Source organism: Labilibaculum sp. K2S, from assembly GCF_030372765.1.
GTDB lineage: Bacteria > Bacteroidota > Bacteroidia > Bacteroidales > Marinifilaceae > Labilibaculum.
The window spans coordinates 104,522-162,192 of sequence record NZ_JAUCMW010000006.1; the positions used below are offsets into that span (position 1 = coordinate 104,522).

At 37.4% G+C, this 57,671-nt stretch carries 38 protein-coding genes (1 of these 38 cut by a window edge); 11 read left to right on the forward strand and 27 right to left on the reverse strand.

Annotation, left to right across the window (positions count from 1 at the left end; genetic code table 11):
* Positions 1 to 335 precede the first annotated feature (335 nt).
* Both QUH73_RS09700 and QUH73_RS09705 read left to right on the forward strand, forming a co-directional pair.
* A complete protein-coding gene (locus QUH73_RS09700; RefSeq protein WP_289530237.1) occupies positions 336 to 806 on the forward strand; it encodes a PPC domain-containing DNA-binding protein in 471 nt (156 codons plus the stop codon).
* A 716-nt stretch (positions 807 to 1,522) separates the two neighbouring features.
* Positions 1,523 to 1,984, forward strand: coding sequence for a PaaI family thioesterase (locus QUH73_RS09705; RefSeq protein WP_289530238.1), 462 nt, complete (start codon positions 1,523 to 1,525; stop codon positions 1,982 to 1,984).
* Positions 1,985 to 2,095: 111 nt separating this feature from the next.
* Here the strand turns inward: QUH73_RS09705 and QUH73_RS09710 are convergent, their stop codons facing one another.
* The 3 genes from QUH73_RS09710 to QUH73_RS09720 form a co-directional block, all read right to left on the reverse strand.
* On the reverse strand, positions 2,096 to 3,385 hold the full coding sequence (locus QUH73_RS09710) for a TolC family protein (RefSeq protein ID WP_289530239.1): 1,290 nt from the start codon (positions 3,383 to 3,385) through the stop codon (positions 2,096 to 2,098).
* Between the two features lie 75 nt (positions 3,386 to 3,460).
* Positions 3,461 to 6,625, reverse strand: a complete 3,165-nt coding sequence (locus QUH73_RS09715) for an efflux RND transporter permease subunit (RefSeq protein ID WP_289530240.1) — start codon at positions 6,623 to 6,625, stop codon at positions 3,461 to 3,463.
* Positions 6,626 to 6,631: 6 nt separating this feature from the next.
* The gene (locus QUH73_RS09720) at positions 6,632 to 7,753 is read right to left on the reverse strand and encodes an efflux RND transporter periplasmic adaptor subunit (RefSeq protein ID WP_289530241.1); all 1,122 of its coding nucleotides are present in this window, start codon (positions 7,751 to 7,753) and stop codon (positions 6,632 to 6,634) included.
* A gap of 261 nt (positions 7,754 to 8,014) precedes the next feature.
* Between QUH73_RS09720 and QUH73_RS09725 the strand changes: the two genes are divergently transcribed.
* From QUH73_RS09725 to QUH73_RS09750, 6 genes are all read left to right on the forward strand, one after another.
* Positions 8,015 to 8,287, forward strand: coding sequence for a DUF493 family protein (locus QUH73_RS09725; protein ID WP_289530242.1), 273 nt, complete (start codon positions 8,015 to 8,017; stop codon positions 8,285 to 8,287).
* Between the two features lie 176 nt (positions 8,288 to 8,463).
* Positions 8,464 to 9,483 (forward strand): aldose epimerase family protein, encoded by a 1,020-nt coding sequence (locus tag QUH73_RS09730; protein ID WP_289530243.1) that lies wholly within the window; start codon positions 8,464 to 8,466, stop codon positions 9,481 to 9,483.
* 174 nt (positions 9,484 to 9,657) lie between these two features.
* A complete protein-coding gene (locus QUH73_RS09735; protein ID WP_289530244.1) occupies positions 9,658 to 9,942 on the forward strand; it encodes a LysO family transporter in 285 nt (94 codons plus the stop codon).
* 141 nt (positions 9,943 to 10,083) lie between these two features.
* Positions 10,084 to 10,689 (forward strand): lysine exporter LysO family protein, encoded by a 606-nt coding sequence (locus tag QUH73_RS09740; protein WP_289530245.1) that lies wholly within the window; start codon positions 10,084 to 10,086, stop codon positions 10,687 to 10,689.
* A gap of 393 nt (positions 10,690 to 11,082) precedes the next feature.
* Positions 11,083 to 12,465, forward strand: coding sequence for an aminopeptidase P family protein (locus tag QUH73_RS09745; protein ID WP_289530246.1), 1,383 nt, complete (start codon positions 11,083 to 11,085; stop codon positions 12,463 to 12,465).
* Positions 12,466 to 12,630: 165 nt separating this feature from the next.
* Positions 12,631 to 13,932 carry a S28 family serine protease gene (locus QUH73_RS09750; protein WP_289530247.1) on the forward strand — a complete coding sequence of 434 codons (1,302 nt, stop codon included), beginning with the start codon at positions 12,631 to 12,633 and terminating at the stop codon, positions 13,930 to 13,932.
* A 138-nt stretch (positions 13,933 to 14,070) separates the two neighbouring features.
* Here the strand turns inward: QUH73_RS09750 and QUH73_RS09755 are convergent, their stop codons facing one another.
* The 8 genes from QUH73_RS09755 to QUH73_RS09790 form a co-directional block, all read right to left on the reverse strand.
* The gene (locus tag QUH73_RS09755; RefSeq protein ID WP_289530248.1) at positions 14,071 to 16,902 is read right to left on the reverse strand and encodes a M16 family metallopeptidase; all 2,832 of its coding nucleotides are present in this window, start codon (positions 16,900 to 16,902) and stop codon (positions 14,071 to 14,073) included.
* A 321-nt stretch (positions 16,903 to 17,223) separates the two neighbouring features.
* Positions 17,224 to 18,642 carry a flotillin family protein gene (locus QUH73_RS09760; protein WP_289530249.1) on the reverse strand — a complete coding sequence of 473 codons (1,419 nt, stop codon included), beginning with the start codon at positions 18,640 to 18,642 and terminating at the stop codon, positions 17,224 to 17,226.
* Between the two features lie 24 nt (positions 18,643 to 18,666).
* Positions 18,667 to 19,254: a hypothetical protein gene (locus QUH73_RS09765; protein ID WP_289530250.1), complete on the reverse strand. Its 588-nt coding sequence runs from the start codon at positions 19,252 to 19,254 to the stop codon at positions 18,667 to 18,669.
* Between the two features lie 430 nt (positions 19,255 to 19,684).
* The gene (locus tag QUH73_RS09770) at positions 19,685 to 22,960 is read right to left on the reverse strand and encodes a S41 family peptidase (RefSeq protein ID WP_289530251.1); all 3,276 of its coding nucleotides are present in this window, start codon (positions 22,958 to 22,960) and stop codon (positions 19,685 to 19,687) included.
* A 544-nt stretch (positions 22,961 to 23,504) separates the two neighbouring features.
* On the reverse strand, positions 23,505 to 25,580 hold the full coding sequence (locus tag QUH73_RS09775; RefSeq protein ID WP_289530252.1) for a glycoside hydrolase family 97 protein: 2,076 nt from the start codon (positions 25,578 to 25,580) through the stop codon (positions 23,505 to 23,507).
* A 799-nt stretch (positions 25,581 to 26,379) separates the two neighbouring features.
* Positions 26,380 to 27,987: a DUF6377 domain-containing protein gene (locus tag QUH73_RS09780; protein ID WP_289530253.1), complete on the reverse strand. Its 1,608-nt coding sequence runs from the start codon at positions 27,985 to 27,987 to the stop codon at positions 26,380 to 26,382.
* A gap of 109 nt (positions 27,988 to 28,096) precedes the next feature.
* On the reverse strand, positions 28,097 to 29,413 hold the full coding sequence (locus QUH73_RS09785) for a TldD/PmbA family protein (protein WP_289530254.1): 1,317 nt from the start codon (positions 29,411 to 29,413) through the stop codon (positions 28,097 to 28,099).
* Between the two features lie 44 nt (positions 29,414 to 29,457).
* Positions 29,458 to 30,993: a TldD/PmbA family protein gene (locus tag QUH73_RS09790; RefSeq protein WP_289530255.1), complete on the reverse strand. Its 1,536-nt coding sequence runs from the start codon at positions 30,991 to 30,993 to the stop codon at positions 29,458 to 29,460.
* 636 nt (positions 30,994 to 31,629) lie between these two features.
* Between QUH73_RS09790 and QUH73_RS09795 the strand changes: the two genes are divergently transcribed.
* The gene (locus QUH73_RS09795) at positions 31,630 to 32,187 is read left to right on the forward strand and encodes a transposase (RefSeq protein ID WP_289530256.1); all 558 of its coding nucleotides are present in this window, start codon (positions 31,630 to 31,632) and stop codon (positions 32,185 to 32,187) included.
* Positions 32,188 to 33,085: 898 nt separating this feature from the next.
* Here QUH73_RS09795 and ilvA read toward each other — a convergent pair.
* From ilvA to QUH73_RS09870, 15 genes are all read right to left on the reverse strand, one after another.
* Positions 33,086 to 34,345: a threonine ammonia-lyase IlvA gene (gene ilvA / locus QUH73_RS09800; protein ID WP_289530257.1), complete on the reverse strand. Its 1,260-nt coding sequence runs from the start codon at positions 34,343 to 34,345 to the stop codon at positions 33,086 to 33,088.
* A gap of 262 nt (positions 34,346 to 34,607) precedes the next feature.
* Positions 34,608 to 35,678, reverse strand: a complete 1,071-nt coding sequence (gene leuB / locus QUH73_RS09805) for a 3-isopropylmalate dehydrogenase (protein WP_289530258.1) — start codon at positions 35,676 to 35,678, stop codon at positions 34,608 to 34,610.
* A gap of 187 nt (positions 35,679 to 35,865) precedes the next feature.
* The gene (locus QUH73_RS09810; protein ID WP_289530259.1) at positions 35,866 to 37,446 is read right to left on the reverse strand and encodes an alpha-isopropylmalate synthase regulatory domain-containing protein; all 1,581 of its coding nucleotides are present in this window, start codon (positions 37,444 to 37,446) and stop codon (positions 35,866 to 35,868) included.
* Between the two features lie 14 nt (positions 37,447 to 37,460).
* Positions 37,461 to 38,045 carry a 3-isopropylmalate dehydratase small subunit gene (leuD, locus tag QUH73_RS09815; protein ID WP_289530260.1) on the reverse strand — a complete coding sequence of 195 codons (585 nt, stop codon included), beginning with the start codon at positions 38,043 to 38,045 and terminating at the stop codon, positions 37,461 to 37,463.
* Positions 38,046 to 38,113: 68 nt separating this feature from the next.
* On the reverse strand, positions 38,114 to 39,514 hold the full coding sequence (leuC, locus tag QUH73_RS09820) for a 3-isopropylmalate dehydratase large subunit (RefSeq protein WP_289530261.1): 1,401 nt from the start codon (positions 39,512 to 39,514) through the stop codon (positions 38,114 to 38,116).
* A gap of 35 nt (positions 39,515 to 39,549) precedes the next feature.
* Positions 39,550 to 41,043, reverse strand: a complete 1,494-nt coding sequence (locus QUH73_RS09825) for a 2-isopropylmalate synthase (RefSeq protein WP_289530262.1) — start codon at positions 41,041 to 41,043, stop codon at positions 39,550 to 39,552.
* Between the two features lie 455 nt (positions 41,044 to 41,498).
* Entirely contained in the window at positions 41,499 to 42,545 is a 1,047-nt protein-coding gene (gene ilvC / locus QUH73_RS09830; RefSeq protein WP_289530263.1) for a ketol-acid reductoisomerase, read from the reverse strand.
* 165 nt (positions 42,546 to 42,710) lie between these two features.
* Positions 42,711 to 43,226 (reverse strand): acetolactate synthase small subunit, encoded by a 516-nt coding sequence (gene ilvN, locus QUH73_RS09835; protein ID WP_289530264.1) that lies wholly within the window; start codon positions 43,224 to 43,226, stop codon positions 42,711 to 42,713.
* A gap of 108 nt (positions 43,227 to 43,334) precedes the next feature.
* On the reverse strand, positions 43,335 to 45,071 hold the full coding sequence (gene ilvB, locus QUH73_RS09840) for a biosynthetic-type acetolactate synthase large subunit (protein WP_289530265.1): 1,737 nt from the start codon (positions 45,069 to 45,071) through the stop codon (positions 43,335 to 43,337).
* 99 nt (positions 45,072 to 45,170) lie between these two features.
* Positions 45,171 to 47,006, reverse strand: coding sequence for a dihydroxy-acid dehydratase (gene ilvD / locus QUH73_RS09845; protein ID WP_289530266.1), 1,836 nt, complete (start codon positions 47,004 to 47,006; stop codon positions 45,171 to 45,173).
* Positions 47,007 to 47,840: 834 nt separating this feature from the next.
* On the reverse strand, positions 47,841 to 48,068 hold the full coding sequence (locus QUH73_RS09850) for a hypothetical protein (protein WP_289530267.1): 228 nt from the start codon (positions 48,066 to 48,068) through the stop codon (positions 47,841 to 47,843).
* Between the two features lie 88 nt (positions 48,069 to 48,156).
* Positions 48,157 to 48,525 carry a hypothetical protein gene (locus QUH73_RS09855; protein WP_289530268.1) on the reverse strand — a complete coding sequence of 123 codons (369 nt, stop codon included), beginning with the start codon at positions 48,523 to 48,525 and terminating at the stop codon, positions 48,157 to 48,159.
* 66 nt (positions 48,526 to 48,591) lie between these two features.
* On the reverse strand, positions 48,592 to 48,855 hold the full coding sequence (locus QUH73_RS09860; RefSeq protein ID WP_289530269.1) for a YtxH domain-containing protein: 264 nt from the start codon (positions 48,853 to 48,855) through the stop codon (positions 48,592 to 48,594).
* A 510-nt stretch (positions 48,856 to 49,365) separates the two neighbouring features.
* Positions 49,366 to 51,327 carry a GNAT family N-acetyltransferase gene (locus QUH73_RS09865; protein ID WP_289530270.1) on the reverse strand — a complete coding sequence of 654 codons (1,962 nt, stop codon included), beginning with the start codon at positions 51,325 to 51,327 and terminating at the stop codon, positions 49,366 to 49,368.
* 366 nt (positions 51,328 to 51,693) lie between these two features.
* Positions 51,694 to 52,071 (reverse strand): NifB/NifX family molybdenum-iron cluster-binding protein, encoded by a 378-nt coding sequence (locus tag QUH73_RS09870; protein ID WP_289530271.1) that lies wholly within the window; start codon positions 52,069 to 52,071, stop codon positions 51,694 to 51,696.
* A gap of 723 nt (positions 52,072 to 52,794) precedes the next feature.
* Between QUH73_RS09870 and QUH73_RS09875 the strand changes: the two genes are divergently transcribed.
* Entirely contained in the window at positions 52,795 to 53,310 is a 516-nt protein-coding gene (locus tag QUH73_RS09875; RefSeq protein WP_289530272.1) for a hypothetical protein, read from the forward strand.
* A 37-nt stretch (positions 53,311 to 53,347) separates the two neighbouring features.
* Positions 53,348 to 55,180: a hypothetical protein gene (locus QUH73_RS09880; RefSeq protein WP_289530273.1), complete on the forward strand. Its 1,833-nt coding sequence runs from the start codon at positions 53,348 to 53,350 to the stop codon at positions 55,178 to 55,180.
* 326 nt (positions 55,181 to 55,506) lie between these two features.
* Here QUH73_RS09880 and QUH73_RS09885 read toward each other — a convergent pair whose 3' ends face one another.
* Positions 55,507 to 57,671, reverse strand: partial view of a S9 family peptidase gene (locus QUH73_RS09885; RefSeq protein ID WP_289530274.1) — the 3' portion only. The gene runs 16 nt beyond the window's last position; only the last 2,165 of its 2,181 coding nucleotides appear in the window; the start codon falls outside the window, past its right edge; the stop codon is at positions 55,507 to 55,509.

A 57,671-nucleotide genomic window follows, 5' to 3' on the forward strand; every position in this document is an offset into this window, starting at 1 on the left:
CTGGCGCAAGCCAGACTATCAAAAAAAAGTTTGGTGATCTGCTGGCGCAAGCCAGACTATAAAAAAAAAAGTTTGGTGATCTGTTGGCGCAAGCCAGACTATCAAAAAAATGTTTGGTGAGCATCCGGCGCAAGCCAGACTATCAAAAAAATGTTTGGTGATCTGTTGGCGCAAGCCAGATTTTGTTCTCTTTGTTTTTTATGCCGGTACAAGCTTGCAACAGAACTATCACACATGAAACTGAATGGTCTTTTTTTTAGTGTAAACTTTTAGTTCCCTGTTGACTCTTACCATTTTTATATTTTCTAATTTTACATTTTCCTGAAAATATATCTATGTTGAAATTGAATACCTTTATCCTTCTTGCAGGTTTTATCAGTTTGGTTTCCTGTCAGCAAAATAATATTGAAATGTATGCCCTTCGATTAAAACCGGGGATGGATCTGAAACAGGAAATGGCACAATTTGTTGCAACCAATCAGCTGCAATCGGCATCGGTTTCTACTTGTGTGGGGAGTTTGAGAGAACTGATTATTCGGCCGGCAAATCAGAAAGAGCTTTTGCATTTGAAGGGTCATTACGAAATTGTTTCTTTGACCGGAACATTTGCAGACCATGGTAAAAACAATCATATTCATATTTCGGTATCGGATAGCACAGGCAATACGATTGGTGGTCATCTGGTGGATGGCAATATTATTTACACAACTGCAGAAATTGTTCTTCTCAATAATAAAGACCTGAATTTTACCCGTGTTATTGATCCTGAAACAACATTTTACGAATTAGAAGTTGTGGGGAACTAATACCAAATCGACATCAAAGCTGATCTTATAAAATAGTGCTTATAGAATCAAGTCATACCCTGACAAGAACAGCTTGTATACAGTCAGAGCATGACAAGCAACTATTTTAAGCAGAATTTTGAAATTAAATTGGAATCAATTGTAAAACCATACGAGCTTTTTCATTTTCTGTTTATCACCAATGCTCCTCTGGTTGTTCAGAAATTTAACCTGGTTAAACGTCTGTAAATATACATTACAAATCTAATAGCGAAGTCGAAACATCTCATTTTAAATGAGTAGATTCTTCGTCCCGATTCATCGGGATCAGAATGACAGATGTTCTTTCTTTTTGGACAGCTTCTTGCTTTTATCATCCGTAAAGGAAGATTATTTTTTGGTACAGGGAATCGGCTGTTAACCGCTCCCAAACACGAAACAGCTACTCACTGTAGGTATGGTATTTTCCCGACAAATTTTTCAGCATACCGATCTTATTGGTATCTTCAGGTCAGATAACAAAAAAAGTTTTTAAAAATATTGATATATGAAACGTCCATGACAAAGTGATTTTGACACACAGGGGGATGATTATTTCAGCATGGTAAGTTCCATATGGCAAAAGTTTAAAATTATAATCATATGAAACGTCCATGATAAAGTGATTTTGACACACAGGGGGATAATTATTCCAGCATGGTAAGTTCCATATGGCAAAAGTTTAAAATTATAATCATATGAAAGGAATTCAAGATTACTACCCGGATCATCTTGCGCATTGTTACGGTTGTGGCAGGTTAAATGAACACGGACATCAGATTAAAACTTTTTGGGAGGGGGAAGGAACGCTTACCCGCTTTGTGCCCAAAGAATATCATACAGCCATTCCCGGCTTTGTGTACGGCGGACTACTGGCCTCGCTGATTGATTGCCACGGAACCGGCTCGGCCGCATTGGCCCTGGCCAAAGCGCAGGGCATTGAGCTTTCCGAGACCAATGCTCCAAGATGTGTTACGGCCTCGCTGCAGGTAAAATATTTAAAACCTACACCCATTGGCGGCGAAATAGTAATTAAAGGGAAAATTAAGGAAGTTGGGGCGCGAAAAGTAATTGTTGAAGCGGAACTGTTTGCAAACGGAGTGCTTTGCGTTGTTGGCGAGGTAATTTCGGTTCTGGTTCCCGATAATTTTGGCTTGTAAAAAATGAGGATGAACAAAAAGTTCAATTTTATTTTGAAATTAAATTGGTATCAATAAAAAGGCCATCAGGATTTTTTTTCCTGATGGCCTTGTATTTTTCGCTTATTACTTCTACTCTGTTAATATTCCGCCGGTAATCCGCACCAATGCTGTTCTCGATTGAATGAGATTAAAAATGGCATTTACCCGTGCCAGAGCAACATTCTGATAGGTGATCTGAACATCCCTGTAATTGAACGAATTGATACTCCCCGATTCAAATTTTTCCTTTGAAATAGTGAGATTAAGCTCTGCAGCGGCCAAATTCTCCTCGGCAAGCTGATACAATTCTTTCCGCACTTCGTACAACTCAAATTGCTGAGCCAGTAAATTAGTCAAAGTAAGTTTTACATCTTCCGTTTCTATCTTTCCAATTTCTTCCTGAATTTTGGCTATCTGCATGGCTCTTCGGTTCGAATTCCCATTAAAAATCATGAAATTCAAGCTTACATTGGCATAAAAGTTATGCGAATCGGCAGTTGAAGCAGGAAGGCCATCCAATTTGGTTCTTACTGAATTTCCCTGCACACCGGCACCCAATGAAACACGGGGATAAAAATTGCTTCGTGCCATATCCACATCCCGTTTCAGCAGCATTTCCTGTATGTACCTGTTTTTAAGAGTATTGTTTCCCGAAAACATTTTATCCAGCAATGCTGCCATCTGAAAGTCATCGCTTACGGGTAAAAACTCATCAGCGAAAACATAGGTTTTGCTCTCTTTAACCCCCAGTAAAAAATTTAAATCGCGAACAGCATTGTTGAAATTCACTTCCTGAATCAGGAAGGAGGAACGATCCTGCAGCCAAGCATTCTGAGCCTGCAAAACATCGTAGGTAACCGAACTTCCCAGCTCTTTACCAACTTTTACTTTCTCGTATCGATCGGAAGATAACTGCATGATTCTTTGGTTCACCTCCATACGCTCTTTCTCCAGCAGTACCTTGTAGTAGGCAAGAATAATCAGTTCAATTTTGTTTTCGACGGCAATTATGGTGTTTCCTTTTGATAACTGAGCCAAATCATCGAATTTATCTTTTCGAATCTGAACCGCAAAACCATCAAACAGAGTCCAGCTTACATCCAATGAAGGAATTAAACTGTTTCTCATGAAATCCTTTTCTTCGTTATAATCTTTTGTATTTCGATACCCAAGATTAAATTCAAGGCTGGGATAAGCTCCGGCATTTCCCCAGGTATTATTCAATTCAGATACCTTTTCCGATTTTCGATAGATCTTTAACTGATAATTGTTCTCCAATCCCACCTCGATGGCTTTGGACAGACTTAGTTCTTCCTGTGCCTGCACAATAAACTGACCGCACAAAATGAAGACTATGAATAATGATACTTTTCTGATCATTTGTTTTGTTCTTTATTTGATCCCCAATCCCCGAATCAAAATCCGGGGTAATTTATACAGGGCGATTCATATTTTTTAATCCAAACTTACCTTTGATTCTTTCACCTTAGGCTCAACATCTCTGGGCGAAATTTTTTCCCCTTCCCATATGCCTTTTGTTATTCTTCTGATATCATTCAGGATTAAAATTAATACCGGAAAGAACAGCAGAAGAAACAAGGTGCCGATTAATACCCCGTATGCCAAAGCAATAGCCATTGGTATTAGGAATTGAGCCTGAAATGAATTTTCCAGAATCAATGGATACAAACCAACCGAGGTGGTTATTGTTGTTAAAATAATCGCTCTAAATCTGGCTTTACCAGCTGCTTTTACAGCGGGTTCAGGCTCCATTCCTTCTTCAATCAGCGAGTTGTACTTGGACAGGAAGACCACAGCATCGTTTATAATTACCCCCGAAAGAGCAACCATTCCCCAAACACTTAACATGGAAACAGGATATCCTTCAATTCCGTGTCCCCAGGCAGATCCAAGCCAGCCCAAAGGAATCATCAGCAATATGATTAGTCCTTGTGTAAAACTTCGGAAATGAACCATTACAATAAAAACGATCAGCATAAAAGCAATGCTAAAATAGATTTTCAACTCATGAATATCTTCGGCAGAACGTTTTTGCTGTCCCTGATACTCCGGCCGAACACTTGGGAATTTTGCTTCCAAATCGGGAATAATAGTGGTTTCGATGTAATCCAAAATAGGTGGCACCGGTTCACTCGGATCAATTAATTCTGCGTCAACACGAATCTCACGTGCACCATTGTAGCGCTGTATGCTAACAGGTCCTCGTAAAATTTCATAATCGATTAATTCCGACAATGGAAATTCACCTTTTGGCGTACGGATTCTCATGTCTTCCATTTGTCCGATAAAAACCCGGTCGCTTTTCGGATACCGAACCCAAACCTTAATTTCATCTCTTCCTTCCTGCAGGCGCTGCGCTTGTCCTCCGAAAAAGCCCTGGCGAATCTGAGCTGTTATGGAACTTAAGTTCATTCCCAGATAATAGGCTTTTGGCTTTAGTTTCAGCCTTACCTCGCGGCTTCCCAATGGGTTGTTGTCGTTGATATTGTAAAGAGAAGACATTTTACGCAACTCTCCTTGAAAATAATCGTTGGCCTGATTGAGCTGTTCCAGATCGTTACCCAGCAAACTAATAGAAACGGGAGCTCCCCAGCGGTTGCTGGCTCCAATGGTAAATTTCTCAAGATCGGAAACATCTCCCAATTTTGCCTTAACTCTGTCTGAGATATCAAAACTTGAAACCGGAGCTCCTTCCATATCCCGAAGAGTAACAGATAAATTCCCTGCATGCGGACCAGACTCCTGTCCTCCAAAAGCATTTCCCGATGAGAGGCTTGTGTATTTGATAAAACTTGCTGTATCCTGAAATTCTTCCATTAATTCATCATTCACCTCCCAAACTGCCTTTTCGAACTGTTTTAATTTGGCTATGGTGATTTCCTTATTGCTTCCCGGCTTGTAAGCTATGTTCATCGCAAAGGTGTCGAAAGCCACATTGGGGAAAAATGTACTTTGAATAAATCCACCGCTGAATAAACCTATGGTAATAAAGAACAGAGCTGCAGGAATAAAAATAACAAACCATCTCCAACGAACTACATGATCCAGAGTACCTGCATAAGCGTGGTCTCTGACGAATAGAATCCCTTTCTCCACTTTTCCTCTGATCCGGTTGAAAAAGTTATCCTTCCTATTTCTATTCAATACCTTTTCGTTTCCCACATGACCAGGCAATACAAAAAGACTTTCGAAAAGTGACAGACTTAAACAAGCCACCACTACAAAGGCCATTTCGTACATAAATTCCATATTTCCGGTAACCAGCAAAAGTGGTGAAAAAGCCACCATGGTTGTAGTTACCGAAGTAAGCACAGCTGGAACAACCTCCATTGTACCATCTATTGCTGCTCTTCGGGGACTTTTACCACTTTCAAAATGAGAATAAATATTTTCCCCGATCACAATGCCGTCATCCACCAGAATACCAATTATTAATATCATCCCAAAAAGAGAAATCATATTAATGGTAATTCCCATTAAGTTGGCAACAATAAACATCCCTAAAAAGGATGCTGGAATTCCCCACGCAACCCATATAGATAATCGGAAACTCAGAAAAAGTGCTAATGAAATAATCACCAGCAACAAACCATACCCGCCATTTTTAAACAGCAGATTCAGTCGTGACTGCAGCAGACTAATGAAATCGAAACTGATTTCCAGTCGGGCATCATCATATTTTTCATTAAACTCTTTGGCGTATTTGTTACAGTATACCGATATGTCGTCCAAATCTTCATTATTCAGCTTGTTCACCTGAATTGAGATCGCTGGATTTTTATTAACAAAGGTTGAATTCGGAACGTCCTGAAACTGAAAATGAGTATTCGCCACATCACGAATCCGGATGTAGCTTCCGTCAGGATTTGCTTTTAAAATAATTTCGCCGATTTTATCCGGATCAACAGATCGGTTGCGCGACCGAATTAGAATTTCTTCCACCTCATTCTTGATTGTCCCTCCCGAAATATCGATATTATTATTGGCGATTGCTGCAGAGATCTCACTGAATGTCAAATTATATCTTCGCAAATCATCTTCCTTCACCTCTACTGATAATTCCAGATTTGGAAAACCCGACAGAGATATTTGCGACATGACTTTCGAACGCATTAAATCGTCGTAAATCAGATCGGCATATTTTTTCAGGCTGATTAAATCGATATCGCCGGTAACCACCATGCGCACGGCAGGTGATGTCGCTCTTCGCTTGGCAATAACGGCTTTTTCGGCTCCCGATGGAAAAGTAGGAATTCCATCCACCGAATTTTTTACATCAGCCAGTATTTCATCCAAATCGTAATCGCCGGTTGTGGTGATAGTTAATCGGGAAAAACCCTCCGATGATACGGAATTCATTTCTTTGATTCCAACAATTCCCCGAACAGCATCCTCGATCCGCGAGGTTATGCCCTCTTCAACCTCCTTTGGTGAAGCGCCCGGAAACACCATCGAAACAGTAATCGTTTTGGATTCTGTCTCCGGAAAAAATGATTTCTTCATAAAAGCCAAAGAAACAAATCCTGCAATAACAAGCACCGCAATAATCATTTTCCCGTAAAACGGATACCTTACAAATTGTGATATTATATTTCTCATTATCCGCTATTTCTTTATTTGTACCTGCATGTTTTCTGTAGCCTTAACAGGAGGTTCCACAACCAATATCTCCCCCTCTTTCAATCCATTAAAAACCAACGTGTTCTCATTTCGTTTGAGCACATTAATTTCCTTTTCTTTTAGGATATCTCCTTCCACAACAAACACTTTGTTAGAGCTAAAAACTGCATTTCGGGGTATTTCCATCGCATTGGCAATTTTTTTCCCATTAAAGCGGGCCGTTAAAAACTGTCCCTGATACAATTCCTGCCCATTGGTTTTCGCCAATTTTACAAAAACCGAAATGGACTGAGTTCCCTCATCAACAAAATCAGATTTCCTCACCAGTTTGCCGGTAAAAACTACTTCTCCGTCCGAATCCAAAACATCTACCTTTTCATTTAAACTCAACCAATAAATTTCTTTCGAATCAATAGGAACCTGAAGCTCCAGATTATTCGATTCAATGATACCGGCCAACTTGGTTCCCATTCCGGCAACCGATCCAATCTGCGTATTTACCTCGGCATATGAACCATCAAAGGGTGCATATATTTTTCGTTTATCCAATTTAACTTCAGCACTCTTAATGGCATAATAATCGCCTAAAATATTTCGGCTTGCCATAAATACCTTTTCCTGATCGGATTTTACCTTTGGCAATTCAGGAATACTTTCCTCCAAATTAATTGCATTGAAAAAATTCATCCACGCCTCAAAATTATCTGCATAATCAACTTTAATATCAGGCAAATTCTCAGCCAGTTTATTCAGGAAGCGGCTTTTAAGAGCGCGTAAATCCATTTTTGCATCTTGCTCGTAAATACGAATCAGCAATTGACCTTTTTTAAACTTCTGTCCCACTTTTAAGGGAACACCTGCCTCAATAATTCTGCCCGCAACTTCCGAACTCAAATTCACTTCCAGATTAGAAGCCAATCGTCCTTTCTCAACTATGGGAGAAGATATTTCATTGTACTTTACAGCCTCAACTTTAACAAGTGGCAGCTTTTTTTTATCTAAATTCTTTTTAGGAGATTCTTTTAAACTGCTTAAGCCTTTCATAGCGGCAAAAGAAATTGCCAATGTTGCAATTACCAGTAAAACGATGGTTATTTTCCGATTCATTTATAAAATTTATTTGGAGTTTCTTAACAAGGATATTGACTATCGATAATTTTTATTTATAACGCATAAAGATAAGCATTTATGAGATAATTTTATCCAACTTTAAAATTTTCGCCTGGATTTCGACAAACCTCCCGATTTAAACTTTAAGTGAAACAAATAGCGGGTTTTATTCGTTTCTATTTAAACATTCGCTTTTCAAAAGCCGGTGAATTCAAAATAAATTCCGATTTTTGACCTCCAATTATATTTGAACGCAAAATGGAAAAAGAAAAATACACGAAACTTAGATATCAGCTCATGGAGTCATTAACATGGCCTTCATTGTACATGTTTAAATTTATCATTCCCAATTCGGATGAAAAAGTAAAGGCTGTTAAGGAACTTTTCCCTGCAGATACTGAATTTGCGTTTAAAACTTCCAAAGACTTAAAATTCATAGGAATTACTGTGAAAAAAGAAATGGAATCAGCAGATGCCGTAATCGACATTTACATGAAAGCACAGCACATCGAAGGGATAATGATACTTTAACAAAAGCCACTGTTTACGTCCTCGTAAAAAACTGATTATGCTAAAGAGTTGATTAAACACTCCATTCCTCTGATTGCCTTTACGTTAAAAAATTTGCGAAAATATCCCTTTCTAAAATGAAAAATGGATATTTTGTTTTACTTTCGAGCTTCTGAATAAAACTAACAATTTTTTAAATGATAGATGTAATTGATTTTGGATTGACTCGTGATGGAGAAAAAGTACAACTATACACCCTCCGAAATAAAAATGGCCTGACAGCAAAAATCACCAATTATGGTGGTATTCTTACCTCATTTACTCTTCCTTTGCCCAACGAGGAAAGAGAAATTGTTCTGGGTTTTGATTCGCTTGAAGAGTATACAAATGAGGAATACCTTAAAAACTATCCGTATTTTGGTGCTTTAATTGGTCGGTTTGGAAATCGAATTAACAAAGGTTTAGTTACGCTTGATGAAAAAGAAATCCAACTTCCCTGCAACAATGGAATACATCATTTACATGGTGGGAATATTGGCTTTGACAGAAAAGTATGGAAAGCCGAAATCGACAACAATACTGATTTAAAACTAACTTACCTAAGTCCTGACGGAGAAGAAAATTTTCCTGGAAATTTAAATACTGAGGTAATTTATAAGTTGACTGATGATAACGAATTGCAGATTCATTACAAAGCTGTAACGGATAAGACAACACCGGTTAATCTAACTCAACATGCCTATTTTAACTTATCAGACAATTTTGAGAGTATCTTAGACCATCAACTTCAGATTGATACTGAGTTCATTTTAGAAACAGACGATCTGTTGATTCCAAGTGGCAAAATATACAACATCAAGAATACTCTTTTCGACTTTAGAACTAAAAAACAGATAGACCGGGACATAGAAGATATTGAGAACTACGACGACTGTTTTGCTTTTGGTAAATCGACCGAAACACCAAGAAAAGTAGCTGAACTTTCTGATAAAAATGGTGAAGTGACAATGGAAGTTGCAACCACATTCCCAGGTTTACAGGTTTACACAGGAAAATACATTAGTGCCGGACAGAAGAAAAAATTCGGTCCTTTCTCGGGTGTTGCTTTGGAAGCACAGGGATATCCTGATGCTCCCAATCATGAGAACTTTAAACAGGGTTGGTTACAACCTGGCGAAGTGTACCAGCATCAGACAAACTACAAACTTATTTTCTAAAAATAGATAAGAGGCTGTTTCGAAAGATTCAGCCTTTTTTATTGATTGTGTCTCGCCCTGAAATAGTGTTACACTAAAAACAAACTATCTGACATTACAATTTTATTATCTGAAAGAAAAAAACAATCTTGCAGGCTCAGATTTCAAAACTTGTTTTAATAAGATTGTATAACTATGCTAACTGATATCATCATTGTTTTATCCATAATGATTTTAGGAATCGGAATTGGTCTCTTCATTGGTAACAGACCAAAGATCATTAAAATTATAGGCATTTTAACTTCCTTTTCAATCTTCCTTTTACTTTTTCTTTTGGGGATAGGTGTTGGAACCAATAAACAAATACTAAACAATCTTCATTCTATCGGAATACAAGCTTTGATCCTTACAATCGGAGCTGTTTTAGGTTCTTTAATTTGTGCCTATTTTACCTATATTCTATTTTTCAAAAAGAAATAAACCTCTATTTTAACGATTACTATGAAACGTACATGACAGGTAATTGTGACACACAGGGGCATGATTATAGATTCATGGTAAATTCTCCCGAAACAAGTTCGGGACAAGCTATATGGCAACTTAAAAACAAATTATAATCGTATGAAAGGCAGTTTAATAATTCTTGGCTTCTTTATTCTGGGCTTAATCCTTGGACTAACACGCTTTTTGCCTTCCTCTCTTTTAGAAGGAGATTTCAGTATATATGCTCTTTATTTATTGATGTTTTTAGTGGGTATGGGCATTGGCACCGATCGTGACTCGTGGAAAGTAATTCGTGAGGTGAACATCAAGATTATTTTGGTTCCTCTATCAGTCATTGTGGGATCTCTTCTTGGTGTTTCTGCTGTTTCCGTTTTGCTTTCGAATATTAGTATTGGTGAAGCAATGGCTGTGGGAGCCGGATTTGGCTACTATAGTTTATCAAGCGTTATTATTACAGAATTCCATAGCGATACGCTGGGTGTTATTGCTCTTCTTTCAAACATCATCAGGGAAATACTGACTCTTTTAGCAACTCCTTTATTTGTAAAATACTTTGGAAAATTAGCTGGGATTGCTTCTGGTGGCGCAACTGCAATGGATACCACCCTGCCGATTATTGTACGCTATTCGGGAAAAGAGTACGCTATCATTGCCGTTTTTAGCGGAATAGTACTTACCATATTAGTCCCTGTAATTATTCCAATCATACTTAAATTCATATAATTTTTTTTCGGCTTTAAAAAAGAACTTACTGCAGTTTAAACTCATTTTAAAAATAATACACCAATAAACTAATTTGTTTTTTATAAATTTACTCCGAATCAACAAGCTTATCATGTTTTGTTTTAACGAATTTATACTTCTTTACAATTGTTCGTACAAAGGTTTGTTCGAATGTTGGATTTGTTAAATCTCCCCAATATCACTTTTCACAACTTATTTTGTTCTGTGCATTATAACTGATGATGTCCTTTTGTGAGATTCTTGTATCCCACAGACATATTTTAATAGTTTCCCCATTGAACAAATAAATTACATCCATTTTAAATTTATCAATTTGTGCAGGTAATTAAGCAAACCCGCAATAATATATTAATTAACCAAATACCCATAATGATGTTCTCAAAAGAAACCTATATCAACAGAAGAAACAAACTTAAATCTGACGTAAAATCAGGAATTCTGCTTTTTCTTGGCAACGATGAAAGTGGAATGAACTATGCTGACAATACTTATCATTACCGTCAGGACAGTACCTTTCTATATTTCTTTGGTTCCGATTATGCCGGACTAAATGCAATTATAGATATCGATGAAAACCGCGAAATTATTTTCGGCAATGAATTAACCATTGATGATATTGTTTGGATGGGTACCCAACCTACCATAAAAGAAAAAAGCGAAGCCGTCGGAATTAAAGAGACAGCTCCAATGTCTGCATTAAAAACATACCTCGATAAAGCTTTAACAAAAGGACAAAGAGTTCATCACCTGCCCTCTTACCGTCCTGAACATCAAATTAAATTACAGTCCTTATTGAATGTTCATCCCAATATTTCAGTAAAAAATGCATCTTCTGAATTCATTCAGGCGGTTGTAAATCAAAGAAATTACAAATCAGCCGAAGAGATCATTCAAATTGAAGAGGCTGTAAACATTACGGCAGAAATGCATCTTGCTGCCATGCGTATGGCTCGCCCGGGAATGAAAGAATATGAAATTGCTGCCAAAGTTCAGGAAATAGCAATCAGCATGGGTGGACAACCATCTTTCCCAACAATTGCAACCATTAATGGGCAAACGCTTCACAACCATTATCATGGCAATACATTAAAAAGCGGCGATATGGTTTTACTGGATTGCGGTGCTGAAAACAGAATGCATTACTCGGGTGATATGTCGAGTACATTTCCTGTAGATAAAACTTTTACAACACGCCAAAAAGAGATTTATGAAATTGCTTTGAATGCTCACAATGCTGCCATTGCCGGCTTACGCCCAGGGGTTAAATTTAAAGATGTTCATCTTACGGTTTGCAGAACCATTGCTGAAGGCATGAAACAAATGGGTTTTATGAAAGGAAATATAGAAGATGCTGTTCAGCAAGGAGCACACGCCTTATTCTTTCAATGCGGTACGGGTCATATGATGGGAATGGATGTTCATGATATGGAAAATTTAGGCGAGGTTTGTGTTGGTTACAACGGTGAGGCAAAAAGTACTCTGTTTGGACTAAAATCATTGCGTTTGGGAAGAGAATTAGAACCAGGATTTGTATTAACCATTGAACCGGGAATCTATTTTATTCCTGAATTAATTGACATGTGGAAAGCCGAAAAACGTTTCGAGCAATTCATTAATTACGATAAAGTAGAACAATACAAAGATTTTGGTGGCCTAAGAAACGAAGAAGATTTCTTAATTACTCCTGATGGTGCCCGTTTGTTAGGAAAACCAATTCCTAAAAGCATTGCTGATGTAGAAAGAGAAAGAATTTAAACTTATTGTGAAACGCCAATTCATTGAAATAAAGCCCGTCAAGATATTGACAAAATAGTCCCGGCGATTATTTTTCGATAAATCTGATGGGCAAAATGCTCTCAATTAACGGAATTGAAAAAACAGACGTAAATAACCATTTATATTTTTGAAAATAACAATTCGATGAAACGAAAACATATTATAAATTTACTGCTTACATTCCTTTTGGCAACATGCATTTCTTGTGCACAAACAAAACCAAAAGATCTGCTAAGCCAGTTGGGAGAAATTCCCGGTGCAAGTGTAAAAAAGATTGAAGGAGACACGACCTTTGCGGAGTACTATGAACTTTATTTCACACAGGATCTTGATCATCAAAATCCCAAAGCGGGAACATTTCAACAACGGGTATTATTGGGTCATCAGTCTTTCGATCAGCCTATGGTTGTGGAACTGGAAGGTTATCAAATTTGGTCTGAAAAGGCTGGGGAGTTAAGCAAATTACTGCATGCAAATCAATTGACCATTGAGCACCGTTACTTTAAAAATTCAATGCCCGATAGTTTGAATTGGCAATACCTAAACATCAAACAAGCTGCTGCCGATCAGCATGTAATCATTCAGGCTTTACGCAAAATATATCCTAAAAAATGGCTGTCGACTGGAATCAGTAAAGGAGGGCAAACAACCATTTTTCACAGATATTTTTATCCTGATGATGTTGATGTTAGTGTTCCTTATGTTGCACCACTAAATCTGGCTCGCGAAGACAAAAGAATCCACGAACGCCTTGCCAGTGTTGGCAGTAAAGAAACCAGAGATCAGATTTATCAATTTCAGTTGGCTTGCTTTACTAACAGAGAAAAATTACTTCCTCTTGCTGATGCCTATGCAAAAGAGAAGAACTATTCTTTCTCAATGGGCCTGGAAAGGGCACTTGATTTAAGTATTCTGGAATATCCATTTGCCTATTGGCAATGGGGTGGAGTTGACAGCATTCCCGATAAAAATGCCAATTCTAAAGAGCTTTTCGAGCATTTGTTTAAAGTATCAAGTATCGATTTTTTCGATGTAAGCAACATCAAACCACTTCTTGCATTTTATCATCAGGCATTAACCGAAATTGGAATGTATAGCTACGAAATTGCTCCTTTCAAACAATACCTGAACGATGAAAAGGATATCACTTTCGATTTTACTTTCCCTAATGAACCTATCCGAAAATTTGATGCCTCATCGATGATTAAAATCAACAAATGGCTGCAGACTGATGCGGAAAAAATATTGTTCATATATGGTGAGAACGATACATGGTCGGCAACGGCAGTTGATCTAAAAGGAAATAACAAATGCAAAAAGTTTGTGAACCCCGGAGGATCCCATAAAAGCAGAATCAATAGTTTTCCTTCTGAAATGAAGAAAGAAATTTTGAACACTTTGGAAGAATGGATGGATGTACAATTAACCGTTAACAATGAACAGTAATCATTTGAGGGAATAAATAAACGAAAAAATAAAACACACCCCAATATCCTCTCTTATAAGGGGGAGTTTAGAAAGCTAAGCGTAAAAAAACGGATGCCCATTTATGAGCATCCGTTTTACTATACTAATGAATTGGAATTAAATCTCTTTCTGTTTTGGAGACATTACCACTTCAATTTTTGCAGGTGCTGCAAAATATTTCCTGGCAAATTTCTCTACTTTTTCTTTAGTTATTGAGTTGATCATGCTTTCGAAATCTTCAGTACTCATCATGTCCTCATCGTACACATAGTAACGATTGATCGCATTTAACCAATAACCATTTTTACGAAGATTCTCCTGACGTACCTTAATGAAGTTTTCCTTCGCTTCGTGTAAGTCATCTTCCTTAACACCTTCGTTGAAAAGAGCCTGAATCTCACTATAAACAATTCCTTTTAATTTTTCAGCCTTAGCAGGATCTGTATCAAAACGAATAACTAATTTATACTCTTCGCGAGGAAATTTATCAACCGAAGCACCAACTCTCACACCATAAGATCCGCCTTCTTTTTCACGAATTACCTCAAGATATCTCTTATCTAAAAGTTTGGCAACCACATCCATCAATATTGAATTTTCTTTTGAATATTCAATATCACCATGAAAATCAATTTCAATGGTTGTTTTAGGAGTTTCCATCTCTCTGTCAAAATGGGTATAAGTATCCTTTTCAGGATAATCCACACCGTTGTCTTTCCAGTTATCCTCACGGTCGATATCCTTAATGCTTCCCAAGTATTCTTCTATCATTGGTTTTGCTTCCTCTGCATCTATATTTCCTACAAAAACAAATGTAAAGTCGCTGGCATCAACAAACCGCTCCTGATAAATGCGTTTCATCGTCTCAAAATCCAATTTGTCAATCATATCTGTGTTAAACAGAATTGTTCTTGGATCGTGATTGGTAGAAGTCATTGATACGGAATCACTAAACGCTTTATTTATATCAGCTCCCATATTGGCCACATAAGCCATATATCTTCCTTTTAAAGCAGTAAAAGCCTCCTGATCGAAACGTGGTTGCTCAAAATACATATGCACCAACTGCAATAAGGTCTCAAAATCCTTAACGGATGAATTCCCATTAAGTCCTTCTGATAATTCACCTACATATGGTGATACCTTAACCTCTTTACCTGTCAATAATTTTTGAAGGCTAACCTTATCAAATTTGCCCAATCCAAAATTTGAGACAAAGCCACCAAGCATTTCAGCCGAAGGCAAATCTTTAACACTGTATAATGAATTTCCTCCCTTACTAAAAGCTTGTAAACTAATTTCATTCTCTTTGAAATCTGTTTTTTTCACAACAACTGTTGCGCCATTAGCCAATGTCCACTCAGTAGCTTCAAATCCCTTTAAATTAGATTCTTTCACAACTTTTCCTGCTTTAGGCTGCTCTGAAATTAAAGGTTCGTTTACTACCTTATCTTCGTAAGGTTTTAGTTCCATTTGCTTCACTTTCGCCACTATTGCAAGTAATTGCTCCTTAGTTGGCAATTGTAATCCTTCTTTTTCAGGAGCCGATAAGGTGATCACCTCATTCTCATCCGTAATCCATCCTTTTGAGATCGCACTTACTTCCTCTGCACTAATACCAGGCAATAATTGTTTCATTGCTTCGAACTCAAACTCAATTCCAGGAACAGGCTCATTGGTTAAATAATTTTGCTGATAACCACGAACCAAACGATCATTGTTCTGCTTGTTCCTTTCCTTATAAGCTCTTTCTATTTTGCTCAACATAGCCGTTTTAGCTCGTTCCAATTCAGATGCCACTATACCATATCTTTTGGCTCTTTCTGTTTCTTTCAAAAGCACCTCAATTCCGCCCAAAATATTATCCTCTTTAAGGGTAACTCCATTTTGAAAAACATCCATTTTTCGGGCTTTGTTATAGTATGCTGCATAACCAGCTATAAATGGTGCATTTCCTTTTTGGAGCAGTTCGTTATAACGATCTCCCAATACACTTGAATAAAGGTCTTCGATTAAAAGCTTGCGATAATAGTTTAGATTTTTTTCGGCAAAAGGAGTTGCTTTGTGTTTGTAAACAATTTCAAAACTAATTCTGCTGGCTTCAGGATCTGTAATTACTCCAACAATTGGCTCCTTATTTTCAGGAACATCAAAATACACTCTTTCTTCCGGATTTTCAACAGCAGGAATATGTGCAAACATGTCCTTTATTTTTTGCTCAATTTTCTCGGCATCAATATCTCCAACTACAATAATTGCCTGCAAATCGGTGCGATACCAATCGTGATAAAAGTCCCTGATTACCTGATGATCAAAATTATCAATCACATTCAGATCCCCAATAACATCACGTTTTGCATATTTAGAGCCTTGATAAACGAGTTTGTTTTTTTCTAAATAAACACGCATTCCTCCTGATCGGCGGGTTCTCCATTCTTCATGAATCACTCCACGTTCGCTGTCAATTTCCTCTCCATCGAGACTTAGGTAATTCGACCAGTCGTGCAATACTAAAAGGGTAGAATCCAGAAGATTTTCATTCGTAGTAGGAACATTACTTAGATTGTAAACCGTTTCATCAACATTGGTATAAGCATTGATATTACGACCGAATGCTACGCCATATTTTTCTAAATAATTAAGGACACCTTTTCCTGGAAAATGTTCAGTTCCATTAAAAGCCATATGCTCCAGAAAATGAGCCAATCCGTTTTGACTATCATTTTCCAATACTGCCCCCACATTCTGAACAATGTAAAAGCTTGCCCGATCTTTAGGCTCTTCATTGTGACGAACATAGTAGGTTAATCCATTGTCTAATTTTCCTGTCCTTACATTCGGATCCATAGGAAGTTTAGCATTCATATCGTTTTGAGCTGACAGCATTCCCATGCCGGTCAGTGCCAAAACAGTACAAAGACTCATTTTGCTAAATAAATTCTTAATCATTTGTGATTTGTTTTAGTGATTTGAAGTACAATTTGCACAACATAAGTGTAAGTTTTATAAATTAAAGAAACAATTAGTTATTTAACAATTCTATTAATGATTTTTAACACTATATATTTACTATTCTTTCACCTTTAAAATGACATCATTTACCTGCCAATCAACATATCCATGATTAAGCTCAAACTTGATAGATTTAGAATGAATGAACGAAATATAGTATCCACATAGGGTCAAATCCTATAAATAAAGACAAAGAAATAAGCACAAAAAAAGGAGCACCAACCGGCACTCCTTTTCCTATTTAAAACAGTAATCTGCCTATTTCTCTTCTTTTGCTTTGCTATCCGAAACATCGTCGAATTCAACGGTTTCGCCTTCTTCTACTTTTTTACCCAAGTAGTTTGGCAATTCCATTCCAGCCATTTTGAAAAGTTCTTCCATTGGAGGAATAGATCCCATCATGCCCTGCATAAAGTTAGCGGTGGATGTTTTGCCATCTTTTCCGTTGCCATTTTCCCAAACAGTAACCTTATCAATCTTGATGTTCTTAATGGCATCAACCTGGGTTTTAACCAATTCCGGTAATTTATCAGCAATCATTAACATTACTGCATCTTTGGCATCGCTGCCAGCAGCGTGAACAAGTTTGTCGAAACCTTGAGCCTGCTTACTCAGAATTTCATAAATACCTTTCGCTTCTGCTTCCATTTTCATGAAGATCGCATCAGCCTCCCCTTTCGCATGACGACGGGTTTGTTCTGCAATCGCCTCAGCAGCAATCTCAATTTTTTGCTTGTCAATCTCGGCAGGTACCACAACATTAGCTGTCTGTGTTGCTTTATCGCGGGTTGCACGGGCATTTTCAGCCAATTGTTCAGCAGCATAGGCTTCCTCTAAAGCACGTGCCTGAGTTACTTTCTCTGCGGCCGAAGCCAAACGTTCCGCTTCTGCTTCTCTCTCTCTTCTGCGTGCATCCGAATTGGCAATGGTAATTTTTGCCGTATTCTCTCCTTCAACTGCCGATGCATCAGCAGCTGCAACCTGTACACGTTGTGCCTGATGTGCATTTGCTTCACCAATAGAACCATCACGGTTTTTCTCAGCAACACTCTTTTTCGCGTCATTAATCGCCTTTGCAGCAGCTTCCTTACCTAATGCTTCAATATATCCCGATTCATCGTTGATATCGGTTACGTTCACATTGATCAGTTTCAAACCAATCTTTTTCAATTCAGCTTCAACATTAGAAGAAACAGCCGCAAGAAATTTATCACGATTGCTATTGATTTCCTCAATATCCATGGTTGCAACAACCAAACGCAACTGACCAAAAATAATATCCTTAGCCAAATTACTAATGTCAGCCTGAGACAAACCAAGTAAACGCTCAGCAGCATTAGTCATTACTCCTCCTTCTGTAGAAACTCCTACAGTAAAACGAGAAGGTACATCCACACGAATATTCTGCTTACTCAAAGCACTTGTCAAATTGATTTCAATCGAAAGTGGTGTTAAATCCAGAAATGCATAATCCTGAATAATTGGCCAAATAAAGGCAGCACCACCATGAATACACTTGGCCGAACGCGATTCTGTATCGGTTCCTTTACCAACCTTACCATACACAACCAATACACGATCGGACGGACATCTCTTATATCTCTTAAAAAACGAGACAATTAAAGAAAAAACGGCAATTACAACGACCGCAATTAAAAGAACAACATATTCTCCCATAATAATTTGTTATTAATAGTTTATTTAAAAAGATTTTACAATTAGAATTTGATCATTTAAAACATCTACAACCTGAATCACCGCACCGGTAGGAATATCTGAATCACTATCGGTAACCGCATCCAAAGTTTGAAGTCCCTGTACTTCAATTTGTACTTTTCCCATTCCTTTTCTATTGGCAGGTACAGACAAATAAACATTACCTATTTTCCCTTTGGCATAATTAAGATCTAAGGTTCCTTCTTCGACTAATTTGCCCATGAAATACAAAATAGAGGCCATGATTAACATCATAACCAAGCCAGCAAGAGTAGCGATTAATGTTGAGATACCTGCCCCTAAACCCATATCCAAACAAATTATACCTGTCCAACCGAATACAGCAAAAAAGGCAATCAGGTTCTTTAAGCTTATAAACTGAAAATCAATTCCGGAATCTCCTTCTACAGCAGCATCTGCATCTCCATCAGCACTCAAATCATCAATATCACCACCAACGAAAGTAAGTACTATCTGAATTAGAAACAGAAGAGAAAATGGGATTGAAATGCTCCAAAAAATCTTTTCCACCATTTCCATTGAACTCCACCAATCTGAAATTTGTAGTATCATAATTATTGTTTTTTATTTCGGATGAAAATAATAATAAATATCGATCTATTATCCATTATGCTTACTAGTTATTATCTTTTTTGTCGTATTCTTATTTTCACACGTTTTTAAGTGTTTTTTAGGGGGTGAAAAAATCATTTTCACTTCTCCCAAAGAAAAGGTTTGTTTGTAACTACAAACACCCCTCTGTTCTTCGAACATCTCCCTTTTTAAATGGGAGAATTCACCACTTTAACTTTAGCATGTGTTTTCACATTGAAAGGATACCGCAGCACAGTGAAGATCGTGAAAGCAATTTGAAATAATATTGAGAACAAAGTGCCGACGGGCGAAAGGGTGTTGATTCCTGAAATTATCTTCCAAATTTTTATACAGACAAAAAGGAGCACCAAACGATGCTCCTTTTATAGTTTAAGATTTTGTTGATCTATTATTTCACATCTTCTTCAATCCAATTAGAACGATTTGGATTTGCTGGAGCTGTCACCTCTTTTGCTGGTTTGTTCTCTAATTCCTGCATCAGCATTTCAATTGCTTTTTGCAGTGAAGGATCAATCCCTTTGGCTACTAAATGTGGTTCATCGTAAACTTCTACATCGGGATACATACCAACTCCTTCGATGATCCATTTCTGATTTTCGTCGAAAATGCCAAAGCGGGGAACAGCAATGTAGCCGCCATCGACTAATCCGGCATTGCCCGACATACCCACTAATCCACCCCAGGTACGGGTTCCTATCAATTTCCCAAGACCTTTTTTCTTGAAATAATATGGGAACGCATCTCCCCCTGAAGATGAGTAAGAATTAATCAGCATTGCCTTGGGTCCATCGTGGGCAACTGCAGGTGTTTGATTCGCCTCAAGACCTCTGCGGTGCCAATAGGACAATACATTACGATCCAAAAGATCAACCATCTGATCAGGAATAAATCCACCCCCATTGTAACGATCATCAATAATTAAGGCTTGTTTATCGTGATAAGCATACATACCGCGGTTCAATTCCCTGTTGCCTTCCACTGCGGTATTAGGAACATGGATATATCCAATCTTACCTCCGGATAATTTGTCTGTCATCTCGCGGCGCTCGTTCACCCAATTCAGATACATCAATTCCAATTCACTTTCAATTGGCTTGATGGTATAGGTTTTTGCTCCCTCAAAAACAGGCAGGCTGTTCACAGTGATTTCCACCATTTTACCCACCTGATTTTCCAAATAAAGGTAAGGGTTCACGTCTGTACTTAAAGCATGACCATTGATGCTTAACAGGTAATCACCCTCCTTCACATCAACACCTTGCTCGGTTAATGGCGATCGTCGGTTAGGAGTCCAGTTTTCGCCCTGATAAATTTTAGAGATGATATACTTACCGGTTTTTGCATCAGCTTTTAATTTTGCTCCTAACAAACCTGTTTCCACAGCTTTCACCTTTTCGAAATCGCCATAGTTCACATAGCAGTGTCCGGTGTTGGTTTCCGCTATGATCTCCCCCAAGATGTAATCCAAATCGGCACGATGACTCACATACGGTATCAACAAATTGTAGTTGGCTTTAATTTGCGCCCAATCTACACCATTCATGTTATCCACATAGTAGAAGTCTCGGAAAATACGCCATCCGTCGGTGTAAATCTGATTCCACTCCTTTTTTGGATCAATCTTCATGTCCAAATCATCCAATTGAAGTTTGCCCGCATCGGCCGACTGACCAGCAGACAAATCGGTAATACCGTATGCATCACCTGCCCAATACAAGAATTTATCGCCATTTCCGGCTAAAGTATAACCAGAAACTTTATCTAAAATCACTTCATCCTTCTCTTTTTCGATGGTATAATGATGCAAAGCTCCCTCACTGGTGTAAAGAATTCCTCCATCAACTGCTTCCAGATTTTCGTAATTACCGGATGATAAAGGAAAAGCTGTTATGCGATTGGAAATCCCTTCAAAATCAATTTCGACTTTTACCTTTGCGTCAGGTTTAGCATCTTCCTTTTTCGCTTTTTTCTTTTCGTCAACAACAGGTTTATCCTCTTTCACCTCTTCAATATCGTTCTTGAATGCAAACAATTTAGGTCCGTCTGCCTTTAACGACATGGCAAAAATCCGGGTTGCGTTGTTGTACAAATAATCGAACTCGAAGCTTGAAAAATCAAGATTAAAATCACGGTTTGATAAAAAGAAGATGAAGTTTCCATCTTTAGAGAATACCGGAGATGAATCACCAAAAGTATCATCCGTTAAATGATAATTCTTTCCGGTCGTGATATTGTAAACCCAAACCGCTCCCTGATCATTATTGCTGTCTTTCACATAGGCAATCCATTGCGAATCCGGCGAAAATGAGAAATCAGTAATTTCATTTCGGCTGGCAACATCAACTATTTTGACTTCTCCACTTTCAACATTTAAACATTTCAACTTTAAAGTACGATCGAAAAACAGCATGTATTTGCTGTCCGGCGACCACTTGGCGTCGTACATCCAGGCCGAAGAACCAAAAGTTACTTGTTTCGCTTTTGCTCCCTTTTTGTTCTCCAAAAGATAAATTTCGTATTCACCTGCAGCATCGGAATAGTAGGAAATGTATTTCCCGTTTGGTGACCAGCTTGGAGCAGTTTCCCGAATGCCCTGAGTTTGTGTTAAGTTGATACTTGAACCATTCTTAGCCGGAACCGAAAAGATATCGCCGCGAGCATCAAACAAAGCACGTTTTCCTGAAGGAGAAACGGCAACACTTTGTATAAAATCTTTTACATTCTTGTAATAAGGCAAGGTATTCGGATTATCGAAGTTGATGTTCACAACAACACGTTCCTCTTTCCCTGTTTCCAGATTTAGTTTGAACAATTGACCACCATTCTCATAAGCAATCTGTCCGTTTTCACCTGATGGCCACATCACATCAAATGTTTTGTGATGAGTCATTTGAGTAATCTCTTTGCTGTCCACATCATATTTATAGATGTTCAGCTTTAAATCTCGATCTGATGCAAAATAAATGGCATTTTTATACCAGGAAGGAATCTGATCTGAACCCACAAATTTTGTAATTCTCTCCGATTGATCCTTTTCCAGATCATAAATCCATAAGTCGGCAGCTCTACCTCCTTTGTAACGCTTCCAGGTACGAAACTCACGACTGATTGGTGCATAGCATATTTTTTTTGCATCCGGTGAAAACACTCCAAATCCCCCTTCAGGAATTTGTAAAGCCTGCTCTAGTCCACCATCAATACTTACCTGATAATAAGTACCGTTTCGCTCTCCAAAAGGAGTACGGTTCATTCGCACCAAAATGGATTTACTATCTGGATTCCAGTCGAGTATTGCATCATCAAATCCACCACGAGGGGGCATCATTCCAACCGAATTGTAATAAGTTAACTGCTTAGGTGTTCCTCCTGTTGAAGGCATTACATAAACCTGACGGCTCCCCGAATACTCAGCCGAGAATGCGATCCATTGCCCATCAGGAGATATTTTAGGAAACAATTCCAGTCCTTTATGGGAGGTTAATCTTTTGGCATCACCGCCATTCGAATCTACTGTCCAGATATCCCCGGCATACACAAAGGCAATTAAATTTTTATTGATATCAGGATATCTCATTAAACGAACATCCTTTTCGGCCTGAGCACTTTTCATTATCCCAAATAGGATAAGACAAAATGCCACAATTTTAAGATTGAATTTTAACATTTCAATTTATAAGTTAGTGTGTGAATATTATTTGGTGTAAAACAAATCCTTCCTTAATTACAGAAAGTATTGGCTTTAAGTAGCATATCAATTTATTTTCATAAAAAACTTTCCGTGAAGCTACAAAAAAAGTGACATTCCTAAAAAAAGGAATGCCACTTTAACACAATAATAATTTGATCCTATGTAAATAATAACAGCTAACCTACTGCTCCTAAATATTTCTTATCCTTAAACCGGATGGGTTCTTACTTTTTATTGGCAAAAAGTAAGCAAAAGCCCACCGCGCAGAAAAAACACTAAAAATTATTCCATTCCGCTAAAACCCAGAACTCGTCCTTTTAGCCTTTCATTCTTCAAGTCTAACGTTCCTCAAACAAGCTGAGTTTCTTAACGCAACATTTCCATAATTTTCTTAACGTTCTTTTTTCTGATGCGAAATCCGAATCATCGTAAAGACTTGATTATCCGAATTGATTTTAGCAATTGAGCTTTCTAAAATCTTCATTAAATGAAAAATATTTATAACGCTATTGATACAAAACTACAATTCGATCAAACTAATGGCTGCGCCACCACCTTCAGCCAAATGATATTCTAATTTCGACGTATTATCTACCTCTTTATTTAGGATCTGAAACTCGGTTGGATTTTGATCCCACTGAGCATCCTTACCATCCAAATAAAGAGTTGCCTTGTATTTCTTTCCTGCAGTAAGGAAGTTCAAATCGATATTCATATCACGCGCATTTTCATCCGTAATGGATCCTACAAACCAATTTTCAGAATTACGATCTTTACGGGCGATGGTCACAAAATCACCCACTTCACCATTCAACACCTTGCTGGTTTCCCAGGTTACGGCTACATCTCGAATGAATTGAAATGCTGGGTTTCCTTTGTAATTCTCAATTAAATCGGGAACCATTTGAATAGGACTGTTAATTACCACATACAATGCCAATTGCTGCGCCAAAGTAGTATTCACCTGATTGTTTGGTTTGTTTGGTGTTAACTTGATATTGAAAATACCCGGCGTATAATCGATAGGACCTGCCAGCATTCGTGTAAAAGCAACAATTGAAAGGTGCTCCGGAGGATTTCCGCCATCGCTTGCCCATGCATTAAATTCCTGTCCGCGCAATCCTTCACGGGAAATAATATTTGGATAAGTTCGGCGCAAACCTGTTGCTTTAATTGGCTCATGGGCGTTAACTGCCACCTTATATTTGGCACCGGTTTCAACAGCTCTCCGGTAATTGTTTACCATCCACTGTCCGTGATGATATTCTCCTTTTGGAATAATTTTGCCAACATAGCCTGTTTTCACCGAATGAATTCCCAATGAGTTCATCAATTGATAAGCCGTATCCATTTGTTGATTGTAAGTTCTTGGGGCAGCAGAGGTTTCGTGATGCATGATCAACTCTACTCCTTTTTCTTTTCCGTAACGAACCACTTCCTTTAAATCGTAATCTTTATAAGGAGTAACAAAATCGAAAACACCTTCGCGATCCTCAAAACCAATCCAATGCTCCCAACCTGTGTTCCATCCTTCTACCAAAATGCCTCCGATCTTATTTTCCGAAGCAAAATCGATTAACTCCTTCGCATATTTGGTTGTTGCACCGTGCTTGCCGCTGGCCAGATCCCATGATTTGGTTCCCAGATGCATATCCCACCAAATACCTACATATTTCATCGGTTTAAAATAATCAACCGACCCAATTTTATTGGGCTCATTCAAGTTTACGATCAAGTCGGATTCAATTAACCCACCTGCATTTTCAGAAATCTGAATGGTTCTCCAAGGTGTGTTAAAAGGAACAGCTCTTTTTACCTTGTAACCTGTTCTATCCGATCCAACCAATTCACTTTCCAGCATCAATTTCTCTTTGTTTACTTTCAAAGTCATTCCTGCATAATCGGTCAGGTTTGCCTCGTGAAAACTCAAATAAACACCTTCGGCTGTTTTCATGGTAACCGGAGTATTCACTGCATTCTCGGGAATATGAGTTTGAGCCAAATTGTCGTTGGAACGCAATGCGATTGCATCGATACCCGTAAGTGAAGTTGTATGATACAGATGTTCGTAAATGTCCCAGTCACCGGGAATCCACCATACTTTGTGATCGCCGGTGAGATTAAACTGTGTATTTTCATCGGTAATCATAGCCTCTTTCATAGCCTCTTGTTCCGGAAACTCATAACGAAATCCCAGACCATCATTGTATACTTTAAACACCAAATTCATTTTTCGGTTTGGAGCCTGTTCTTCTTCTAAATTCAATACTAATTGATTGAAATTGTCCACAACCACTTTTTTCTCTCCCCACTGCATTTCCCAAGTTGAGTTATTGGACGAAAGTTGTGAGCTGACAATTTTCCATCCTTTTTCGATAGATGGCATATTCTGAAAATCGAAGCCCAAAGTTGACGGCTCAATTACTTTTTTGCCATTGAACAAAACCTCGTAAGTGGCTTGTCCTTCGACCATACTGAATTGAACGCCAATTTTTCCATCGGGCGATTCAACATTCCGGACTGGTTTGCCATTGGCACAGGACGCCAATATCATTGCAAGACCAGCAATAAAAAACAGTGTTGATTTAAAATTCATAGTTAATTGAATCAAAAGATTAGTATTAATTAAGTTCAAACTATAGTTAATTCCTATAAGTTCTGAATAATTATCAAAGTAACCAGAGAATAAGTTCAATAACTAAATACTAATTGAAAATATAGATGGATTCCGGCTCTCTACACATACAATTCTTTCATTTTATGGTAATTGCACAAATAAGGTTCCTTGAAAAATATTGATGATATAAAGATGAAACAATGAGCTAAACTGACTTAATCACCACTTTTTGCGCTCAAAATCTTCACTGGAGATAACATCCTCATCCCCCAACCCCTTCTCCTAAAGCGACTCTTTATACACAAATATTCGCTTTCCCAAGCAATAGTTTAATTATAAACATAAGCACCCCTCTGTTCTTCGAACATCTCCCCTTAAAATGGAAGAATCGTTCACAAACAGAATCTTCCCTTCTTGAGGGTACCGTAACGCAGTGAAGATTGTGAACGCAATTTGAAAATAATATTGTGAACAAAGTGCCGACAGGCGAAAGGGTGTTAATTCTTGATATGATCCTTTTTATACATCTTCTTGCTCTTGATTTTTTCAACCAACAAAATGTGTATAAAGAGTAGCTCCTGAAGGAGAAGAGGAGTTTCATTCGTAATTAATATTGGAATTCCCTCTCCGTGAGGAGAGGGTTAGGGTGAGGTAACATTAATAAAAATAAGTTTTAAAAAAGATGCCAATGAAACACCAAACTAATAGTACTCCATAAAATTATCAGGAGCTAATCCATGTATGAAAGAATAAAGTAAAACCAATTCTCAAAAAAAGATTAAACGGACTTTATCGCCATGATTTTTTCATCGAACTCCTCATTCGGATAAATGGAGCGATTCCTTATTTTGGTTTTATAAGTATAGATGGTATTCACCGAAAAATTTAGAATACCGGCTATTTTCTCATTGTCGTTTATGCCTAAGCGTATCATGGCAAAAATCCGTAAATCGGTATTTAAACATTGAGAATCTTTTAAACTGAGTCGATCTTTCGCTTCGAACAATTGATTGAATCGATTTACGAAATCAGGAAATAGTTTTAGAAAAATCCGATCGAAATCTTCAAACAAATTCTCGCGTTCTTTCTTCGAATTGTATTTTTTCAATTCCGATTCGATGGCATCGTACTGTTTCGTCATTAATTGGCGGGAAACGGCCTTTTTCATCGCTTCCAGTTTTTCGATAAACTGAGAGCTAAAATTGAAATAGTAACCAACATACTCTTCTTTAATTTTACTTACCTCACGAAGCTGTTCATTCAATTGCCGAAGATTACTATTGCTCTCAAGAATCTCTTTACGGGCTTTTTTCAATTCCTTTACCTGCCGGTAGATAATAATGGAAAAAGAAATTAACAGCAAGGCCAAAAGAGATACGATCAAAGAAATATTGGATATGATCTTTTTTTCCTTTTCTACTTTATTCAAAACAGCAGCTTCAATATCAGGCCGAATGAATGATATCTCCAATTGCCGCGCATTACTGCCGTAAAATACCGCATCCTTCTGAGCTTCGGAGATAAACCGGTTTGCTTTCTCTAAATCTCCGTCGTGGAACAGTAGTTCTGCCAATACTTTCGCCGCCAGTGTTTCTTTTGTGGTAGACTGAATATCACCAACAAGAGCTTTACAGAGATGATATTTTGCTTTTTCTTTTTCCTGTAGTTTTAAGTAGGAAATCCCCAATATACAATTGGTAATCGCAGCCTGATGCGGGCTTAAATTCTTTTTATTCAGCAAGGATGTGCAGTACTTTTGAACATCGTAACTGGCACTGTTGTTTTGACTTTTTAGTGCCAAAGCCAGAATATATTCAAAAGAATCAGGATCACCTTCTTCAACAATTTTCTTCACATACGAATTCCCGGTTTCCCGGTATTTGGGCGCATAATATCCCCAACGGGAATTGGATAAATCGTAATAGGCACGATAAGCTACAGAATAAAACTCAATTCGCTTTTTTTGATCCAAGACCATCGGATCGATGGTCTGAATGCTGTCTATGGTTTCCTTGTATAATCCCCTGAGCAGAAGAATCAGGGAAATATTTGACTTGGCTTCAGCAATTTTTGATGCCTCCTTTAAACCGTAGGCTGTTTTCAATGCCAAATTCCCATAATGAAACGCCGAATCGTAAACAAAATACTCGTATTCTTTGGTCAATTTCGCCAACAGATTGTACTCCTCGTTTCTTCGGTCCTCGAAATTGGAATGCTGCAGGGAATCTGTAAGCAAGGCGATTTTGTTCTTTTTTACCTGAACAATGCTGTCTTTCGCTTCAATATATTTATTTGCCTCGGCAAACTGAAATGCAAGGGAATCATTTTGACCGAAAGAATTCAGGCTTAGTAAAACAAAAAATGTTAGAATGATACTTCTGTGCATGCTTATTGGATATCGGTTTGCTGAACAAGGGGTAAAAGTAAGATTAATATTTTCTGCAGCAAAAAAGCCCTATCAAACTGACAGGGCTCCCTTTTACTAATTATTAATATTATAATCCACTAAAATCGACACCTTCAAACATCATACTTGGTGTTTGCCACGCACGATCGGTTAATGGATCGTTACCAACCGCAATCAGATGATTCCAAATCTCTTTATGATTTCCGGTAATATTCATGCCTGATACAGGATGAAGTATTTCTCCTTTTTTAACATAGAATCCTTCTACTCCAACCGAAAAATCACCCGTTGCAGGATTTGAATTACCTCCGTTAAAACCAGTTACCAAAATCCCTTCATTCATATCTTTGGTCAGGGCTGTGAGGTCTTTATTTCCCAGTTCAAAAATCAAATTAGATGACGAGCCTGTAGTTGGTTCCATATCTAACTTTTTACCGTAATAATCATCAATATAGTAGGTCTGGAGTATACCATTCTCTATTACCGTCATTTTACGGGAAGCCAACCCATCATCATCATACAATCGTGAATTACGTCCTGATTCAACAAATGGATTATCAGTAATACTCAATAAATCTGAAGCAATTTTTTGGCCAATCTTTCCTTCTAAAAAAGATCTTTTTTGCTGAAGGTTATAGCCATACATGGGTTGAAGCAGAGAACTTAATACACGGCCTACTGATCTGTTTTCAATCAGCATTTCCATTTTTCCCGATTGAATAGTCTTGGCTCCAATTTTCCGTAAAGCTCTTTCAACGGCATATTTCCCAACACCTTCGCCAGATAACTGATCCCAGAATCTTGCGGCATTATAATGATAATCACTTGGGCGACTATCTCCGCCATTAATAGATGCGCTTGCACTAACAGAATAGGAAGTTGATTCTTTGAATCCCTCAACACCATTACTCAAGACTAAATAACTACGGTAAGATCCATCATTATAAGATCCGGAAACGCTGATAATTCTCTCATCCATACCTGTCGTTTCAGCCTCAACCTGCATTGCTAAATCAATTTTCTGACGAGGATCAATTGAATCATAATTGGAATCATATAAGTTCAGATCCTTTTCGGTTCCTTCGTAACAAAGATGACGGTCGGGTAAAGAACGATATTGATCTTCGGCCAGGTAATCGGTACCCAAAATAGCCTCCTTGATAAATTTTTCAAGGTCATTCCTATCCAATCGATTCGTGGAATGTGTAGAGTATTTTCCGTTCACATAAAGCTTTATACTTAATCCACTTTGAATCGATTCCTGTATTTTTTCTATTTTCTGTTTTCTCACTTCAACCTCCGATTCTTTAGAATCATAAACTGAAACTGAAACTTCTTTAGCGCCATTTTCCGTGGCATATTTGGAAGCCCATTGGGCCAATTCCACTTTTTTATTGTCTTTCATCGAAACTTCTTTTTAATTGATTAAAAGTAAACTCTAATGCATGCTTAAGCATTAATTCCACCAACAGTCAGTTGTGCTACTTTAACCGTTGGCAATCCCATAGCTACAGGAACACCTTGTCCTCCCTTACCACAAGTTCCTGTTCCACAATCAATTTTAAGGTCATTACCTACCATTGAGATTTGACGAAGAGCTTCCGGCCCGTTACCAATCAGATTTACATCTTTTATCGGTTGGGTCAGTTTACCATTTTCAATTAAATACCCCGATTTCACATAGAAAGTAAAATCTCCTGCTCCAATTTGCACTTCTCCATTTGTAAATGTATCCACATAAATTCCATCCTTCACACTGGCAATAATATCTTCTTTGGTATGAGGTCCGGCTTCCATATATGTATTTCTCATACGCGGAATTGGTGCATAACGGAAAGATTCCCGACGACCATTTCCTGTTGGTGCCACATTGTAATGTTTTGCACTAATTCTGTCGTGCAGATAACCGGTTAACACACCATTTTCGACCATTTTTGTTTTCTGGGTAAGAATTCCCTCATCATCAATATTCAGAGTTCCCCTATAATTTGGATTGGTTCCATCATCAATAATCGTCACAAAATCTTCTCCAACCTTTTGCCCCATTTTATCACTAAAAATTGAGGTTTCCTTGCGATTAAAATCAGCTTCGAAAGCATGTCCCATAGCCTCGTGCAATAGAATACCTGCTCCGCCAGCAGCCAAAACCACCTCCATTTGTCCTGCTTTCGGTTTCACAGCTTCAAATTGTTTATTGGCGCCCTCTACCACTTCATTCGCTATTTCATCCATTAGCTCTTCATTCAAATATTCATATCCGATTCTCATGGAACGGGATGCAAAGAAATCTTCCCGCCGATCTCCTTTTTCCATCACACAAACAGCAATAAAACTCACCATAGGGCGATAATCAAAACTGATCACACCTTCGGAATTCGCAAAAAGAATATAAGAAGAACTATCGTCCAAATACACCTGAACCTTAGCTACTTTATCATCCAAATTGAACACCTTATCGTTCAATTTTTGAAGAAAAGGTATTTTTTGCTTGATAGATACATCCTCCCATGAAGTTTTAACTTTACAGAATTCAGGATGTACTCTTTCCTGCAAATTAATAGGCGGATAGTCTTTGCTTTCATTGGCAATACTTGCCGCTGTTTTTGCAACTTTTTTCATGGCTTCCAAAGAAATCTCTTCTGAGAAAGCATAACCGGTCTGATCTCCTTTCAAAACGCGTACACCTACTCCATAGTCGATGTTAGATCCGGCACGATTTACCTGTTTGTCTTGAAGTCCAACATAGTTCGAAAGAGAATGTTCGAAATACAGATCACAATAATCGCCTCCTCTTGATAAGCCTTCAGCAATTACCTTTTGAATCATTTCTTTGCTCACATTAAAATGAGCGTAATACTCCTCTAAGCCCGATTGTTCGGTAATCCGATTACATCCCATGCTTAAGAATGAGGGCAAAATTGCCATTCCCGCAAGAGAGAAAGATCCTGTTCGGATAAACTCTCTTCTTGAAAATTCATTGTTCATATAAAAGTTTTTTAGGGTTTGGGGTTTCTTGGAATTCTTTGGTGACGAAAAAGTTAAGACTTTTTATGATCATAACAAAACCCTATTTGTGAAAATCACAAATAATCGGACAAAATCGTGAAGTTGAACAATGCAGGAAAGATTCATATACTTTCAAGCTTTTAAAAAAGCAATCATCAATTACCGGCTATCGCTTTTTTACTGTCGTGCTGGTCCTATTACTATTCCATAGGTAAATTTACTCACAGGTATGTTCCATTTTTTTAATACCTAAATAGGTAAAGCTTAAAAAAATGGTTTTTGGGACAATACCCAAATGGGGAAAGCATGAAAAAATGATTTTTGGGACAATACCCAAATGGGGAAAGCATGAAAAAATGATTTTTGGGACAATACCTAAATAGGGAAAGCTTAAAAAATTGGTTTTTGGGACAATACCTAAATGGGAAAAGCTTAAAAAAAAGGTTTTTTGATCAATACCTAAATAGGTAAAGCAAAAAATGATATTTTGAAAAAACAAAATGGGTAAAGCGAAAAACAAAATTTTGAATAATCACTACCAATATTTTACTTTCAGTTGGCTAAAGCCAAATTACAATAGATAGAAAACACAAGGTTTAACCGTAAGGACATTGCATGCAACGTCCCTACCATACAATCACAAACGAACAAAAATCGATGCATCCCAATCGTAAAATTATCCGAAAAAGAAACTACGATTACACCAATACAGGCTGGTATTTTGTGACAATCTGCACAAAAAACAGGGAGTATTTTTTCGGTGAAATCAGGAATGAAGAAATGCAATTGTCTGTAATCGGGAAACAGGCACATATCTTTTGGCTGGAGATCCCTAAACATTTTCCGAATGTTGAATTGGGCGAATTCGTAATTATGCCAGATCATATCCACGGAATAATTGGAATCGTAAAACGTAAGGACCTTGCATGCAAGGTCCCTACGGATGCATCAAATAAAAACAAATACATGGCATCCATCTCACCAAAATCCGGAAGTTTATCCGCAATAATCAGATCCTATAAATCTGCACTAACACGATGGTGTGGATTAAATGATTCCCATTCATTTAGCTGGTTAGCCCGTTTCCATGAAAGAATCATTTCAAATCAGGAAGAATATAACAGAATTGAGGAATACATTCATTCCAATCCAAAAAAATGGCAAATGAAATAATCGTGTGCCAGCCAGGACAGAAAAAAGCGATCATCCATTACAGACAATCGCTTTTTTGATTGTTATCAACTAAAGTTTCAGACTATGAACTGAAACAAATCGGTTTTATCGTTCAGGTATTTAAAATAAAGTTGCGCACAAAAAAGCTGCATCAAACTAATTTGATGCAGCTTTTTGAATTTAATACTATTGTCTAAAAAAGTTCGCCTCTTTAGAAGCTAAAACTTACCTGCAATTTAGATTTTGTATTAAACTTCGGTCAGGACAAATAATCATTTTTTCTTTTTAAAATAATTAACATCATCCTTTTCATCTTTCTGCTCATAAGCGGGTACATTTTTACCGTGATGTTTTTTTTTCGGTTTTTTGTTTCCTGCTGCTCCCATAGTATCTCAAATTTTAATTAAATAAATATATGAGTCGTGTTCGGTTATATATCATAGCTGGACCGCTCAATAAAAAATCCCGCAAAAGTCGCACCATACTATAAAAAATGAACTAAAGTAAGAAAGAAAAGCCATTTTGACTGAATAATGACAGCTTTACCGCCATTCAGAATCCAAATTATGTCGCATTCTCCAATGAATACACCTCCTGTTTTTTTTGCATACTACATAACATCAAAACATGCCTTATAAAATGTTTCTTTTCAGCTATATCTTCGTTAAAAAAGATGCATCGTAACATGGCTATGCTTTACTTTTTTGCCTCGATACAGCTAAAAATTAATTCATTTTAATTAAAGTCTATTTTGAAATTAAATTGGTATAATAAAACAAAAACCAAACATTCTCAATTCTGGATAAAGTTATGGAAATATTCGATCAGCATTTCCAATCGCAAAAAAGCGATCATCCATTACGGACAATCGCTTTTTTGATTGTTATCAACTAAGGTTTCAGACTATGAACTGAAACAAATCGGTTTTATCGTTCAGGTATTTAAAAATAAAGTTGCGCTCGGTCATTCTCTCTTGCAATCTTTGTAAATCGGCAGGATGCTGTACTTCGATTCCTATGACTGCCGGGCCTTTCTCCCTGCTGCTCTTTTTGTAGTATTCAAAATGCGTGATGTCGTCACCCGCATCTAACACATCGTTTACAAATTCTTTTAAAGCGCCCGAACGCTGCGGGAAACGAACCATAAAATAGTGCTTTAAACCTTCGTATAACAGACTTCTTTCCTTGATTTCTTCCATTCGGGTAATGTCGTTGTTGCTTCCGCTTAGTACGCAAACCACATTCTTCCCTTTTATTTCTTCTTTCATTAATTGCAAAGCGGCAATGGATAAGGCTCCTGCAGGCTCAGCCACAATTGCATCCTCGTTGTACATCTGCAAAATGGTTGAGCAGATGAGTCCCTCCGGAACCACCACAATTCCATCCAAAACCTTTTCGCATATTTTCCAGGTAAGATCGCCCACTTTTCTTACCGCAGCACCATCTACAAAGCGGTCAATTGTCTCCAAAGCCACATTGTTCTTTTTTTCAAATGCCATTTTCATGGAAGCTGCCCCTTCGGGCTCAACACCAATAATTTTTGTATTCGGACTAAATTCCTTGATCCATGCTCCTACACCGGAAGCCAAGCCACCTCCGCCAATCGGCAGAAACAGATAATCAATGCACTCTTTAAGCTGCCGCAGAATTTCCAAACCAATGGTTCCCTGTCCTTCAATAATCTTTGGATCATCAAACGGGTGAATAATGGTTTGTCCGAGTTCTTTGGCATCCGCATTTGCTTTGGCCGAGGCATCATCAAAAGTATCACCGGTAAGGATGATTTCCACCTGATCGCCGCCAAACATTTTCACCTGCTTAATCTTCTGACGAGGGGTTGTTTCGGGCATATAAATTTTTCCGAAACATTTCAGTTTATTGCAGGAATAAGCAAAGCCTTGAGCATGATTTCCTGCACTTGCACATACAATTCCTTTTGCCAGTACCTCTTTCGACAAACTGGATATTTTATTATATGCGCCTCTGATTTTATAGGATCGAACCTGTTGCAGATCTTCCCTTTTTAAATAAATATTTGCTTCGTTTTTTGATGATAGATTTAAGTTTTTGAGTAAAGGAGTTTCCAACACCACCTCCTGAACCCGTCTGTTTGCCTTAACAATATCCGCCATTAGCGGATAATAATTTTCTTCTGACATTTCGTTCCCCTTTTCTTTGTTAAAATAAATAAGCCTGAAAGTAACCAATTCCTTCAGGCTTATTCCTACTTATGATGTGTATTAAGCTGGGTTCGATTGTTAACTTGTTGATAATCTATGAAATTTACTTTTTGCTTAGCTGCTTTTAGCAGGAAAAGTAACTAGGAGTTACTAAGTACTATTTACCTGCTGTTTAAAGATCTGTTCATAGGGTAATTCAACGGTTTATAAAAGGAAACAATAATCGAACTCAGGCCATTAACTAAGCATTCTGTATATAATTCGCCAACCAATCGCCCACTTCACTTGTTGAGTAAGCCTTTTTGCCATCAGCAATATCTTCGGTAACCACACCGGCTTCCAACGATTTATCAATTGCTTCCCGAATTAAAGCTCCTTCTTTCATTAAGCCAAATGCGTATTCGAACATCATGGCTGCAGAAAGAACCGTAGCACAAGGATTGGCAATATTTTTACCCGCAGCTTGTGGATAAGAACCATGAATTGGCTCAAATACCGAAGTGTGAACACCAATTGATGCTGAAGGCAACATTCCCATTGAGCCTGAAATTACACTCGCCTCATCGGTAAGAATATCTCCAAACATATTTTCGGTGACCATTACATCGAAACGTTTTGGCCAGGTGATTAACTGCATAGCCGCATTGTCAACAAACATGTATTCTACTTCAATTTCAGGAAATTCAGGCTCAATTCTTTGAGAAACTTCTCTCCACAATCTTGATGTAGCCAATACGTTTGCTTTATCAACAATGGTTAATTTTTTGCGGCGTTTGCCAGCGTATTCAAATCCCAAACGAACAATTCGTTCAATTTCATCTGCGGAGTACACGCATGTATCGTAAGCCGTTTGTCCATCTTCGGTACGTCCCTGCGGACGGCCAAAATAGATTCCTCCGGTTAGCTCACGAATGCACATAAAATCAGCACCATCAACCAATTCGGTTTTCAAAGGAGATTTATGAATCAGCGACTTAAACGTATTTACCGGACGAAGATTTGCATACAAACCCAATTTTTTTCGCATAGCCAGCAAACCTTGCTCAGGACGAACTTTTGCAGATGGATCGTTATCGAACCGGGGATGCCCAATGGCGCCAAATAAAACGGCATCCGAATTCATACACAATTCGTGTGTTTCATCAGGATAAGGGTTACCAACTTCATCAATGGCTACAGCTCCTACCAAAGCTTCAGTGTATTCAAATTCGTGTCCAAATTTTTGAACAATTGCATCGGTAACTTTTCTTGCCTGTGCTACGATTTCCGGACCAATTCCGTCTCCGGCCAATACTGCTATTTTGTACTTCATTTTATAATAAGATCTTTAGATTAATAGTTTGTTAGATTTTAGTAATTAGTAACTAGTTTGATTTACAAGATGCTTATTTTCGATTTTTTAACCAACAACACCTTCTTCATAAACAAACTAAAATCGAATACTTACAAAATGGTAACGAACTATTATTAGATATGAGATGAATTCAATCAAAATCTAATTACACATTTTTAGTTTCTTTATTGTTATTTGATAATTGCCCGGTGAGTACATTGTCATGCTGCTCAATTAAATTCAGCATTCGAAGAGTAGCCTTTATTGCTGCTTCTATCTGATCCGGATCCAATCCTCGGGTTTTAAATTCCTTACCCTTGTAATTCCATGCAATAAAAGCTTCCACCAAAGCATCTGATTTTCCTCCCGGAGGAATTCGAACCAGATAATCGGTCAATATTGGCCGTTCTCTGCCCAATTCGTCATAAATGCTCCAAATGGCATTCATAAAAGCATCGAACTGACCATCACCAGAAGATGTTCCTTCGTACATTTTCCCGTTTACTTCCAGATTAATAGAAACAAACGGACGCATTCCTTTGGATAAAGACAAAGAATAATGTTTGATCTGAATTGGCATCTCATCCATTGTCTGATTCAAAACATCAGAAACAATGTAAGGCAAATCATCTATGGTAACTACTTCTTTTTTATCACCCAATTCGATGACCCGCTTTGTAACCAGTTTCATGGTTTCTTCTTCCAAAGTAATTCCCAGCTCTTCCAGATTTTTTTTAATGTTCGCCTTACCCGATGTCTTGCCAAGGGCATATTTGCGTTCACGTCCAAATCTTTCGGGCATTAAACGATTAAAATACAAATCATCCTTTGAATCACCATCGGCATGAACGCCACAGGTTTGTGTGAAAACATTCTCTCCTACCAAAGGCTTATTTCTAGGGATCCGAATTCCTGAGAAAGTCTCAACAATTCGACTAACAATATTGATTTTGTTCTCATCAACATTTATTTTTCGAACCAAATGATCGTTAATCACTCCTATTACGGACGCCAAAGGAGCATTTCCCGCTCGTTCCCCTAAACCGTTCACAGTTGTATGAATGCCATTCACTCCGGCTAAAATTGAAGAATAAACATTCGCTACAGCCAAATCGTAGTCATTATGAGCATGAAAGTCGAGATGTAATTTTGGATATCTTTCGCGACAAGCGTAACAAAAATCGAAAGCCTGCACCTGATTCAATATTCCCAAAGTATCGGGCAACATGAAACGCTGAATGTTTTCGTGTTGAAGCTCATCCATCAAATACCAAACGTAATCTCTTGAAGAAATCATCCCATTCGACCAATCCTCAAGATATAGGTTTACCTTGATTCCCAGATTTGATGCGTAGGTAACAGCATCTTTTATATCCTGAACATGCTGTCCCGGTGATTTTTTCAGCTGTCCGTGTAAATGCTTTAATGAACCTTTCGACAGCAAATTCACTACTCTTGCTCCACTTGCATGAATCCAATCAAGAGAGGCAGTTCCGTCAATAAAACCCAGAACTTCAATTTTGTCCAGACAATCGTTCTCTTCTGCCCATTTGGTAATTCGCTTTACTGCTTGAAATTCTCCTTCAGATACTCTGGCTGAGGCTACCTCTATCCGATCTACTTTTAGGGATTGCAGCAATAATTTCGCAACGCCTAACTTTTCCTCGGAATTAAAGCTTACCCCAGAAGTCTGTTCCCCATCCCGAAGAGTGGTGTCCATTATTTCTAAGCTACGCAGTTCGTTCATCTTTGCATGTTCTATTAGTTATTGGCTTCAAAAGCCTCTATCTTTTCTTTTCTTGCGAGAAGGAAATCGATATCATCGAATCCGTTCAGCAAACAATTTTTCTTGTAAGGATTAATGTCAAAACTTTCGCTTTTACCATTCAAGCTGATGCTTTGATTCTCCAAATCAACTACGATTTTTTGTTCCTTATTTTCCTGAACAGCATCGAATATATTCGACAAAAATTCAGGCGAAACCATAACAGGAAGTACTCCGTTATTCAATGCATTATTTTGAAAAATATCAGCAAAGAAACTACTCACAACAACTTTAAAACCGTAATCGTGAATTGCCCATGCGGCATGTTCTCTTGACGAACCACTTCCGAAATTCTTTCCTCCCACTAAAATTTCTCCTGAATATTCTGATTGATTCAAAACAAAATCCGGATTTTCTTTTCCATCAGAAGTATATCTCCAGTCACGGAAAAGATTTTCCCCAAATCCATCACGGCTTGTCGCCTTTAAGAAACGTGCAGGAATAATTTGATCTGTATCCACATTTTCAACAGGAAGCGGTACATATGTCGATTCCAATGTGGTAAATTTATCTATTGGCATAATTATTTGCTTTAAGTTATTAGCCGTTGACTTGTCAGCCTTTAGCTAAAATGGAATTTGTATTTTGGTTAAAACAACTCTCTTGGATCGGAAACAACTCCGGTTATAGCAGCCGCTGCAGCCGTTAACGGACTGGCCAACATTGTTCTTGCTCCAGGGCCTTGTCTTCCCTCAAAATTTCTATTTGATGTAGAAACGCTGTATTTTCCTGCCGGAATTTTATCGTCGTTCATGGCTAAACATGCAGAACAGCCAGGCTGACGCATTTTAAATCCTGCTTCTTCCAAAATCTCAACCAAACCTTCTTCTATAGCCTGCTTTTCAACCTGTTTTGATCCGGGAACAATCCATGCAGTAACTGAATCTGCCTTTTTCTTTCCTTTAACAGCTACAGCTAACATTCGAAGATCTTCGATACGTCCATTGGTACAACTGCCAACAAAAACGTAATCAACTTTTTTACCCAATAGTTTGTCTCCCAAACCAAATCCCATATAATCCAATGACTTTTTGAAAGTTGGTAATTCTGTTGGATCCACATCTTTTGCAGTTGGGATACTTCCTGAAATACCAATTCCCATTCCTGGGTTGGTTCCATAAGTCAGCATTGGTTCTATATCCGAAGCTTTGTATACATATTCCTTATCGAACTTAGCTCCCTCATCGGTTTTCAATTCTTTCCATTTGGCCAAAGCTTTTGTCCAGTCCTCGCCTTTTGGTGCGAATTCACGACCTTCTACATAGTCAAAAGTAGTTTGATCGGGAGCAATCATTCCTCCACGGGCTCCCATCTCGATACTCATGTTACAAACGGTCATACGACCTTCCATACTTAAGCTGCTAACCGCCGATCCTGCATATTCAACAAAATATCCGGTTGCACCACCTGTTCCCAGTTGTGCTATCACGTAAAGCGTAAGATCTTTTGCAGTAACGCCTTTTTGCAATTCACCATCAATAGTAATTCGCATTTTTTTAGGTTTTGGCTGCAAAATACACTGAGTTGCCAAAACCATTTCTACCTCCGAAGTACCGATACCAAAAGCTACAGCTCCAAAAGCACCGTGTGTTGAAGTATGACTGTCACCACAAACCAGAGTCATTCCCGGTTGTGTATGTCCCAATTCCGGACCTACAACATGAACAATTCCATTGTATGGATGATTTAAACCATAAAGTGTAATGTTATTTTTCTCACAGTTAGCCGTTAAAGTCTCAACTTGCTTTCTCGACAATTCATCCTTAATGGTTAAGTGTTGATTTTCTGTCGGAATGTTATGATCTGGAGTCGCAATGGTATTTTCAGGACGAAAAACTTTCATTCCTCTCGCCTCTAATCCAGAGAACGCCTGCGGACTGGTAACTTCATGAATCAAATGCTTGTCAATATAAAATACACTGGGGCCTCCTTCAATTTTCTCAACAACGTGAGCATCCCATACTTTATCAAATAGTGTTTTTGGTTCCATATAATTCTTCTGAATATTTTTTATCTAAATCTGTCTTATACTATTTTGGAAAGCGCATCAACCAATGCTTCAACAGAAGCTGTAATGATATCAACATTCGCCGCAAACCCGTAGACTGTACGACCTTTGTGTTCAACCTGAACATGAACTTTTCCCAAATCATTGCTTCCGCGGGTAAGTGCCTGAACAAGGAATTCACCCAAGGTAAATTCTTGTTCTATTAGCTTTTTAACTGCATTAAAACATGCATCAATAGGCCCGTTTCCTTCAGCAGTTGCCGCACAGCTAACTCCTTTTATTTTCAGATGTACCGTAGCCATCGGAATGGTCGATTTACCGGAAACAACCTGCAGCAATTCCAATTCCACTGATTTCTGCAAATCGCTAGTATCTCCCATTAATTCCGAAAGATCTTTCTCTGTCAAATTCTTTTTCTGATCAGCAACCACCAAAAACCGATTATAGGCATCATCCAGCTGATCTTTAGTTAATGTATAACCCAATTGACTTAGGTGATGATTTAATGCTGCACGACCACTTCTGGCTGTTAAAACAATTGCTGATTCCTTAATCCCAACATCAACAGGATCGATAATTTCGTAATTCTCTCTGTTTTTTAAGAATCCATCCTGATGGATTCCTGATGAATGAGCAAATGCATTTCTGCCTACAATAGCTTTATTTGCCTGAACAGGCATGTTCATTAAAGAAGAAACCAAACGGCTGGCTGCATAAATTTCCTGACTCTTAATATCTGTGTGGAAAGGTAAAGCGTGATGCGTTTTAATGGCCATCACCACCTCTTCCAATGAAGTATTTCCTGCCCGTTCTCCAATTCCGTTTATGGTAACCTCTACCTGACGGGCTCCATTAATTACACCGCTTAAAGAGTTCGCAGTAGCCATACCCAAATCATTATGGCAATGGGTTGATAAAATTGCTTTGTGAATATTGGAAACATTTTCCATCAGGTACTTTATTTTAGCACCATACTCACTTGGAAGGCAATATCCTGTTGTATCAGGAATATTAATAACTGTAGCACCTGCTTTAATAACCGCTTCAACTACTCGGGCCAAATATTCATTATCCGAACGCCCTGCATCCTCGGCATAAAACTCAACATCCTCGACATAACGCTTGGCATACTTTACTGCGCGAACAGCACGATCGAGTATTTCCTCGGGGGTTGAATTCAATTTTGATTTTATGTGATAAGAAGAAGTACCTATTCCTGTATGAATCCTCCCTCTTTTTGCAAATTTAAGAGCCTCGGCAGCCACATCAATATCCTTTTCAACAGCGCGGGTAAGTGCACATATAATGGGATTACTAACTGCTTTGGCTATTTCGACGACTGAATTGAAATCTCCCGGACTTGAAACAGGAAAACCTGCTTCTATGACATCCACTCCAAGAGCCTCTAAAGTTCTGGCCACTTCAATTTTCTCAATTGTATTCAATTGACATCCCGGAACTTGTTCACCATCTCTAAGTGTGGTATCGAAAATAAATATTTTATCACTCATTGTATTTGTGTTTTTACGTATGCTATTACTCGTTTTTGCTGCAAAAAAAAATTCTCCCTGTCTTTGGAAGAACCTTGCATGATAACCTTACATTAGTTAGAATATTACACAGTCTTCCTTGTTGATTCTCCAATAATGAGATCAATAATCAGGTTAAAACCAATAAGGATACTATCATAAATCATCTTACTAAAGTTTTGGACTATTTTAGAATAACCGGAGAAATCTCCCAATCCCTGACAAACCTAAAAACTTATGGCCTTTGGGAAAAACAATTATTCATTTACAATTACGATCTTCAAACTAATTCAAATACATTTCCAGAAACACAAACCAAAACATAAAACCCTACTAACCTGCAAACTAAGCCAAACTTTGTTTTCTTATTAATGGGATATCCAAGCTTGAAATAAACCTGACAGGTTTTAAAAATCTGTCAGGTTTTGAATGTATTTCTAGTTATTTTCAGGTCTTAATTTACGAACAGCAGTACCTGCCTGCCACATTTCACTTTCGCGAAGTTCCTTTAATTCAGCATCCAATTTCACACGATAATCGCTTTGACTATTGGAATCAATAGAACGTTGTGCTTCGTTACCCGCAGCAACCTCTTTGTATAATTTCTCAAAAACCGGTTTGGTCGCATCGCGGAAAGGCTTCCACCAATCTAATGCTCCACGTTGTGCTGTTGTTGAAGTATTTGCATACATCCAATCCATTCCGTTTTCAGCAACCAATGGCATTAAACTTTGAGTTAATTCTTCAACAGTTTCGTTAAATGCCTCTGATGGAGAGTGTCCGTTTGCACGTAGAACGTCGTACTGAGCTGCAAAAATTCCCTGAATACATCCCATTAAAGTTCCACGCTCACCAGTTAAATCAGAGTAAACTTCTCTTTTAAAAGTAGTCTCGAACAGGTAACCTGAACCAACACCAATTCCCAATGCAACAACACGGTCAAAAGCTTTGCCTGTTGCATCCTGAAAAATTGCGTATGAAGAATTCAAACCACGTCCTTCAAGGAACATTCTTCTCAAACTAGTTCCTGATCCTTTTGGAGCTACCAAAATCACATCAACATCCTTCGGAGGAACAATGTTCGTACGCTCTTTGTAAGTGATTCCAAAACCATGAGAAAAGTAAAGTGCTTTACCAGGCTTCAAATATTTCTGTACCGTTGGCCAAACAGCAATCTGTCCTGCATCTGATAACAAATATTGAATAACAGTAGCTTTGTCAAGAGCTTCCTCAATTTCGAATAAAGTTTCTCCTGGAACCCAACCATCAGCGACAGCTTTATCCCAAGTTTTAGAATCTTTACGCTGACCAACGATTACGTTAAAACCATTATCTTTTAAATTTAATGATTGACCTGGTCCCTGAACACCATATCCGATAACCGCAATGGTTTCATCTTTCATTACCTCACGTGCTTTTTCCAACGAAAATTCTTCACGTGTAACTACTTTTTCTTCAACGCCGCCAAAGTTTATTGTTGCCATTTTTTTTAGATTATTAGATCTTTTTCCTGAGTAATCAGACATTTCGAATCTTCTTTCTCAGCTCTGCGATCTGAATTAATTATTAATTATATTTTCTTTAATTATGTCTTTAAATACTAATTTCATCAACTAGTTACTAACTACTAACAGCTGGTATTTTTATTACTAATTTGATAATTCTTTTAAATAACTTGTAAATTCTTTCTGTTGACAGGATACCGCAACTCGACCCGAACGAGCAAACTGAAGTACGCCAAATTGCTCTAGTGCATTGAACAGCTCCTGATTTTCGGCCTTGTACCCAACTTTTTCAATCACCAGAAAATCCGGATGAACAGTAAGAATTTTGGCATTCTGACTTCTCATTAATGCTTCCAGATTTCCATTTAAATCGGGAGAATTTGCAATTTTAAACAATGCCACTTCCTGATGAACAATCTCATCAGCCTCAAAAAAGAAGGCCTTGAATACTCCGATTATCTTTTCGATTTGACGAACCACGTTCTCAATTTTCATTTCATCCATAAAAACAACGATGGTATATCGGGAAACTCCTTTTACTTCCGATTCGGAAACAGTTAAGCTTTCTATGTTAATTTTTCTTCTCGAAAAAACGATGGTTACCTCATTCAACAAACCTATGTCGTTTTCAGAAAAAACCGTTATTGTATATTCTTTCATTTTATTTAGATATTAGATGTGAGAAATGAGATACGAGATAAACCCCTATAAATGACTTATTATCCTCTTCTCTTTTAGCCTTTAAACTTTCTCCTTTTACCTTATTACTTATTCCAATCGCATATCCGATACTGCAGCTCCCGGCGCAATCATTGGTAACACATTACACTCAGTTTCAACAATCACTTCTAAAAAGAAAGCTCCCGGTGTTTCAAGCATTTCTTTTATTGCAGCATCCAAATCTTCTCTCTTAGATACTCTTTTTCCCTTGATTCCGTATCCATCAACAATCTTTACAAAATCAGGATTCTCTAACTGAGTATTTGAAAACCGTTGTTCGAAAAACAAATCCTGCCACTGACGTACCATTCCTAAAAACGAGTTGTTTAATACAATTGTCTTAACCGGCAGGTTATACTGTTTGATTACCGCAAGCTCCTGTAAAGTCATTTGGAATCCGCCATCTCCGGAAACAGATACAACCGTTGCATCCATATCAGCTATTTGAGCTCCAATGGCTGCAGGCAAACCAAATCCCATGGTTCCTAATCCTCCTGATGTGATCTGAGTATTTGGCTTTTTAAACTCATAATACCTGGCACTTGTCATTTGGTGCTGTCCAACATCGGTACACAAAATAGCTTCGCCATTAGTCTGCTCCGATAGCAATCTGATTACCTCAGCCATGTTAATGTTTTCCTTATTGGCATAAGCCTGCTTACTAATTACTTTATCAAATTCAAGCTGATAGTAATCTTTGAAAGTCTTCATCCACGCTGCTTTTTCTCCACCACTAACCAACTTATTCAATTCGGTTAAAGCTTGTTTAGCATCAGCAAATACAGGTACATCAACTATAATATTCTTGTTGTGTTCAGATCTGTCTATATCAATATGAATGATTTTTGCCTGTTTGGCATATTTTGCTGTATCTCCGGTTACTCTGTCATCGAAACGCATACCAACTGCAATCAAAACATCGCATTCGTTGGTGTTCATATTCGGACCATAATTTCCATGCATTCCTAACATTCCAACATACAGTGGATGATCGGTAGGGAATGATGACAATCCTAACAAAGTACAAGCAACAGGAACCTGAGTCTTCTCAACAAATTCCAGCAATTCTTTTTCTGCTCCCGAAAGAGAGATTCCTTGTCCGGCTAAAAGCAATGGTTTCTTTGCACCATTGATTAATGCGGCGGCGGCTTCAATCTCCGACTGATTTATTTTTGGAACCGGCTGATAAGAACGTACCCTTTCGCATTTTTTATATTCGTAATCTGCTGTGGCAATCTGAGCATCCTTAGTGATATCAATTAAAACCGGACCCGGACGACCTGAACGGGCAATATAGAATGCTTTAGCAATCACCGCCGCAATTTCATCAGCTCGCGTAATTTGGTAATTCCATTTTGTTACTGGCATTGATAAACCAATCATATTGGTTTCCTGAAAAGCATCAGTTCCCAATAAACCACTGGCTACTTGTCCGGTAATTACGACCATAGGAGTCGAATCCAGATATGCATCAGCCAATCCGGTAATTACATTTGTTGCACCAGGACCCGAAGTTGTAAAACACACACCCGGTTTTTTACTGATTCGTGCATAAGCCTGAGCAGAATGCATTGCTCCTTGTTCATGCCGCGACATGTACTGTTTCATTTCATCCTGATAATCGTACAAAGCATCGTAAACAGGCATGATTGCACCACCAATGTATCCAAACATGGTATCTACATCTTCCTGAATAAGCGTTCGAACCAAGATCTCGGCTCCCGATATTCTTTCAATGGTTTTACTCATTCCATTTGTATTTTTTGTTTTTGCTGCTACTTCCATTGTGTTTGTTGTTTTAGCCAAAAGCCACAAGTCGAAAGCTGTAAATTCCTTAACGTTTTTTGACTTCTTTGACTCTATTATTAATTCTTAATTAATAATTTATAATTGTCTGATTGCTCCCTTATCTGCCGAAGACACAAGTCTTGCGTAAGCCTGAAGAGCTTTTGAAACCTGACGATTACGTCCTCGTGGCACAAATGCTTCCCGGCCAAATGCTTCTTCGTCTTTTCTTCTCTGTGCTAATTCTTCATCAGAAATACAGACATTAATGCTTCTTTTAGGGATACTGATTTCAATTTTATCACCATTCTGAATTAAAGCAATTGCTCCTCCGGCTCCTGCTTCAGGAGACACATGACCGATTGATAATCCGGAAGTTCCTCCAGAAAAACGTCCATCAGTAATCAGAGCACATTTTGCTCCCAATCCCATTGATTTCAGGTAAGAGGTTGGATACAGCATTTCCTGCATTCCGGGTCCACCAGCTGGTCCTTCGTAACGAATCACAACAACATCGCCAGCATTAATCTGTTTTGTAAGAATGGCTTCGCAAGCATCTTTCTGCGAATAATATACTTTTGCTGTACCTGTAAAATCGAAAACTGACGGATCTACTCCTGCCGTCTTTACAATGCTTCCGTTTGGAGCAATGTTTCCGAAGAGAACTGCCAATCCACCATCTTGAGTATAGGCATTTTCCATACTTCGGACACAACCGGTTTCTCTGTCTTTATCCAGCTCCTTAAAAGCTGTATTTTGAGAAGCAAAAGTCAAGTTTCGACCCAATTGACCTGGTGCAGCATGATATATTTCCAGTGCTTTAGCAGTCAACTTTTCAGAGAGAAGATCATTCAATTCCAAAGCTTCTTTTAGGTTGGTAGAATCTACACGATACACATCAGTATTTAAAAGATTTCCGCGATCCAATTCTGCAAGAATACTCATGATTCCTCCCGCCCTGTTCACATCTTCGATGTAATATTTAGGCGAATTTGGAGCTACTTTACACAAATTTGGTGTTTTGCGGGAAAGCTCATCCATATCTTTCATCGTGAAATCAACTTCGGCTTCATGGGCAATTGCCAACAAGTGAAGCACAGTATTCGTTGATCCTCCCATTGCAATATCCAAGGTCATTGCATTTCGAAATGCATCAATTGTAGCAATTGATCTTGGTAAAACACGATCGTCACCCTCTTTGTAATATTTATTCGTAATATCTACAATGCATTGTGCCGCATCAATAAATAAATCTTTACGAAGTTTATGTGTAGCCAGTAATGTTCCGTTTCCTGCCAATGCCAAACCCAAAGCCTCGTTTAAACAATTCATTGAATTGGCAGTGAACATTCCTGAACAACTGCCACATGTCGGACAAGCTGATTCTTCAATTTCCTGCATGCGCTCATCACTAACACTATCGTCACCGGCTTTTACCATGGCATCCACCAAATCAAGCTTCTCACCTTTCGACTCACCGGCTTCCATTGGTCCTCCCGACACGAAAACAGTTGGGATATTTAATCGCATGGCTGCCATCATCATTCCAGGAGTAATTTTATCACAGTTGGAAATACAGATCATAGCATCAACCTTGTGCGCATTGCAAACATATTCAACACTATCGGCAATTACGTCGCGTGAAGGCAGAGAATAAAGCATTCCGTCGTGTCCCATTGCAATTCCATCGTCGATAGCTATCGTATTAAATTCAGCAGCAAAAAAGCCGGCCTTTTCAATTTCCGCCTTTACCATTTGCCCTACATTTTGCAAGTGCACATGTCCCGGTACAAATTGGCTGAAAGAGTTCACCACCGCAATAACCGGCTTTCCAAACATTTCTTCTTTCATTCCGTTTGCCCGCCACAAGCTTCTCGCTCCAGCCATTCTTCGGCCTTGTGTGGTCTGATCACTGCGTAATTTATTTTTATACATTTTGCTTAATTCGTTAATAGTTTATTCCTGCATGTTTTTGTTTGGATCAAAAAAAAAGCCCTTTCGTTGGAAAGGGCGCTAAATAATTTCGTTTGTACCGAAAGTTATTGAATGTGCACGCTTTCCCTCCTTGTCATTCTAATAATGACAATTGAAATAATAATGACGATAATGACTACCTTAAATGATAACATACAATAACCGGATCAAAAAAAAGCCCCTTCATTTTGAAGAGGCCTTAGATATTTTGTAAAATTAAATTCGTTTAATTTAAATATGCTCAGCCTCGAATCGTGTCCAGAAGGACGCGAATAATGACGCTAATAATAATTACTGAATTAAATTGCATATTCTTTTTGTTGGTTTGAACCTCTAAGGATTCATAAATTTGTTTTTAACTTTGTCAACGAACATCTACAATCTCTCTTTCGATCTGATTACGTTGACAAATCTATGCGACAAATATAAGAGGAAAAATCCCTTATTTGCAAATCTTACGATTCCCAATTGCATTTTTCAATCTGAAAACAATCTAAATAATGAACATTAACAACTGATTATCAGCACTTACAATTTTTTAATCAATAGTAATTAAATGTAACTTTCAATTGGCAAAAAACAGACAAAATAAACTAAAAATAATTTTATGCAAAGCTTTGCACCCCTCTGCTTTTAGCCAAGTTCGAAACAAAATACCCAATCCTTCTTTCTTAGTTTCCATCTACTATTCCACCAAAAAAACAGAGACTATTGAAAATTTATTTTTCAACAGTCTCTAAATTAAAAATCTTACTCTGTATCCTACACCCCTGCTTTTAGCAGTAAACTCCCCTTTCAACTATTAGAATCCATAGGTTTTTCAGGTGTGGACTTTTTCCAAATGAATCGTCCAATTAACCTACCCACCCAATTACTAATCCTTTTCCGAAAAAGATTTTCAATGGAATAATTAGATTTAGCATTTCGGAAAAAATATTCCAATTTGTAACCAACCAACTCTTTTTCCAGATAAAGGCGATATCTTTCTTTTTCAATATCCTTAAGTGACCGAAAGTGCTTCATTTAATGTCTTTTTTCGTACAGAGTCCTGTAATTTCTGATAAAGTCTGGAACAATAAGCCCATAGCTTTGGCACTCGAATCGATAGAATTCAGCTTGGTTCATTATTTTTATTTTCCTTTTTGAAAAGGAATCGATGAAAGAATTTGATCAATGGCCGCTCAATCAAAGGTTTTTTAAGAAGATAAACCAATAACAACAAAAAAAGATAAAAGAAACCTATACCTAGATAACCAGCCGCTTCATTTTCCAGCATATCGCCCAGCCATATAGCAGCACTAAATCCAAAAAGGAACAAGGCAAGCATAAGCAATATGAAAAACACAGCGGCAAACGTAAGGGCTACGACGAATTGCATTAATTTTTCGAAACCAGCAAACTTATAGTATTCAACATTAGAATCGAAATACTCAATTAGTAATTCTTTCAATTGCACGAACTGCTCAGCGATTTTTTCCAACACCTTTTTGTTTTAAGAAACTAAATTTCAATAATTTGATCTATATCAACTAGATGTGAGAGAAAATCACACCACTTTTTCTTCCTTTTCTTTGCTCCTAAAATCTTCTAATTTCTTTTCCAGATCCACAATTAATTCGTCCATCTTATCCCGTATTTTCGTCATACTCTTTTCAAAAGTAACCTCTAATTCATCTGTTTTTTCTTTTGCTTTAGCTTTCATTTTTTTACGGGTTACCTCCCCTTTATCGGGAGCATATAAAACTCCTAAACCAATACCAATTGCACAGCCAGCTAGCAAGCCTGCAACAATTCCTCCTGTACTTGACATAGTATATATTTTTTAAATGAAACAATAAACATATTATAACAATATGAAATGTGATGTCTTGTATCAAGTTAAGCAATTTTACCACAGCAATCAATTTTTTCATTAGCCAGGAAGCCTTTCTTTCTCCAGTTAATCTTGTTTGTTCGCACAGTAATGAATTCTTCAGCACAAAAACTTTTACAAATGCAAAATGCCAATATCATAGTGATATTGGCATAGAGACAGTTTCTGTATTTTTTTATAAAATCTTTTGAACCTATTAATTAATTAATAAAAAGCCTGCAAAATATACTAAAATAGTTTTTCGCAATACTCTTTAGGCAATTGCTGACTATAGACTGAGATCGTGCAGGCCAAGAACAGCATGATCAGAAAAAATTTTGTTTTCATTTTAATCTGATTTTTGATTCGTATTATTTTTCACCGAATTTGCAAAACATCAAGATATAAATGAAAAACCTAGTCTCACATTTTTATCAATACAAACACAACAACCTGGTTTTTTGATATTTATTTTCGTCTAAAATCTATTCGCTGCACATTTTTGGCGATCTCTATTCTCTGATATATCGAATCAATAATTGTATCGTACAATTGATCCTTTAACACAAAATCCTCAATGCCATCATCGATATTTGGATTGTCATTTACCTCAACCACATAAACTTTACCATCTATCATTTTTAAATCTACGCCATACAGACCATCTCCTATTAACGCAGATGCTTTTAAAGCTGTTTGCACCACAATTTCAGGAACAGATTCAATATTAACTGTTTCAGAATTACCTGTTTTATCTTCCTCTTCGCCTTTCCAATTGTATATTTGCCAATGATCTTTACACATGTAATATTTGCAGGCAAACAGTGGCGTATTATCAATAATTCCAATTCGCCAATCGAAGTCGGAGTAAAGAAATTCCTGACAAACAACCATATCCGAAATTTTAAAAAGCTTATTTATTTCGGCACGGGCTTCAACTTTATCTTCAACCTTTATCACCCCTAATGAAAAAGCACTGTCGGGCTGTTTTAGCACCAAGGGATAATTCATGTTATTCAAAACTTTAGGATCAAATAAATTCTTGGTGAAAACCTCTGTTTCAGGCGTTAATAATTTATGCTTCTTAAATATTTCATTCTGATAAATCTTATTGGAACACCTTAAAATAGACCATGGATCATCAATAACAACCAAACCTTCGGCATAAGCTGTACGCGAAAATTCATAAGTATGATCATTTACACTTGTTGTTTCCCGAATGAACAAAGCATCGAATTCATTGATTTTATCAATGTCCTGTTTTGTTATAAATTCCAAATATAATCCCCTTCGATTGGCCGCACTTTTAAATTTCTGCAATGCTTTAGGGCAAGAAGGTGAATTCTCTTCCTTAGGATTTACAAGTACAGCTATATCGTACTTGTAATTAACCAGTTTCGTGCTGTGAAATCTTTTTTTATTGAAATACTTTTTGGCAAATTCATACACCGAATTTAAATCCTGCTCTGCCACCTTATTCAGGGTTAAAACCTGAACTTTTTTAATAATCCATTTTTCATCATGCTTAATAAAATCAACTTTGAACAAAGGTGCTTCGAACAATTGATGAAGCTTAGCCGCCAGCGAACTATAACCTTTGGTATTTGTTTGTCCAAAATAAATATGTAAAGAAAAAGTATTTCCCTTCTCCTTATGCAATGATTTATTGGTGTATTCCTCAATATCATAAGCAATGGAATGAATCACGTTTACGATACGAAAATCACGAATCGTAATTGTACTTGGTATAATACGCTGCCCACGGGCCGAAGCAAGTAAAGAAACATAATAACCATAACTTTGATACTTATAGCTGCTGCACAAGTTAAAGATTCTAAAATCTGTATTGGTCTGATATACTGGATTATTAATATATTCTTTAACGGTAATAATCTTCGCATTTATATCCGGGAATGTCCATTTATAAGGTTGATTAATTACAATAATATTGGTTGTTTTATGAGAACATGAAGCAATATTAGTTTTAAACTCCATTTTCACAGCATCCTCTCCTTCGCCATAATAGTCAGGTATTCTTTCGAAAGAATTAAATCCCCTTTGCTTATACCAGTCTATTAGCTTTGTATTTTTTACACTTACTTCAATCAATATTTTTTCGTAATTCTGACGATTGGCAAATTCAAATACATGTTTAAGTAAATAATCACCATATCCCAGATTCTGGTATTCAGGCAATATTGCTATAGAGTATATGCGTAATGATTTACTGTATTTAAACAAAACCAAAGCACCAATCGGGACTCTGTTTTTATCCTTTGTTTCAACGATTAATATCTCCTGAAACTCACTTTGAATACCATGTTTGATACTCTGTTTTGTACTTTGTTGAAAAGCTGGAAAAGACTCCTCTTCTAATTTTACTAAAAAATTAAAATCATTGATGTCGGACTTTCTTATCTTAACATTCATAACACTTCTTACAGTCGTTTATAACACTGATTAATAATGAACTAAGCTTACTTGTTGATTTAAATACAAATAACATTTACTACTACAAATTAAATAATAAAAGTGATTGAAGATTTCCGATTTTACAAATATTTTCACCAATATAATCCGTTAAAAAAACATTACTTAATCAGCACTTATTTCCATCATAAAAAAAGAGGTTTATAGTGTTGACTATAAACCTCTTTAGTTGTACCAAACAGTTGCATTTCCCATTGTTTAAATATGGCTAACCCTATCGTTAAATAGATTTTTAGGCATGCTGCCCGGCCAAACTGCAAAATATGTTCTTTCTACTCCCGCAATTTTCTTCTTAAACAGATAATTTTAGTGACTGCATTGATGATCTTCTCCTTCGCCATGAGTATGCTGACAACTCGAGCCACTATCGCTTACCGAGCCTGCAACATACAGCTTAACCACTTCCTCAGCATCGCCCGAACAGCCACGAACCACTTCAATCCCTGAATTGTTAAGCACATTGATTGCTCCATTACCAATTCCTCCGGCGAGCATAATTGTTACACCTGCTTCAGCCAAAACCGATGCAATGTTCGATTTGCAGCCACACCCCTGTGGTGATTCCATCTTTTGCACATCAACAATTTCCTTGTTTTCTGAAATTGTAAACACATTGTAAAATTCACAATGACCAAAATGACCATCGATTTCTCTGTTGCTTGTTACTGGTACTGCTATCTTCATTTTATTTTTTATTAGTTGATTTAACGCAAAAGTATTCTATCCTTTTGTTTTATAAAATTAATAAACATTAGTTAGAACTCTGGGCTTTGATTCTCAGAATAATTCCAAATAAGGCATCTGTAAATTGCTTTAATACGTTTTAAAAATAGGAATTTTTTTATCCAGATTAATTTTCCGCTAATGAGAGGATAAAGTTAAACCCTACAGGAACTCATATTTTAATCGGTATTAGTTGTGTTTGTTGGCTGACCAAGCTTCCGCTTTTTTGGGCGAGAAATGCATAATGACCTGAAATATCTAATTCTAGATTTTGATTAAAATTGCTGGAAAATGTTTAGAACAGGATTGATAATTTATTATTTTTGGGATTGTGAAATAAGAAAGTTATTGTTTTAAGTTGGCAGTAAATACGAATACAAAATTGAATTCTAATACTTGATAATTTGATTTATGAAGAGACCATTAACTGTAATAATATTGTTTGTTCTTTTTTAATACTATAAAGGCATTAAGAAAGTAGAAATATTTCAAACTACTCAATAAATCGAAATAAGTCCCTGTAAAATACAACACACATAAGTAATACCTAATAATTCACTCTATTCAGATAAAATTTGGAGCTGTATTGCATCTAATTAAAATACATAGTTTAACCAGATAAATATCAATTATAAAAAAATGAGAAATAAAAGGCATTTTTTTTCAAACATTATAAGAATAAACATGTTAATCTTTTTCAGTTTAATATGCATTTCTGCATTTTCGGCACAAGTCGATTCAATAAATACGACACAAAACCACAGAGCATATACTATCCAATGGCTGTTAAACAGTAATGCGGATACCAATCAACTATCAAGTGAGAATATAAAATACTTTAGTATTGAAAAAGCCACTATTGCTCTAGATTCACTCTCAGCTAATATCTCTCGTTTAAAAACGTACCACAAAGATAAAAATTGGTTTCTTCGTACTTATTATACTGTTGCCGGAGCAGGAAAATACCTGTATAAAATCCCAGCAATATACATTCCTATTATATGGCTATTCTTCCTGATTTGCTCTTCCGTATTATTAGTCGTCTCAGTAATTCGATATTTATATCCTATGAAACTTCCCGATCCACGGGATCCTTTCCTCATTAGTTATGAGGTATCTAGGGCTCAGTCTAATGCCTATTCAGAAGATGATTTCGACATGTTTGAAGATGATCCCAACGAGGAGGATACAGATAATTAGTTAAATACGAATAATTATAAATACTAGTTAAATACGAATGGCTACAAAATTCACATATAGTTCACAATGCAGCAACGATAATAAACTCAGGAAAAAACTTACACAAAAAATTACTGAGTGGGCTGCTTCTATCCCCAATCATCCTTATACTGATTTTGGCAACAAAATAGAAATTACAGATATTCAATACCTTCCCGCATATCCAATTACTTTGCATACACAATTCGAACGAAGAAGTAAGCATGAAGGACACAAACCTTATAAAGGTGAAAAAATTAAAGAGCGTACTTACAAAGCATTGTCAGACTTCGACGTTTGGGAGTTTGAATGTCCGGAATTAAGTTCCTTTACAAACTCAGAAAAAAACTACATTCTGGAATGCTCCAAGCATATCAAAAATTGTTTTATTTGTAATGCTCAGGGCTGGATCAATTGTGTTCAATGCCATGGAAACAAACACATTGATTGTTCTAAATGTAAGGGTTCGGGAAAAGAAACCTGCTCCAAATGCAAGGGGAATGGAACAGAACAGTGTGCCAATTGTAAAGGTTTGGGATATAAATCGAAGCCTGAGACTCAAATCAAAAAAATATTTTACGAGGAAAAAAATGGTCCGTACTATCCGAAATATAACCGTAATGGCTATTTTCGAGAAGAGCATTATTCTGTATATGTAAAAGAACCATGTAATCAATGTTCAGGAAATGGGAAACAGACCTGCTCAAAATGTGGAGGACAGGGTAAACTAACTTGCTCTACTTGCAAAGGTACAGGTAGTGTTACTTGTCCTACCTGCAAAGGCAGCGGTCGCAATCAATGTCCTGAATGTAAAGGGCACAAACATCTATTGCACTATTATTACATCACTCAGAATCTAAATTTTAACACTCAGGAAGAGTATCATTTTCATCCAGAAATTCAGGAAAAATTTCCTGAATTTATGCAAAAAGCTGAGGTAATAAACAGAACTACTCTTCAGTCAAGAGGAATAGATGATGAAACAATAAATATTTTTCCTAAAGAAGGCCACATCAATCAATTGACAAATAGTTTACTTGAAAATGCATATAAAGAAAAGAAAGAAGATGAAATTATAAGGTTTCAGCACCTGGACATTGAATTAATCGATACCTGGATGATGTCATACAAATTCGAAGATAATAACTATGATATCTTATTTTATGGAGATGATCTTGAGGTGATCCAAGGGAATAGTCCTATGTCCAATCTGGCAAAAGAATATTGGACAAAAGGATATGATCATGCAAAATTTTACTTAATAACGCAAGCAAGGAATTTTTTCAAAAAAGCAGAATCAATAAATTCCTTTGAAATTCAGGAACATATTCTAAGTTCTTTAGAAACTATTGAAAACAGAATACGTATTTCATTCCAACTGGGCATATATGTATCATTGCTGTTTTTTGCCACAATTGGGAGCATTTACAGTTTTCAATATTATAAATATATTAATTACGTATTTAATTACGTTGATTTTATCAATAATCCGGAATCCTGGCTTTATACATATCATACATGGACTCAAACAATTGTCCATTTGGCATTAAGTGTTCTTTCAGCCTATTACGTAAAAAAAATTGCAACACAACATATCGTTAAAATACCAGGTTTTTTTACTCGTGTTCTGACTGGTCTACTTCTGAATAGTATTGTTACTATTTGCAGTTTTCTTATTTGGGGATTTCTCAATGCCTTGGGCATTTCATTAATTATGACATTTCTATTTGTAATACTTGTTTATATCTTTAAAGTGGTTTACTGGATATTGTATTATATTGTCAAAATCATTATATTTTTAGTAAAGGTTATTGGAGGTATCATACTAATGATTTGGAATATGTTTAATTAATACTGAATTCAAAAAAACTCTTTAAACATTATTAGCAGGAAAAGAGCAATATTTTCTATACTAAATAATAATCTGACAGGCAAATTTCAGAAAAGAGGACAATTCAAATATCGTGTTTGCCAAGTGCAAACAGATGTTCTTACTATCAATTTTAGATTAACTTTTTATCAATTCCGTTTCGAGGTGTTATTGTTCCGTCGCGAGAAAAAGCAACTCTTTTCTTATCATTCCATTTCGTGACGGATTCCCAGGTACAAAACAACCCGAAGTTGTTGCTCCGGGCTGAAATATTATTGTCCTTTGACAAATTCTTTGTGGTTAATCTTCTATTTTAGATTTTCCTTTAAAAAATCGGTCATCATACCAAACAAGTGCAAACGGGTATTTCCGCCATAAATGCCATGATTTCGGTTGGTATACAAATGCATCTGAAATTTTTTGTTGTGTTGAACCAACTCTTCGGCCAGCTCCAGAGTATTCTGCATGTGCACATTGTCGTCAGCTGTTCCATGTACCAGCAAGAATTTCCCTTTTAATTGATCTGCAAAGTAAATAGGAGCATATTCATCGTATCCTTTCGGATTTTCCTGCGGTGTACGTAAGTATCTTTCTGAATAAATACTGTCATAATAGCGATAGGTAGTTACCGGCGCAACAGCAATTCCTGCTGCAAACACATCAGCCCCACGAAACATGCACAAAGAGGACATTTGTCCGCCAAAACTCCAGCCATATACGCCAATTTTATCAGCAGCAATAAAAGGCTGTTTTGCCATGTACTTTCCTGTTTCGATTAAATCGATGGCTTCCAGATTCTGAATTTGCATATAGGTGCATTTCTTGAATTTTTCTCCTCTGCCACCTGTTCCCCGGTTATCAACACAAACCACTACAAATCCTTCTTGTGCCAAATAATCTGACCAATCGAAAGTGTAGCGATCCAATACTTCCTGAGAGCCCGGACCGCCATAAAAGGTTAGTAAAGCAGGATATTCCCTGGTGCTGTCGAAACCAACCGGCTTCATCATCCAGGCATTCAAGTCAACACCTTCGGAGGTTGTAAAGCTGAAAAACTCACGTTTTGGCAACTGATACTCCTGCATTTTTTTCTTAAGGTCCTGGTTCTCTTCCAATGTACGGATCAGCTTTCCTTTTGCATTGTGCAAAGTCACCAAAACAGGTTGTTCGTTACTCGAAAAATAGTTGATATAGTATTTGAATCCTTTGCTAAAATTTGCGGTATTAGTTCCTTTATCTGCACTAAGTTGCGTGGTTTTCTTTCCTTTGATATCTACAGCATAAATTTCGCGTTGCAAAGGAGAAACAGCTGCTGCTTGATAGTAAAACAATTTACTGGACTCATTGTAGCCTAAAAATCGAGTTACCTCCCAATCGCCATCGGTTATTTGCTTCACAGGATTTCCCTGCAAATCGTACAAGTAAATGTGATTGAACCCAGACTTTTCACTGGTAAAAATAAAATGTTTCCCATCCTTCAAAAAGCTCAAATCATCGTTAATATCAATCCAGGCTTCGTTCTTCTCTTCGTACAATAATTTGGATTTTCCACTTTCTGCATCAGCCAACAAAAGCTCATAATGATTCTGATGGCGGTTCATTCTAACAATACTCAACACTTTGGGATTTTGAGTCCACAAAATTCGTGGGATGTATTGATCGGTTTCCTTGCCGACATCCATTGTTTGTGTGGTTTCCGATTGCAAATCATATACATTCACACTTACATCTGAATTGTCTTCTCCTGCTTTTGGGTATTTAAACGTGTAATTTTCAGGATACAAGGCATTCTCTGTTTTCTCAGGATTCGTTCCCTTAAAAACGGTCATGTTGAATTGTTTCACCTTACTCTCATCGAAACGCATAAAGGCAATTCGCTTGCCATCGGGCGACCATTGGTAAGCCTGACTAAAAGAAAACTCTTCCTCATAAACCCAATCGGGCGCTCCGTTAATAATGTGATTGTACTTGCCATCGAATGTAATCTGAAGCTCATGTTTTTTCTGAAGATCTTTTATGAAGAGATTATTGTCTCGAAAAAAACAAATCTGATCGCCGGAAGGTGAAAAATCAGCCAATTGCTGTCTGCCTGTCGACAAAGCTTCTAAAGTCTTTTTATCGCGGTCGTACACATAAAACTCGGCAGAATAAGAATGTCGGTAAATATTCTGTCGATTGCTGGCAATTAAAATTTTTCGCTCATCAGACGAAAACTGATAGCTATCAATTCTTTCAATTTTATCGGTTCCTGTCTCGGTCAGATCAAAAATTATTTCTTCGGATTCACCCGTTGCATAAGAAAACTTTTCAATTCGAATTCCATGTTTTAAAACGGTATACGATTCTCCACTATTCATGGAACGTAATCCGTAAACAGAACGGGCGCGAAAGGTGCCATTGTTTGTGATGTCTTCGAGCGTAAAGCTCTTTTGCGCCTGCACCAAAGTCAGGCTTAACAGGGCAAATAGAATTA

Coding starts and splice junctions, on each gene's coding strand:
- QUH73_RS09700 (WP_289530237.1), top strand. CDS start 336: ATGTTGAAATTGAATACCTTTATCCTTCTTGCAGGTTTTATCAGTTTG.
- QUH73_RS09705 (WP_289530238.1), top strand. CDS start 1,523: ATGAAAGGAATTCAAGATTACTACCCGGATCATCTTGCGCATTGTTAC.
- QUH73_RS09710 (WP_289530239.1), bottom strand. CDS start 3,385: ATGATCAGAAAAGTATCATTATTCATAGTCTTCATTTTGTGCGGTCAG.
- QUH73_RS09715 (WP_289530240.1), bottom strand. CDS start 6,625: ATGAGAAATATAATATCACAATTTGTAAGGTATCCGTTTTACGGGAAA.
- QUH73_RS09720 (WP_289530241.1), bottom strand. CDS start 7,753: ATGAATCGGAAAATAACCATCGTTTTACTGGTAATTGCAACATTGGCA.
- QUH73_RS09725 (WP_289530242.1), top strand. CDS start 8,015: ATGGAAAAAGAAAAATACACGAAACTTAGATATCAGCTCATGGAGTCA.
- QUH73_RS09730 (WP_289530243.1), top strand. CDS start 8,464: ATGATAGATGTAATTGATTTTGGATTGACTCGTGATGGAGAAAAAGTA.
- QUH73_RS09735 (WP_289530244.1), top strand. CDS start 9,658: ATGCTAACTGATATCATCATTGTTTTATCCATAATGATTTTAGGAATC.
- QUH73_RS09740 (WP_289530245.1), top strand. CDS start 10,084: ATGAAAGGCAGTTTAATAATTCTTGGCTTCTTTATTCTGGGCTTAATC.
- QUH73_RS09745 (WP_289530246.1), top strand. CDS start 11,083: ATGTTCTCAAAAGAAACCTATATCAACAGAAGAAACAAACTTAAATCT.
- QUH73_RS09750 (WP_289530247.1), top strand. CDS start 12,631: ATGAAACGAAAACATATTATAAATTTACTGCTTACATTCCTTTTGGCA.
- QUH73_RS09755 (WP_289530248.1), bottom strand. CDS start 16,902: ATGATTAAGAATTTATTTAGCAAAATGAGTCTTTGTACTGTTTTGGCA.
- QUH73_RS09760 (WP_289530249.1), bottom strand. CDS start 18,642: ATGGGAGAATATGTTGTTCTTTTAATTGCGGTCGTTGTAATTGCCGTT.
- QUH73_RS09765 (WP_289530250.1), bottom strand. CDS start 19,254: ATGATACTACAAATTTCAGATTGGTGGAGTTCAATGGAAATGGTGGAA.
- QUH73_RS09770 (WP_289530251.1), bottom strand. CDS start 22,960: ATGTTAAAATTCAATCTTAAAATTGTGGCATTTTGTCTTATCCTATTT.
- QUH73_RS09775 (WP_289530252.1), bottom strand. CDS start 25,580: ATGAATTTTAAATCAACACTGTTTTTTATTGCTGGTCTTGCAATGATA.
- QUH73_RS09780 (WP_289530253.1), bottom strand. CDS start 27,987: ATGCACAGAAGTATCATTCTAACATTTTTTGTTTTACTAAGCCTGAAT.
- QUH73_RS09785 (WP_289530254.1), bottom strand. CDS start 29,413: ATGAAAGACAATAAAAAAGTGGAATTGGCCCAATGGGCTTCCAAATAT.
- QUH73_RS09790 (WP_289530255.1), bottom strand. CDS start 30,993: ATGAACAATGAATTTTCAAGAAGAGAGTTTATCCGAACAGGATCTTTC.
- QUH73_RS09795 (WP_289530256.1), top strand. CDS start 31,630: ATGCAACGTCCCTACCATACAATCACAAACGAACAAAAATCGATGCAT.
- ilvA (WP_289530257.1), bottom strand. CDS start 34,345: ATGTCAGAAGAAAATTATTATCCGCTAATGGCGGATATTGTTAAGGCA.
- leuB (WP_289530258.1), bottom strand. CDS start 35,678: ATGAAGTACAAAATAGCAGTATTGGCCGGAGACGGAATTGGTCCGGAA.
- QUH73_RS09810 (WP_289530259.1), bottom strand. CDS start 37,446: ATGAACGAACTGCGTAGCTTAGAAATAATGGACACCACTCTTCGGGAT.
- leuD (WP_289530260.1), bottom strand. CDS start 38,045: ATGCCAATAGATAAATTTACCACATTGGAATCGACATATGTACCGCTT.
- leuC (WP_289530261.1), bottom strand. CDS start 39,514: ATGGAACCAAAAACACTATTTGATAAAGTATGGGATGCTCACGTTGTT.
- QUH73_RS09825 (WP_289530262.1), bottom strand. CDS start 41,043: ATGAGTGATAAAATATTTATTTTCGATACCACACTTAGAGATGGTGAA.
- ilvC (WP_289530263.1), bottom strand. CDS start 42,545: ATGGCAACAATAAACTTTGGCGGCGTTGAAGAAAAAGTAGTTACACGT.
- ilvN (WP_289530264.1), bottom strand. CDS start 43,226: ATGAAAGAATATACAATAACGGTTTTTTCTGAAAACGACATAGGTTTG.
- ilvB (WP_289530265.1), bottom strand. CDS start 45,071: ATGGAAGTAGCAGCAAAAACAAAAAATACAAATGGAATGAGTAAAACC.
- ilvD (WP_289530266.1), bottom strand. CDS start 47,006: ATGTATAAAAATAAATTACGCAGTGATCAGACCACACAAGGCCGAAGA.
- QUH73_RS09850 (WP_289530267.1), bottom strand. CDS start 48,068: ATGAAGCACTTTCGGTCACTTAAGGATATTGAAAAAGAAAGATATCGC.
- QUH73_RS09860 (WP_289530269.1), bottom strand. CDS start 48,855: ATGTCAAGTACAGGAGGAATTGTTGCAGGCTTGCTAGCTGGCTGTGCA.
- QUH73_RS09865 (WP_289530270.1), bottom strand. CDS start 51,327: ATGAATGTTAAGATAAGAAAGTCCGACATCAATGATTTTAATTTTTTA.
- QUH73_RS09870 (WP_289530271.1), bottom strand. CDS start 52,071: ATGAAGATAGCAGTACCAGTAACAAGCAACAGAGAAATCGATGGTCAT.
- QUH73_RS09875 (WP_289530272.1), top strand. CDS start 52,795: ATGTTAATCTTTTTCAGTTTAATATGCATTTCTGCATTTTCGGCACAA.
- QUH73_RS09880 (WP_289530273.1), top strand. CDS start 53,348: ATGGCTACAAAATTCACATATAGTTCACAATGCAGCAACGATAATAAA.